The sequence below is a fragment of the Paracoccus everestensis genome (assembly GCF_021491915.1).
GTDB lineage: Bacteria > Pseudomonadota > Alphaproteobacteria > Rhodobacterales > Rhodobacteraceae > Paracoccus > Paracoccus everestensis.
On record NZ_CP090836.1, the window covers coordinates 396771 to 451866 of the forward strand.

A 55096-nucleotide genomic window follows, 5' to 3' on the forward strand; every position below is an offset into this window, starting at 1 on the left:
TGGGTCAGCCAGACGCCGTTCTGCTGCCAGAACAGCCGTTCCACGCCCCAATAGCAGCCCATGCCGAAGATCGCCTGGTCAAGGCCCTGCGGGACGGGTGCGTCCATGGGACGGTCGAAGATCGCGTGTGTGGTCATGGTGACATCCTTCTGATCCTGCGCGGTGAACGCGGCAAGGCGGGGCGGGGTTCGATGTCAGCCCCGCGGATGCGCGGCATGATAGACCGCCATCAGATGCGCATCGTCCACCCCGGTATAAACCTGGGTCGTGGACAGGCTGGCATGGCCCAGCAATTCCTGGATGGTGCGCAGGTCGCCCCCCGCTGCCAGCAGATGCGTGGCAAAGGAATGGCGCAGGGCATGGGGTGTGGCGGTAGGCGGCAGGCCAAGGGATGCGCGGGCCTTTTGCATGGCGCTGTCGATGACCCCGGTCAGCAGCCGCCCCCCCCGCACGCCCCGGAACAGCGGCTGGTCGGGAACCAGGGGCCAGGGGCATTGGCGCAGGTATTCGGCCACGCCGTCACGCGCCACCGGCAGGACGGGGACGTGCCGCTGGCGCCCGCCCTTGCCGGTGATGGTCAGGCTGTCCCGGAAAGGCCAGTCGGCGCCATCGAGGTTCAGGGCCTCGGATATGCGCAACCCGCAGCCCCACAGCAGGGTCATCACCGCCACGTCGCGCGCGGCCACCCAAGGGGTGTCATGGCCGATTGCCACCATGTCCAGCGTGTTCCGGGCCTGGTCGGGCGTCAGGGGGCGGGGCAGGGAGCGGGTGTATTTCGGGCTGCGCGTGGACAGGGCGGCGGACAGGTCATAGCCTTGGCGATCCGACATCCAGCGCAGAAAGCTGCGCACCGCCGACTGCCTGCGCGCCAGCGACCGCGCGCCCAGGCCCCGCGCGCGTTCCGAGGCGGCGAAGGCGCGCATATCCCCCTGACGCAGTTCGGCCAGCGACTTGGGTGTCGCGGGTTGCCCGTGATGGCCGCCCAGAAAGCCCAGAAAGGCCAGAAGGTCGCCGCGATAGGCGGTGATGGTGTGGTCCGACCGGTCGCGGGTCGCGGCCTCGACCTCCAGCCAGCGGGCCAGGGCATCGGCCATGGCGGGGGCCAGGGCCAGCGGCGGGGTCATCCGCGCAGCCGCGACAGCATCACCAGCCGGAAGACCTGGGCAAAGAACCGCAACAGGTCGGTGCCATGGGCAGGCATGAAGCGGGTCTTGTCGCCGCTGCCCATCAACAGCATGGCTCGGGGCCGCCGTGCGCCCAGGTCGATGGGCAGCATCGCTTCAGACGCGACCTGGCGGCCATGCAGGGGCTGGGTAATGGGGGATGCGGGGCGCAGGACGATATCGTCGCCTCGGGGCGTGCGCCGCCCGGCGGCGATGATCCGGCCGATGGCGCCTTCGGGCACAACCACCGCATCCTCGGGCAGGCCGGGAATGGCAGGGTCGGGTTCGATCACCAGCCGCAGCGTCTCGATCCGCAGCAAGGGCGCGATATCCGATTGCAGGCTGTCCACCAGTTCCGCAAGGTCTGCCGATTCCAGCAGGCCGATCACGGCGCGATGGATCACCGCCATCCCCGACTGGTTGTCGAAGGCCGCGGCGATCACGCTCTCATGCTGGGTTTCCAGCCGGTCGAGGCGCGTTTCCAGCACCTCCATCGCGCGGCCGCGGATGTCGATCACATTGTCGCCGATCTCGGCCTCGCGGGCGGCGACAAGGGCGCGCATCAGGTCGCGGTCTGCCAGGATGACGCCGGGATCGGCCAGCAGCTTGTCGCGTGTTTCGGGATCAAGCCCCGCCTGCTGTTCCGCCGTCATGCCTGTCCCCTTGTGTGTTCAGCCGATCTTCTGACCGGTCTTGGCCCAATCCGCAGTGAACTGTTCCACACCCTTGTCCGTCAAGATGTGCTTTGCCATCGACTTGATGACGGCGGGGGGCGCGGTGATCACGTCGGCACCGATCTTGCCCACCTCGATGATGTGGTTCACCGACCGGATCGAGGCCGCGAGGATCTGGGTTTCATAGCCATAGTTGTCGTAAATCTCGCGGATGTCGGCGATCAGGTCCACGCCGTCCAGGCCGATGTCGTCCAGCCGGCCCACGAAGGGGCTGATGAATGTCGCGCCCGCCTTGGCCGCGAGGATCGCCTGCGCGGGGGAAAAGCACAGCGTGACGTTGACCATGTGGCCTTCGTCGGCAAAGGTCCGGCAAGCCTTCAGCCCGTCCCAGGTCAGCGGCACCTTGATGGCGATGTTCTTGGCGATCTTTGCCAGGTGGCGGCCTTCGCGGATCATGTCTTCGGCGCTTTCGGCCACGACCTCGGCTGAAACGGGGCCTTCGACCATGGCGCAGATCTCGGCGGTGACCTCCTCGATGTTGCGACCCGCCTTCAGGATCAGCGAGGGGTTGGTGGTCACGCCATCAACCATGCCCAGTTCGTTCAATTCGCGGATGGCATCCACATCGGCGGTATCAAGGAAGAATTTCATGGTCATGCTCCGGGTAAGGCGGTTCGCTGGGGTGATAGCGCAAAACCGCCTCAGCCGAAAGGGGCAGGGCGGGCCTTGCATCGGAGGCGGGGCGGGGCTTTATCAAGGCGATGAAAACCCTGCCCACATTTTTTCCCGCTCGTGCCCGGATCGGCGTCCTGACGGTCGAACCCGTCGGCGTGCTGGATTACTTGGCGCCCGAAGGCGGGGTGGCCCAGGGGCAACTGGTGTTGGTGCCGCTGGGCCCGCGCCGGGTGGTGGGCCTGGTCTGGGGCGAAGGCCTGGGCGATTTCGACCTGGCCAAGCTGCGCCCCGTGGCGCGCGTGCTGGATGCCGATCCCTTTGACGCACGATTCCTGGATTTCCTGACGCGCGCCGCCGATTACACCCTGACGCCGCTGCCCTTGATGCTGCGCATGGCGACGCGGGCGCCCGACCTGGACCAGCCGCCTGCCGCGCGCCGGGTGATCGTGCCGGGCGGCGCCCCCCCGACCCGCATGACCGAGGCGCGGGAGCGGGTCATGCAGGTGGTGGCCGATCACGGCGGGGCAAGCTTTGCCCCGTCCGAACTGGCGCAGTTGGCAGGCGTCGGCACCGCGGTCGTCAAGGGCCTGGTCGCGGCAGGCACCCTGGCCGAGGTTCAGGCCCCGCGCGACCTGCCCTATCCGCTGTTGGACCCTGCCCGCCCCGGCAAGCCGCTGGACGCCGACCAGCAGGCAGCGGCGGATGCCCTGCGCGGCGCGGTCCGGTCGGGCGGTTACGGCACCACCCTGCTGCGCGGGGTCACCGGATCGGGCAAGACCGAGGTTTATCTGGAAGCCGTCGCCGAATGCCTTGCCCAGGGCCGCCAAGCCCTGGTCCTGCTGCCCGAAATCGCGCTGTCGGCCGAATTCATCGACCGGGTCGAGGCGCGGTTCGGCGCGCGGCCCGGCGAATGGCACAGCGGCATCACCCGGTCCGAACGCCGCCGGCTGTGGCACATGGCCGGGCGCGGCGATGCGGGCCTTGTGGTGGGTGCCCGGTCCGCGCTGTTTCTGCCCTTTCGCGACCTGGGCCTGATCGTCGTGGATGAGGAACACGATTCCAGCTACAAGCAGGAAGACGTGGTCTATTACAGCGCCCGCGACATGGCGGTGCTGCGGGCCTCCATCAACGGGGCGCAGGTGGTGCTGGCCTCGGCCACCCCGTCCCTGGAAAGCTGGGTGAACGCGGGCATCGGAAAATACCGGCGGCTGGATCTGCGGTCGCGCTATGGCACCGCCGAACTGCCCGACATGGCCTCCATCGACCTGCGGGCCGAGGAAATGCCGTCGGGCCGCTGGATATCCCCCACGCTGGCAAGCGCGGTCGAATCGCGGCTGGCGCGTGGCGAGCAGTCTTTGTTGTTCCTGAACCGGCGCGGATTCGCGCCCGTGACCGTCTGCCGGGCCTGCGGCGAACAGATCGGCTGCCATCAATGCGACGCGCGGATGGTGGAACACCGCTTCCAGAACCGCCTGATCTGCCATCAATGCGGCGAAACCCGCCCCATCCCGCTTGCCTGCCCGTCCTGCAAGGTCGAAGGCAAGCTGGCCCCCATCGGCCCGGGTGTCGAGCGCATTGCCGAGGAGGTGGCGGCCCGCTTTCCCGACGCCAAGGCCACGGTCCTGTCCTCGGACCTGTTCTATTCCGCCCGCGCCCTGAAGGACACGATTGCGGAAATCGCGAATGGCGACACCCAGATCATCATCGGCACGCAGATCGTCGCCAAGGGCCATAATTTTCCGCGCCTGACGCTGGTGGGCGTGATCGACGCCGACCTGGGCCTGCAAGGCGCGGACCTGCGCGCGGCGGAACGCAGTTTCCAGCTGATGCGGCAGGTCGCGGGCCGGGCGGGGCGCCTTGCGGGAACGGCGCCGGGGGTGGCGCTCTTGCAAACCCACCAGCCCGACCACCCGGTCATCCGCGCCATCCTGGGGGGCGAGGACGAGGCCTTCTGGAACGCCGAAGCTGCCGGGCGCCAGGCTAACGGAATGCCCCCCTTTGGCCGTCTGGCGGGGATCATCCTGTCCCATCCCGACCTGGGCATCGTCGCCGATTTCGCCCGCCACCTGGCCTCTCATGCAGCACCCCTGGAACAGGCGGGTGCGCAACTGTGGGGACCGGCCCCTGCGCCCATCGCGCGGATCCGGGGGCGCCACCGGATGCGGATGCTGGTCCATGCGCCACGCCAGGCGCCCGTGCAAACCGCGATTGCCGACTGGCTGGCCCCGCACAAGCCGCCCACGAACCTGCGGCTGTCGGTGGACATCGACCCGCAAAGTTTCCTTTAGCAGCTGACCCGGGAACCCCGTTCGCAAGCCGCCCATGCCCTTTGCTGTCAGAGAGGTCGAACCGTCAGGATTCCGGGGCTGCTTGTGGTCCAGCCGGCGCGCATCCTTGTCCAGGCTGGTGCAATAGCCTAGGGCAGGGCCTGCGCCCCAAGGTTAGATGGCTGCCAAAAGGGCGGACGGGCCAACAGCCATCGCGCCCGGGATCAATTCCGCAACACAATGCAGCGCCCGCCCAGCTGCTTGAGCCGATTGCAGAAGGCTGCGGCCTCGCGCTTGCTGTCCCAGCCGATCTGCGCGGTATAGACGGCGCGAGGCATTCCGGTGATGCGCTTCCTGACATAGCCCACCTGCTTGTCCCCCAGGATCGGGCGCAGGCTGCGGTTCAGGCGGGCAACCTGCTGGATGGCGCCCGACTGGCTGGGATGGCTGGCCACGATCACACCCCAGGGGAAAACCTTGGGCTGGATCATGAATTCGCGCAGGCGGCGGTCGCCCGCCAGCTTCTCGCAGGCGGGACGGAAGGCCATGTCGGGGTTCAGCGCCATTTTCAATTCGCTGGCCGGGGGCGGGTTGTCGCGCCAGCGAAGCGCCTCGAACCCGGTGATCGAGGCCACGTAATCCTGCGTTTCATAGGGCAGGCCTCCGGTCCGGGCGACAAAGCGCGCCGCGCGGTTTTCACCGCCGTTATAGGCAACGGCGGCCAGGCCGATATTGCCGAACATTGCGGTCAGGTGGCCAAGGTACCAAGCCGACTTGTGGATCGCCTGCGCCGGGTTGAAGGGATCGTGCAGGTCGTAAAGATCGGCGGTGCCCGGCATGAACTGCGCAATGCCAAGCGCACCCACGGGGCTGATCGCACCCGGTTCGAACCGGCTTTCCTTCCACAACAGCCGGGCCAGGAAATTCGGGTCCAGGCCGCGTTCCGTCGCGTTCCTTTCGATCAGCTTGCAGACATCGGCGGCGTAATGGTCCAGCCGCACGCAATCGCGCCCGTCATCCGTGCAGCGCAGCGTTTCCGACTGGCGGGCAGGCGGGCGCCCGGCCAGGGCATCGACTGCCGGAAGCGCCTGCGCAGGCGCGGCCAGAACCGCGAGAGCCGCAGCCGCTTTCCAGAACCCGCCAGCCATGCTGCGGCAAAGGGCGACCAGACCCATCATGTCCGCATCAAGCGTTTTCCGAAGGCTCGGACGCCCGTGCCTTGCCTTTTCCCCTGCCCTTGCCCCTGGGCTTGTCCGTCTTTGCGTCCTCGGCCTTGCGGGCGGCTTTCGTGGCCTGGCGAGCGGCCTTTCTTTCAGCCTTCTCGGCTGCCTTGACCGCGTCCTTTTCAGCCTTGCGGGCGGCCTTGCGCGCCACTTTCTCGGCCTCTTTCGCGGCTTTGCGAACAGCCTTGTCCTTGGACTTTGGCGCAACGGCGGCATCGCCTGCCACGGGCGGAGGGATGGTGACGGCGGGCGCCGCGGGTTTGAACGGGGCTGACATTGCGGCGGCCTGCGGCGCGGGATCCAACGGGGCAGGGGCTGCGGGCTTTGCCCCGGCCTTGGCGACGCGGCGCGATCCGGTGCGCAGGTCGGCCTTGCGATGCTCGGCCTTTTCGCGTCCCGCAGGTTTGCGGGCCGGGGACGCGGGCTTGCGCTTGGCGGACTTGGTGGGCGGCTTTGGCTTGGCTGCAATGCCTTCGACGGGTTTTTCGCCCGCTTCCTGCGGGGCGGTCTTGCGTCTGCGCCGCTCGGCCTTGGCCCGTCTTGCCGCGTTGACCAGAAGGTTTGCCGCTGTCACTTGGCCGTTTTCGCCCCTTGGTCCCGCCTGGCCCAATGCGGCTTCCAAGTCGGCGATCAGCCCCGACAGCCCCGGATCGTCCATCTGCCCAAGCGCCGGGCCACGGCTGTTTTCGGTCAAGGCCCGCTGTTCGGCGGACAGCAGTTCCTGTTCCAGCTTGCTGTAGTTGGGCATCGCTACTTCCTTGGCGCGGGCCTTGTTTTTCGCGCGGATTTTGCGAAAGATTCTTGGGATTTGCAAATGGAAAGGCCCCGGCGGAACCGGGGCCCTTCAAGGCGCGGTCAGCGTGACGCCCTTACTGGACGGCGCTTTCCACCGGGGACATCGTCGTCACCGGCGCGCTGTAGGGCGTGGAGATGGTCGTGACCGCATAAGGATCCGTGACTTGCGACGTGGTCGGGGCGACGAGGGCCGCAGCCATGGGCGCCTGCCCGGCGGGCGTGACATAGCCTTCCGGCGTCTCGATCATCTGGCCTTCATAGCGGATGCTTTCAGCCTCGCTGCGGACATGGACTGTGGTGCCGTTGCCGACCTGGCCGAACAGATCCATGATGTCCTGGTTGAACAGCCGGATGCAGCCAGCCGAGGTGGCTTTTCCGATCGAGGACGGGTCCATCGTGCCGTGGATGCGGTAATAGGTGTCGCGCCCGCCTTCATACAGATACAGCGCCCGCGACCCCAGGGGGTTGTGCATGCCGCCCGACAGCCCGCCCGCGAATTGCGCATAAAGATCGGGCTGGGTGCGGATCATGTTGTCCGTCGGGCGCCAGCTGGGCCATGCGGCCTTGCGCGCGATGGTGGCGGTTCCGGCATAGCCGGTGCCGGTCCGCCCCACAGCCACGCCGTATCGCATCGCCTGGCCACCCGGCTGCACATGATAAAGCACGCGTGCATAAGGATCGACCACGATCGTGCCGGGCCCTTCGGGACCGTTATAGGGCACCTGCTGGCGCTGATTGCGCTCGGTCAGATAGGCGGCGCGGACGGCGGGGATCGGGATCACCTCTCCGTTCGGGCCGGTATCGGTGCGGGCCTGATAGGCTTCGGGCACAGGGGGAGTGGCCAGCGTGATGGGCTGGCTGCTTCCACATGCGGCTAGGCCCAGGGCAAGCGCCGTAAACAGGGTAACAAGACGCATCATCATTTTCCTTCATGGCATCGGGCAGCCTGTCGGAGGCGCCGGCAGCATCCAAGACTTCGTGTGAAACACCCCCATCCGCAGGACGGAGGGTGATTCGCGCTATGGTTCATCAGCCTGTCACAGGCAGGGGCCGTCAAGACTTGCGGCCCAGCCCGGCGCGTAACAAGGCTTGCGTTGTGGCGAAAGGGCGGCAGTCCGGTCAAGATTGGCTAACGGCGGAACAAATTCCTGTTTGTTTTGGTTTCATCGCCATCGAAAGAAGCGCGCTCGTCCGACATTGCCCTGCCGCATCCGGCTGGCTAGGCTGACGTGAAGCCCAAAGCGACGGTGTCCGTGACCGATCCGACCTCCTCCCGATCTTCGGCCCTGGCCCCCTTCCGCCACCGAGATTTCCGCCTGTTGTGGAGCGCGACCCTGGTCTCGAACTTTGGCGGGCTGGTGCAGGCGGTGGGCGCGGCTTGGCTGATGACGCAGCTGACCGACAGCGCCACTCTGATTGCCCTGGTGCAGGCATCCAACACGCTGCCCATCATGCTGCTGGCCCTGGCATCGGGCGCCCTGGCCGACATCTTCGACCGCAAGGCGATCCTGATGTTTGCGCAATGCTTCATGGCGGCGGTATCGCTGGCCCTGGCGGTGGTCGCGTGGCAGGGCTGGCTGACGCCCTGGCTGCTGCTGGCCTTTACCTTTCTGATCGGGGCGGGGCAGGCGCTCTACAACCCGCCCTGGCAGGCCAGCATGGGCGATCTTGTGCCGCGCGCCGACCTGCCTGCCGCCGTCACGCTGAACTCGGTCGGGTTCAACCTGATGCGCTCCGTCGGGCCTGCGGCGGGCGGTTTCATCGTCGCGGTCTTCGGGGCGGCGGCGGCATTCGCGGTCAACGCGCTCAGCTATGCGCCCTTGCTGGGGGCGCTGCTGCGGTGGCGCCCGAACATCGCCCCCCGCACCGCCCCGCCCGAGGAATTCCTACCCGCCGTTGCCGCTGGCCTGCGCTATGTCTTTCTGTCGCCGAACCTGATGAAGGTGATCGGGCGCGGCGCCCTGTTCGGATTCGCCGCCGTGTCCGTGCTGGCGCTGCTGCCCCTGGTTGCCAAGTCCCACCCCGAGGGCGGGTCGATGTTGTTCGGCGGATTGCTGGGCTGCTACGGCATCGGCGCCATCGCGGGGGCTGCGCTGAACCCGCGCATCAGGACGCGGTTCAACAACGAGAACATCGTGCGCATGGCCTTTGCGGGCTTTGCGTTGTCGGCCATCGTCCTGGGGCAGACGCAGGCCACCTGGATGCACGCGCTGGCCTTGTTGCCCGCCGGCGCCTCCTGGGTGCTGGCCTTGTCGCTGTTCAACGTCACCGTGCAACTGTCCACTCCCCGCTGGGTCGTGGCTCGCGCACTTGCGCTGTACCAGACGGCGACCTTTGGCGGCATGGCGGCGGGATCCTGGATCTGGGGCAGCATCGCCGGGGCGCACGGACTGGGCGATGCCCTGACTGCGGCGGGTGGCGTGCTGCTGGCGGGGGCGGTGATCGGCGTCTGGTTCAAGGTGCCGGAATTCGGCACGGCCGACCTGGATCCGGCCAACCGCTTCCGCGAGCCGGCGCTGCGGCTTGATCTGCGGGGACGGTCGGGACCGATCATGGTGATGGTCGATTACCAGATCGCCCAGAAGGACACGGTCGAGTTCCTGCGCCTGATGCAGTTGCGCCGCAACATCCGCCGCCGCGACGGGGCACGGAACTGGGCGCTGCTGCGGGATCTGGAACATCCCGACCTGTGGTCCGAAAGCTATCACATTGCCACCTGGGACGAATATGTCCGCCACAACCTGCGCCGCACGAAATCCGACGCGGAAATCACCGAGGCCCTGCGCGCCTTGCACCAGGGCGAGGGCGGCCCGCTGGTTCACCGCATGATCGAAAGAAACAGCGTCGGTCCCGAGGACGACCTGCCCCTGATCGGCAAGATGGATATCTGAGGAAACATCATGACCACGGCCCTGTTCACCCATCCCGACGCCGAACGCCACATCACCCCGCCCGGCCATGCCGAACAGGTCGCGCGCCATGCCGCCGTCCTGGACGCGCTTGCCGACCTGCCCCTCGACCGGCGCGAGGCGCCGCGCGCGGACGAGGCCGAGATCCTGCGCTGCCATCCCTTGTCCTATCTTGAGCGGATCCGCGACGCGATCCCCGAGGAAGGCTGGCAGATGCTGGACGCCGACACCCACATGTCGCCCGGCAGCCTTGATGCCGCGCTGCGCGGCGCAGGGGGCGCGGTGGCGGCCGTCGATGCCGTGCTGGCAGGCGAGGTCCCCAATTCCTTTGTCGCCATGCGCCCGCCCGGCCATCATGCCGAACGCGAAACGCCGATGGGTTTCTGCATCTTCGGCAACGCGGCCATCGCGGCGATGCGCGCCCTGGATCATCATGGGCTGGACCGCGTGGCGGTGCTGGATTTCGACGTGCATCATGGCAACGGCACGCAGGATCTGCTGTGGAATGAACGCCGCGCCTTCTTTGCGTCCAGCCACCAGATGCCGCTTTATCCGGGCACCGGGGCGGCGTCGGAACAAGGCGCGCATGGGCAGATGGTGAACGTGCCGCTGCGGCCTGGATCGGACGGGGCGGCGGGGCAGGCGGCATGGCGCGACATTCTGTCCCGCTGCCGCGATTTCGCGCCGCAGCTGGTCATCGTCTCGGCCGGGTTCGACGCCCATGCGGCCGATCCGCTGGCGCAACTGAACTGGGATGACGATGACTTCGCGGCCATCACCCGCATGATCTGCGACATGGCGGCGGATCTGTCAGCCCCCGTGGTATCCTGCCTGGAAGGTGGATATGATCTGGACGCCCTGGGCCGGTCCGCCCGCGCCCATGTCCAAGTCCTGCTGGAGGCCCGAGAATGACTGACATCGCGACCATGAGCTTCGAGGAAGCCATGAAGGAACTTGAGGCCACGGTCGGCAAGCTGGAAACCGGCGACGCGTCCCTGGACGAATCCATCAAGCTTTACGAACGCGGCGCCGCCCTGCGCCAGCATTGCGAAAAACGCCTGCGCGAGGCCGAGGATCGGGTGGAAAAGATCACCCTTGCGGCCAATGGCCAGCCCACAGGGACGGAACCGGCCGAGGGGCTGTGATGCATGACCGGCTTTCGGCGGTAAAGAGCCAGGTCCAAGCCGCGCTTGACCAGGTGATCGGGGATATGCCCGGCGGCGAATTGCGCAATGCGATGGGTTATGCCTGCGCGGGCGGCAAGCGCATCCGGGCCTTCCTGGTCATGGAATCCGCCCGCCTTCATGGCGTGGCCGATGATGCCGCCCTGGCGGTCGCTGCGGCGGTCGAGGCGCTGCACGCCTATTCCCTGGTCCATGACGACCTGCCCGCGATGGATGACGACGACCTGCGGCGGGGTCAGCCCACCGTCCATGTGAAATGGTCCGAGGCGACCGCGATCCTGGCGGGCGATGCCTTGCAGACCCTGGCCTTCGGGTTGCTGGCCAGTCCCGCCATTGGCGATCCCGCTGCCCGTGTCCGTCTGGTCGCGGCCTTTGCGCAGGCTGTCGGCGGGGCAGGGATGGTCTGGGGGCAGGCGCTGGATATCGCGGCTGAATCTGCCGCGGCCCCGCTGACCCTGGCCCAGATCACCCAGTTGCAGGGCGGCAAGACCGGCGCCCTGATCCGTTTTGCCGCCATCGCAGGGCCGCTGATCGCCGATGCCGACACTGGGCCCCTAGCCCGATACGCCGATGCCGTGGGCCTTGCCTTCCAGATCGCCGACGACATCCTGGATGTGACCGGAAACGAAGTTGTGACCGGCAAGCGCGTGGGCAAGGACGCATCGGCGGGCAAGGCGACTTTCGTGTCCCTGCTGGGTCTTGCCGGCGCACGCGCCGAGGCCGCGCGGCTGGTCGCGGATGCCGATGCTGCCCTTGCCCCCTATGGCGAAGCCGCTGCAAACTTGCGCCAATTGGCGCGTTTCGTTATCGAACGCGACACCTGACCGACGCCCGCCCCTGCAATCTTTCGCCCGAAGGGCCAGCCGATGACCGACCTGACCAAGACGCCGATCCTCGACCGGGTCACGCTGCCCTCGGACATGAAGTCGCTCAGCGACCGTGAACTGCATCAGCTTGCCGACGAACTCAGGGCGGAAACGATCAGCGCGGTCAGCGTCACCGGCGGGCATCTGGGCGCGGGCCTGGGCGTGGTGGAACTGACGGTGGCGCTGCACGCGGTCTTTGACACGCCGCGCGACAAGATCATCTGGGACGTCGGCCACCAGTGCTATCCCCACAAGATCCTGACCGGCCGGCGCGACCGCATCCGCACGCTGCGCATGGGCGGCGGGCTGGCGGGCTTCACCAAGCGGGCCGAGAGCCCCTATGACCCTTTCGGCGCGGGCCATTCCAGCACCTCAATCAGCGCGGCGCTCGGCTTTGCCGTGGCGCGCGATCTGGGCGGCGATCCGGGCGATGCCATCGCGGTGATCGGCGACGGCGCCATGAGCGCGGGCATGGCCTTCGAGGCGCTGAACAATGCGGGCCATCTGGGCAAGCGGCTGATTGTGATCCTGAACGACAACGAAATGTCGATCGCCCCGCCGGTGGGGGCGCTGTCGTCATACCTGACCAGCCTTTACACGCGCGGCCCGTTCCAGGATCTGAAGGCCGCCGCCAAGGGCGCCGTGGGCCTGTTGCCCCCGCCCTTCCAGGAAGGCGCGCGCCGGGCCAAGGAAATGCTGAAGGGCATGACCATCGGTGGCACGCTGTTCGAGGAACTGGGCTTTTCCTATGTCGGCCCGGTCGACGGGCATGATCTGGACCAGCTTCTGCCGCTGCTGCGCACAGTGAAGTCGCGGGCGACCGGCCCTGTGCTGATCCATGCCATCACGAAGAAGGGCAAGGGCTATGCCCCGGCGGAAAACGCCTCCGACCGCGGGCATGCGACGGGCAAGTTCGATATGGTGACGGGCGTGCAGGCCAAGGCCAAGTCGAATGCCCCCAGCTATACCTCTGTCTTTGCCAAGGCGCTGATCGACGAAGCCGGGCGCGACGACAGGATCGTCGGCATCACCGCCGCCATGCCGGACGGCACGGGACTGAAGCAGTTCGCCGAACGCTTTCCGCGCCGGACCTTCGACGTGGGCATCGCCGAACAGCACGCCGTAACCTTCGCGGCGGGACTGGCGGCGGGCGGCATGAAGCCCTTTTGCGCGATCTATTCGACCTTCCTGCAGCGCGGCTATGACCAGGTGGTTCATGACGTGGCGGTCCAGAACCTGCCCGTGCGCTTTGCCATCGACCGCGCGGGGCTTGTAGGCCAGGACGGGCCGACCCATGCGGGCGCCTATGACATCGCCTTCCTGGCGAACCTGCCCGGCATGGTCGTGATGGCCGCAGCCGACGAGGCCGAACTGTTGCACATGGTCGCCACCGCCGCCGCCCATGACAGCGGTCCCATCGCCTTCCGCTTTCCGCGCGGCGAGGGAACGGGCGTCGAAATGCCTGAACGCGGGCAAGTGCTGGAGATCGGCAAGGGCCGCATCGTGCAGCAGGGCAAGGGCATAGCCATCCTGTCCTTTGGCACCCGCCTGTCCGAGGCGCAGAAGGCCTGCGAATCGCTGGCCGCGCGCGGCCTCACGCCCACGATCGCCGATGCACGTTTCGCCAAGCCGCTGGACCGCGACCTGATCCTGCGGCTGGCAGGCAGCCATGACGCGCTGATCACGCTGGAAGAAGGTGCGGTCGGCGGTTTCGGCAGCCATGTCGCGCAATTGCTGGCGGACGAAGGGGTGTTCGACCGTGGCCTGCGCTTCCGGTCCATGGTCCTGCCCGACCGCTTCGTCGATCACGACGCGCCCTTTGCGATGTATGACACATCCGCGCTGAACGCCGCCCATATCGAAGCCAAGGTGCTGGAGGTCATGGGCGTGGCGCAACTGGCGGGCAAGACGGCATGATCTGACTGCCCAAAGTGCGGGCAGCGTGCCGATCTGATGATCAGGATGCAGGATTTTCTCTGCGTTGCAGCATGATCTTCGTCATGTAACGGAATACCGGAAGGCATCTGGCGCATTATGGACATGCGGGCAGGTTCCTTCCCGCTTCCCTCCGACCAGGACGGTCCCTGCCGTCAAAGCCGCCAGAGACGCGCCTTCCTCCCTGCGAAGTCTCTGGCGGCCTCTCTCGCAAGGGAAAAGCGCGGGACTTTCCCTTTGCCCCGCGCTGTTCGTGCTCAGTGAACGGTTGCCTCGGGCTTGGGGCCCTCGCCGACGGCCCCAAGCTTGTGACCCGCCCGGCCGATGCGGTTTTCGACGATCAGCCCGTCCGGCCCGGCGCTGACATGGACGGTCTGCCCGTCCAGAACCTCGCCCGACAGCAGCAGTTCGGCCAAGGGATCCTGCAAGGCCCGCTGGATCACCCGCTTCAGGGGACGCGCCCCGAAGACCGGATCATAGCCTTGGTCGGCCAGCCATTTGCGCGCCGCATCGTCCAGATCCAGCGTGATCTTGCGCGGGGCAAGCCGCTGTTCCAGACGCCGCAACTGGATGCTGACGATCCCGTCCATGTTCTGCCGCGACAGGCGGCGGAAGATGATGATCTCGTCCAGGCGGTTCAGGAACTCGGGCCGGAAATGGGACCGGACCGCCTCCATCACCTGTGCCCGCGCATCGGATGAATCCGACCCTTCGGGCAGATGCGACAGCGCCTGCGACCCCAGGTTCGAGGTCAGGATGATCAGCGTCTGCTTGAAGTCCACCGTCCGGCCCTGGCCGTCGGTCAACTGCCCGTCGTCCAGAACCTGCAGCAGCACGTTGAAGACATCCGGGTGGGCCTTTTCGACCTCGTCGAACAGGATCACCTGATAGGGTCGCCGCCGAACGGCCTCGGTCAACACGCCGCCTTCGTCATAGCCGACATAGCCCGGAGGGGCGCCGATCAGCCGCGCCACGGAATGTTTTTCCATGAACTCGGACATGTCGATGCGGACCATCGCGCTGTCGTCGTCGAACATGTATTCGGCAAGCGCCTTGGTCAGTTCGGTCTTGCCGACGCCGGTCGGCCCCAGGAACAGGAACGACCCCAGCGGGCGGTTCTCGTCATTCAGGCCGGCGCGGGCGCGGCGGACGGCGTTGCTGACCGCCACGACCGCTTCCTGCTGGCCGATGACGCGAGCCCCGATCTGTTCTTCCATCTTCAACAGCTTCTCGCGCTCGCCTTCCAGCATCTTGCTGGTGGGGATACCGGTCCAGCGTTCCACGACCTCGGCGATCTGTTCGGGGCGCACTGCTTCCTCGACCATCAACCCGTCCGGGCCGCCATTCTCGGCCTCGGCCAACTGCTTTTCCAGGCCGGGGATGATGCCATAGGACAGTTCCCCGGCACGGGCCAGGTTGCCCTCGCGCTTGGCCCCGTCCAGTTCGGCCCGCGCGCGGTCAAGCTGTTCCTTGAGGTGGCGCGAGCCTTCCAGCTTGTCGCGCTCGGCCTGCCAGCGGGCGGTCATCTCGGCCGACCGCTGCTGCAGGTCGGACAGATCTTTTTCCAGCCGTTCCAGCCGGTCCCTGGATGCCGCGTCGTCTTCCTTTTTCAGCGCCTCGGCCTCGATCTGCATCTGCAGGATCTGGCGGTCGAGCTGGTCCAGTTCCTCGGGCTTGCTGTCAACCTCCATGCGCAACCGGCTGGCGGCTTCGTCCATCAGGTCGATGGCCTTGTCGGGCAGGAAGCGGTCGGTGATATAGCGGTGCGACAGCGTGGCAGCGGCGACAAGGGCGGCGTCGGAAATGCGGACGCCGTGGTGCAGTTCGTATTTTTCCTTGATGCCGCGCAGGATGCTGATCGTGTCCTCGACCGTCGGTTCCTCGATCAGGACCGGCTGGAAGCGCCGGGCCAGGGCCGCGTCCTTTTCGATGTACTTGCGGTATTCGTCCAGCGTGGTCGCGCCGACGCAATGCAACTCGCCCCGGGCAAGCGCAGGCTTGATCAGGTTGGCGGCGTCCATCGCCCCGTCGGTCTTGCCCGCGCCGACCAGGACGTGCAGTTCGTCGATGAACAGGATGATTTCACCGGCGGCGTTCTCGATTTCCTTCAGGATCGACTTCAGCCGTTCCTCGAATTCGCCTCGGTATTTGGCGCCCGCGATCAGCGCGCCCATGTCCAGCGCCATCAGTCGCTTGTTGCGCAGGGATTCGGGCACGTCGCCGTCGATGATGCGCAGGGCCAAGCCTTCGGCGATGGCCGTCTTGCCGACGCCGGGTTCGCCGATCAGCACCGGATTGTTCTTGGTGCGGCGCGACAGCACCTGCATGGCACGGCGGATTTCCTCGTCCCGGCCGATGATCGGGTCGATCTTGCCGTCGCGCGCCGCTTGCGTCAGGTCGCGGGCGTATTTTTCAAGCGCCTCATAGCTGTCCTCGGCGGACGCACTGTCCGCCGTGCGGCCCTTGCGGATGTCGTTGATGGCGGCGTTCAGGTTCTGGGCGGTGACGTTGCCCGCCGAAAGCGCGTCGCGCGCGTTGGTGTTGACCATGGCAAGCGCCATCAGGATACGCTCGGCCGGGACAAAGCTGTCGCCCGCCTTCTTGGCGACCTGCTCGGCCTCGTCCAGCACGCGCACCAGGCTGGGGTCCACATAGACCTGGCCATTGCCGCCCTTGACCTTGGGCAGCTTGGCGACCGCACCATCCACGGCTTCCTTCACGCGGCGCGCATCGCCGCCCGCGCGGGTGATCAGGTTCGACGAAAGCCCCTGGTCGTCATCCATCAGCGCCTTGAGCAGATGTTCAGGCACGACCCGCTGGTTTTCCTCGCGGATCGCGATGGTCTGGGCGGCCTGCATGAAGCCGCGCGACCGCTCGGTGAACTTTTCCATGTTCATCGGCATATTCTCCTTGTGCTAGCCCCCGTGTCGCAGACGCCCTGTCGGCGCGCCCCGGTCCGGGTCTTCGATTATGATCTGGTATGTCTTGCGGCGCTTTCAAGCCGGGGGGCACTATGCCATAACGCCGCGATTTCAGGGACAACGGGGTTAAGCATGGATGACCGGCTGATCGTGGCACTGGACGTGCCGAACGCCCTGGCGGGGCTGGACCTTGCGGAACGGCTGGGCGATGCCGTCGGCTTCTACAAGATCGGGCTGGGGATGCTGACCGGCGGCGGGCTGGCGCTTGCCAACGAGTTGAAGGGGGATCACGGCAAGCGGATCTTCCTGGACATGAAGCTGTTCGACATCGGCGCCACGGTGGAATCCGCCGTGCGCGGGCTGGCGGCCTTTGATCTGGATTTCCTGACGGTGCATGGCGATCCCCATGTCGTGCGCGCGGCCAAGGAAGGCGCGGCGGGATCGAACCTCAAGATCCTGGGCGTGACGATCCTGACCTCGCTGGAACGCGCGGACCTGGATGCGGGCATGATCCGCCCCGGCGATCTGCACGAGATCACCGTGGAACGCGCCGCCCGCGCATTCGAGGCAGGCGCCGACGGCATCATCTGTTCCCCGCGCGAGGCACAGGCGATCCGCGCCCTGCCGGATGCGCGGCTGATCGTGACGCCGGGGGTGCGTCCCGCAGGCGCGGCCCTGGGGGACCAGAAGCGGGTGGAAACCCCGGCCAGCGCCATCGCGGCGGGGGCGGATCATATCGTGGTCGGGCGTCCGGTCTGGCAGGCCGCCGACCCGCGCGCGGCGGCGCAGGCGATCCTGGCGGAACTGCGTGGCTGCCCGGTTAACGATTGATTGACCGCCCCCGCCATCCGCGCCAGTCTGGCCAAAACGGGGGGCGGGATGGCGGACGAACGCGGCATCTGGCAAAAGTCGCATAACGACCTGGTGCTGTCCTTTCTGGCCGTGCGCCGGGCCATCGGGGCGCTTGGCTTTTTCCTGCCGCTGGCCCTGCTGGCCTATGGCCTGTCCACGGGCGATCTTTTGCCCAGCATATCCTCTGCCTATTACTCCCCCATGAGAGAGGTTTTCGTGGGCTGCCTGATGGCGCAGGCGGTGTTCCTGTGGAGCTACGAAGGCTTTCGCCCCGATGCGGGCGATCTGGTCAGCGACAAGGCCACGGCGCGGGTGGCGGCGGTGGCGATTGCCCTGGTCGCCCTGGCCCCGACCCATCCTGGAGACAAGGCCGGGGAAGCCCCTGCCGGCCTGTCCTGCACGCTGCTGCAATTCCTCCTTGGGCCGGATGTGTCATCCACCCTGCATCTGGTGTCGGCAGCGGTGTTTTTCGGCGCGCTTGCCGTGTACTGCCTCGTGCTGTTTACCAAGGGGGCCGTGGACGGGGTGGAAAAGGACGCCTCGAACCGGATCTATCGTGTCTGCGGCTGGACCATCCTTGGTGTCATCGGCGTGCTGGGCGTGCTGTTCGCAACCGGCCTGGACGACCGGCTGTCCTGGTGGCGCCCGGTCTTCTGGCTGGAAACTGTGGCCACTCTTGCCTTTGCCACAAGCTGGATGGTCAAGGGCGATGCCCTGCGCCCGCTGGTGCGCGGCGTTGCCGCAATGCGGTGAGTGGCGTCACTCGTTGATGTCGCGGTCCCAGACGCGCCTGCTGCCCTGGCTGGTCGGCCACAAGCGCCGGAACAGCATCCAGGCCGCCGCCGACAACAGCGCGGTGACGACAAGCGTTACCGGCAGCCCCGCCGTCCACAGCCCGGTCAGCATCAAAACCCCCATCAGCCCAACGGATGCCGCAAGCCCCATGAAGGCCCAGCCCGGCACCAGCAGTTCGATTCCCGCCAGCACAAGGCCCGCGATCAGCCACCACCAGCCATTCATCACGACGACCGCCCACGCAGCAGGCCAAAGGCGTCGGTAAAGGCATCCAGGGCGGCGGCGGGCACCAGCACGACCTGCTTGCCCTGGCCCTTGCCGATGTCGGTCAGGGCTTCGACCTGCTTCAGCGCCACCTGGTATTGCGCGGCCTCGAGCCCGTTCCGGGAAATTGCCTCGGCAATGGCGGCGGTGGCATAGGCCTCTGCATCGGCCAGCACGCGCTTGGCCTTGGCAAGCTGTTCGGCGGCATAGAGGTCGCCGTCCGCGGCCAATTCGACGGCCCGGCGCTTTCCCTCGGCCTCGGTCACCTGGGCGCGGCGGGCGCGTTCGGCGTTCAGTTGTTGCAGCATGGCGGCGCGGGTGGCCTGGTCCAGGTTCACGTCCAGGATCTCGGCCCGCGTGACCTCGATCCCCCAGTCGTCCACGACGTTGGCCAGCGATTCGCGGATCCGGGTGATCAGTTGCGCGCGGTTCGACTGGACCCCGTCCAGTTCCATCGTGCCGATTTCCGACCGCACGATGCCCGCGACGGTGGTGGCGATGGCCGCGTCGATGTCGCGGATGCGGTAAACGGTCTTTTCGGGTTCGATGATGCGATAAAAGACGCTGGTTTCCACCTGCACCAGCACGTTGTCGGCGGTGATGGCGTCCTGGCTGTTCGTGGGCAACTGCCGTTCCAGGACGGAAATGCGATGCGCCACCCGGTCCAGGAAGGGCACGGTGAGGTTGATCCCAGGTCCAAGCACCGAATGCAGCCGGCCAAAGCGTTCGACCACGTATTTCTCGGATTGCGGAACGATCTTCACGGCCGAGGCCACGGCCATCAGGATGACAACGGCCAAGACGATCAATGCAAGGTTCTGGCCGATCAGGCCGGGCAGGTCGTCCATCGTCTCGCTCCTGTTATTCTGCGGCGATCGCGGCGTCGGGCCGGCCGTCGGCATCCAGCACCGACAGCTTGCGAATCACCCGTGCCATGCGGACCGCGACATCGTCGAACCCGTCATGCGGCACGATGGCCTTTTCGTCCATGTAAAGCGCCCGGTCGATTTCCAGTTGCACGACATGGACGTTCGCGCCGGGGCGGCCATAGGCCGAACAGATATAGGCGCCGGCAAAGGGCGAATTGCGCCGGATGCGCCAGCCTTCGGCCTCGATCGCCGTGACAATGGCGTCGGACACGTGCGCGGCGGCGGACAGCCCGTGGCGGTTGCCCAGCACCATGTCGGGGCGCGCGCCGTGCAGGTGGTTCAGCGCGTCATGCGGCATGGAATGCATGTCGATCAGGATCGCCTGGCCGAACCGCGACCGCGCCTCGGCGATCAGGCTGGCCAGGGCCTGGTGATAAGGGCGCCAATAGGCATCGATGCGCCGTTCGGCCTCGGCCCGGTCGATGGGGCGTTCCAGGATGGCGCGGCCTTGGGACACGACGCGGGGGATTACCCCCAGGCCCGCCAGCGTCCGCTGGTTCAGCGGATGGCGCGGCACGCCGCGAACCACCAGGGGGTCGATCTCGTCCGGGGCGCGGTTCAGATCCACGATGGCGCGGGGAACCTGCGCGCGAATCGTGACCGCGCCAAACGACGGGGCGCAGGCGATCAGGCGGTCCACGAAGGCATCCTCGGACGACCGCAATGTTTCAGGGGGCAGCTTCGTGCCTTCCAGGAACCAATCGGGATAGGCCCGGCCCGAATGAGGCGATCCGAAAATGACGCCGCTGGCCCAGCGATCGGGCCGGTCGATCAGGACAGGCAGGTCGGATTCAGTCACATCAGACCCCGGCAGGCGGTTTCTTCCTGACCGTTATAGACGATAAGTTTCTTGCTGCGATAGGTCTTGAAACCCCCGAGGCCCCCCTATATAGACACGCGGACCAAAGGCGGTTCAGGATGTTTCCCCCGGGATGCGGACAGTTCCACCCAAGGACGGGCGGTTAGCTCAGCGGTAGAGCACTACGTTGACATCGTAGTGGCCACTGGTTCGATCCCAGTACCGCCCACCATGTTTTCGCCGCCCCCGGCAGCTTCGTCGGGGGTCTTTCGTTTTCCTGCGGCTGCGAGCCGCGTGATGGAGAAAAACCGATGAAGGTTCGCAATTCGCTCCGCTCGCTGAAAAGCCGGCACCGCGACTGTCAGGTGGTGCGTCGCAAGGGCCGCATTTACGTGATCAACAAGACCAACCGCCGCTTCAAGGCCCGCCAGGGCTGATCCGGCGAGATCACTGCGAAGACGAAACAAACCCGCCGATCCGGCGGGTTTTTTCATGTCCTCGTGGCTTTTCTGCCGCGTGTTAACCCGTTCTTAACAATGTATTTGGTTAATGACCCCTTGCGGTTGTACGGCTGGTTTGCAGTTGGTTTCGGGGTGTCGCCATGTTTGTGCTTGCCAGTCTCATGGCGCTTGCAGCCGCAGGCGCCGCGCTTGATCTGACAGGCAGCCGCGACCTGGAAGACGACGAAACCGACACCCTCGGCCCCACCCTCGGCCCCCCGGACGCAGGAGAGATCGGGGATGTCAGCTCGGATACGGCCGAACAGGGTGGCGATGACGGCATCGACTGGCCGCTGCCCTTGCCATCGCCCGAACCTCCGGCGGGCGATGATCTGATCGAAGGCAGTGACGGCGGCGACGACCTGCAAGGCGGGTTTGGCAATGACACGATCGCCGCCGGGTCCGGCAATGACTGGGTCCAGGGCGATGGCACCTTCGACCAACCGGGCTGGGATGAAATCCATGGCGGCGCGGGCGATGATTCGCTGGCCGGGCAGGGGGGGCGACGACATCGTCTGGGGGGACGAGGGCGACGACACCATCCTGGGCGGCGAGGGCAACGACAGCTTGTTTGGCGGGTCCGGCAACGACTGGATCTCGGGCCATGATGGCGACGATATCCTGGTGGCGGGCGGTGGCGGCGACGATCTGGACGGCGGGCGCGGCAACGACCAGCTGGTCGGTGACGACGATCCCCAGACCGCCTGGCTGCATGGCGGCGAAGGCGACGATACCTTGATGCCGGGCAGCGCCGATTTCGCCGAAGGGCAGGAGGGTGCGGATGATTTCGTGGTCAAGCCCGGCGCGGCCGAGCTTCCGGTGATTGCCGATTTCGACGCACGCGAGGATCAGATGATCCTGCACTTGCCCGACAGCATGGCGCAGGATGCGAAAATCGATCTGACCCCCGATCAGGACGGCACGATGCTGGTGACGCTGAACGGCGATCCGATTGCCCGGATGCTGCAAGGAGGTGGTCTGACAGTTGGGGATATCGTGATCGTCCGGCTGCCCGGCTGACAGGCGAAACCCCTTTCCCCGGCCGCGCTTTTCCCTTATAGGCGCGCATCCGTTCCGGTTCGCCGGCCGGACACTCCACGGGCCTGTGCTGGACGACATCCCGGCCTGCGCCATAACCCCTTTCCGAAAGGAGATCCCGATGTCGATCACCGTTGAAGAAAAAGCCCGCGTCATCAAGGAATTCGGCACCGCCGCAGGCGATACCGGTTCGCCCGAGGTGCAGGTCGCGATCCTGTCGTCGCGCATCGCTACCCTGACCGAGCATTTCAAGGCCCACAAGAAAGACAACCATTCGCGTCGTGGTCTGTTGATGATGGTCGCACAGCGCCGCAAGCTGCTGGACTATCTGAAGAAGAAGGACGAAGCCCGCTATACCGACCTGATCGGCAAGCTGGGCCTGCGCCGCTGATCTCGGCCCGACCGAACAACAAAGCGCCCGCGATCCTGTCGCGGGCGCTTTGCATTTCGCACCGCTGGGTTGGTTAATTTTTCGTTAAAATACAAAAGGATTTTCTGTGGAATCGGTTTCGGCGCCTTCTAAAATCGAAGGCGTCAACGAAAGGAACCGCGAATGGTACTTGGTGTTTTGAAACCGATCCTAAGTCCGCTTTTGCCCCCGGCGGCACCCAATGCAGACCCTAATAGCGCCGTGGGCCGGGCGGCTGCGGCCCAGCAGGCGGCCCGGGAAGCAGCAGCCCAGCAGGCGGCAGCCCAACAGCAAAACGCCCAGCAGGCGCAGCCCGAAGGGGTCACGTTCGACCTGTCGGACAAGGCGCTGCAACTGGTCGAGGATGCTGCCGCGGCACAGTCCCTTGTCCTGCCACCGGCCACGCAAGCCCCATCCGGGCCGGTCGCACCCTCGGCTGCACCCCAAACCCAGCCCGCCTCAACCGCTGCTGCCGCCGCACCGGCCATTGTCGCGCCGCGCACAGCCCCTGTTTCCGTCCGGCCTGCAGCCGAGCCGGTGCTTAAGGCGTCCGACATGGCGGCCCGCCAACCCGCCGAGGCCAGCGACCCGACCGAGGAGGAGCGCGCCCGTGCCTGGGCGATCCGGGGCATGGAACGCGAAAAGCTGCTGAGCCTTGTCGAAACCCTCAAGGTCAATCCCAAGGCCGATCCTGCCCAGAAGGAAGTGGCCGAACACACCGCCGCGCAGCCGCTTGTCCAGGCCGCGCCGTCCGAACGGACGGCGGCCGTCTAGCGCCTGCCATTGCCCAGCCGGAAAGGCAGCGCCCGTGGCCCTTGGTCGCGGGCGTCTTGTCTTGGCAGCCCGCAAGACCGTCCGTGGAGCCGCCTTCGGAATGCCGTTCCCCCTGCCAGAGCAGGCATCCGGCCACTTCCCAAACCCCTTGTTTTCCTGTAAGGCCCCGCCATCTGTGACGTGACGCCCAAGCCCCGGGGCACATGCAAAGGATAGGGGCGGCGGCAATGGGGTCGCCATATGACACGGGCGCGGCCAGAGGGCTGGCGCGGCCCAGAGGAAACCAGATGTTTGATGAAGTGAAGAAATCCATCCAGTGGGGCCAGGAAACGCTCACGCTGGAAACGGGCAAGGTTGCCCGTCAGGCCGACGGCACGGTCATCGCCACCCTGGGCGAGACCAGCGTCATGGCCAACGTGACCTTCGCGAAAGAACCAAAGCCCGGGCAGGATTTCTTCCCGCTGACGGTTCACTATCAGGAAAAATATTATGCCGCCGGCAAGATCCCGGGCGGTTTCTTCAAGCGCGAGGCGCGGCCGACCGAAAAAGAGACGCTGACCGCGCGGCTGATCGACCGTCCCTGCCGCCCGCTGTTCGCACCCGGCTTCAAGAACGAAACGCTGGTGATGTGCACCGTGCTGTCGCATGACCTGGTCAACGATCCCGACATCGTGGCCATGATCGCGGCATCCGCTGCGCTGACCCTGTCGGGCGTGCCCTTCATGGGTCCGATCGGCGCGGCGCGCGTGGGCTTTGCCAATGGCGCCTATGTGCTGAACCCCGAGGTTCAGGACATGGACCAGCTGCGGTCCAATCCCGAGCAGCGCCTGGATCTGGTTGTCGCCGGCACCAAGGACGCCGTGATGATGGTCGAATCGGAAGCCTATGAGCTGACCGAGGAAGAAATGCTGGGCGCCGTCAAGTTCGGCCACGAGCAGATGCAGCCCGTGATCGACCTGATCATCGACCTGGCCGAGGCTGCGGCCAAGGAACCCTTCAATTTCCAGTCGCCCGACTACAGCGCGCTTTCCGCCCGCGTGAAGGAACTGGGCGAAACCGGGATGCGCGCGGCTTACGGCATCATCGACAAGGCCGAGCGCCGCGACGCCATCCAGGCTGTGCGCGAAAAGATCGTGGCCGAACTGTCCGAAGGCGAACTGGCCGATCCGAACCTGGGTTCGGCGCTGAAAAAGCTGGAATCGGGCATCCTGCGCGGTGACATCATCAACGGCGGCGCCCGCATCGACGGCCGCGACACCCGCACCGTCCGCGCCATCGACAGCGAAGTGGGCATCCTGCCCCGCACGCATGGCTCCGCGCTGTTCACGCGTGGCGAAACCCAGGCCCTGGTCGTGACCACACTGGGCACCGGTGACGACGAACAGATCATCGACGCGCTGCACGGCAATTTCCGGTCGAACTTCCTGCTGCATTACAACTTCCCCCCCTATTCGGTGGGCGAGGTTGGCCGTGTCGGTTCGCCGGGCCGTCGCGAGATCGGCCATGGCAAGCTGGCCTGGCGCGCGCTGCAGGCGGTTCTGCCCGCGCCCACGGACTTTCCCTATACCATCCGCCTGGTGTCCGAGATCACGGAGTCCAACGGATCAAGCTCGATGGCGTCGGTTTGCGGCGGATCGCTGGCCATGATGGACGCGGGCGTGCCGCTGAAATCGCCGGTGGCGGGTGTGGCCATGGGCCTGATCCTGGAGGACGACAAATGGGCCGTCCTGACCGACATCCTGGGGGATGAGGATCACCTGGGCGACATGGACTTCAAGGTCGCAGGCACCGCCGACGGCATCACCTCCTTGCAGATGGACATCAAGGTCGCGGGCATCACCCCGGTGATCATGGAACAGGCCCTGGCCCAGGCCAAGGACGGCCGCCTGCACATCCTGGCCGAGATGGCCAAGGCCCTGACCGAAGGCCGGCGCGAGTTCAGTGCCCATGCCCCGCGGATCGAGACGATGCAGATCCCCACGGACAAGATCCGCGAAGTGATCGGCTCGGGCGGCAAGGTCATCCGCGAGATCGTCGAAGTGTCGGGTGCCAAGGTCGATATCAACGACGACGGCACCATCAAGATTGCTTCGGCCAATGCCGATTCGATCAAGAAGGCCTATGACATGATCTATTCGATCGTGGCCGAGCCGGAAGAAGGCAAGATCTACACCGGCAAGGTCGTCAAGCTGGTCGATTTCGGCGCCTTCGTGAACTTCTTCGGCAAGCGCGACGGCCTGGTCCATGTGTCCCAGATCGCCTCCAAGCGCCTGAACCACCCGAACGAGATCCTGAAGGAAGGCCAAGAGGTCAAGGTCAAGCTGCTGGGCTTTGACGACCGCGGCAAGGTCCGCCTTGGCATGAAGATGGTCGACCAGGAAACCGGCCAGGAGATCACCGAAGCCAAGGAAGAAACAGCCGAGGGCTGATGCCTTTTGTCGTGCGCCGATGGAATGCCCCCGATTTCCGGGGGCATTTTCCGCTGAGGGGGACGTGAATGGCTAATCTGGCGTCTTTCTGGATCGGAGAGGGCCTGGGTCCAATCGAGATGGCAAGCCTGCGGTCGTTCCTGCGTCATGGCGACAGCGTCACCGTGTTCTCGCCCTCGCCGGTGGGCGGCCTGCCAGGGGGCGTGATGTGGCGGGACGCACACGAGATCCTTCCCACCCAAGGGATCTTGAGGGACCGACGGTCCGGCAGCCCAGCGCCGCATGCCGACCTGTTTCGCTATGCTCTGCTTGAACAGACCGACATGATCTGGGTGGACCTCGACGTCATCGCCTTGCGCCCCTTTGATGGCAATTCCCCCTGGATTTTTGGACACGAGGACGAAACAACGGTGAACAACGCCGTTCTGCGCCTTCCGAAGGACAGTCGGACCCTGCGCCTGCTACGGCAGTTCCATCCCGGGACAAGGGGCATTCCGCCCTTCATGTCTGGCTTTCGGAGGCTCAAGTACCGAGTGCGGACCCTCGGGCGCGGAATGCCGATAGACCGCTGGCCGTGGGGATCAACCGGGCCGCGTGGGCTGACGCATTTTCTGCGGGTGACGGGCGAGATCTGCCACGCGCGTCCTGTTTCCACCTTTTATGCGATCCCCCAACGCGAGGCTGCGCGCTTTCTGATTCCCGACGGCGTGACCATGTCGGATCTTCCGAAGGATGCCTGGGCCGTGCATCTGTGGGCCAAGGATCTGCGGTGCGAACTGGACAGGCGGCATGGGGGCAAGGTGCCCGAGCGGAGCTTTCTGGGCCGGGTGCTCGGGGGGGCATTGTGATCGATTTCCCCGTCTATCTGATTAACCTCGACGATTCGACCGAACGCCTGCGGTCGGCGGCCGGACAGCTTGACCGCGCCGGTCTGGCTTTCGAACGCGTGCCGGCCTTTGACGGGCGCACGCGTCCGGCCGGCCAGTTTCCCGGCCACGATCCGGACGCCGCGCGCCGCCGACTTGGCCGCCCGATGCGGGGCGGGGAAATCGGCTGCTATCTGAGCCATCTCGACTGCTTGGACCATTTTCTGCGCACCGGATCAGAGTTGTGCCTGGTGCTCGAGGACGATGTCCTGCTGGACGCGGCCTTTGTGGCTGGCCTTGAGGGCTTGCTGGACTGGCTCGGACCCCGGCGCGAAAACTGGGACATCGTTCATCTGGCACCGGTCCGACACAAGATCTTCACGCCGCTGGGGGCCCTGGGCGCGGGACACGGCCTGACCCATGCGCATTACTTTCCGATGACGACAACCGCCCTGCTGTGGACCCGGACGGGGGCACAGGCCTTTGTTGCGCAGAACCGCGCGATCATGGCACCCATCGACATGCAGATGCGCCACTGGCTGGCGCGACGCGATCGCGGCTTGGCGGTCTGGCCGCCCCTGGCTGCAACGACCGGGGCGGACAGCGAGATCGCGTCGCATTCGCAGCCCAAGCGATCCTCCGGCGGTCGGCACCCTCTTTACCCACTGATCCGGCAGGTGCGCATGGCCGGGGATAGGTTATGGGCAATGCGGCACAAGTGGCAGGGAAAGGCGGGGCAGCCGCGATGACGGCTGGCCGGCCCGGAAATCACACCGGATCCTTCGCAAACCGCAGATAGGGCAGCTTGATATCCAAAGGGCCATAGCGTTCCTCGGCCGCGTTGTCGTCCAAGGCCAGGGCTACGATCACGTCTTGGCCCGGCACCCAGTCGGCGGGTGTGGCGAGGGGGACGCCGTCGGTCTTGCGCACCGCATCGAGCGCGCGCAGGATTTCCGCGAAATTGCGGCCCACGGACATGGGGTATGTCATGGTCAGCCGGACTTTCCTGTCGGGGCCGATGATGAAAACGCTGCGCACGGTCGCCGAATGGGCAGGCGTGCGGCCCTCGGCCGGCAGGTCGTGGTCAGCGGGCAGCATATTGTATGCCTTGGCCACCGTGATGTCGCGGTCGTCGATCATCGGAAAGTTGGCGGGAACGCCGGCGACCTGTTCGATGTCGCGCTTCCATTTGCCGTGGTCTTCCACCGAATCGACCGACACGCCAAGAACCTTGGTGCCCCGCTTCTCGAATTCTGGGATCAGTTGCGCCACGGCGCCGAACTCGGTCGTGCAGACCGGCGTGAAATCGCGCGGATGGCTGAAGATGACGGCATAGCTGTCGCCCAGCCAGTCATGGAACCGGATCTCTCCCTCGGTCGAGGGGGCGGTGAAATCGGGGGCAATGTCGTTGATGCGCAGGGACATGGGCGTCCTTCCAAAAGGTTGCCGGTGCAAGATAGGCCAAGCGGACCGGAATGCCAGTCATTTTATCGACGGAATTTGTCGATATTTACAAGGCTTGCGCGGGCCTCGCCATCGTTTCACCTTGTGCAAGGAATCCGAAGGGGAGGGGGTCGCGATGACCGGTCTGCTGGACAAGCGCAAGTTCTATATCGACGGGGCATGGGTCGATCCTGTCCGTGCCAAAGACCTCGAGGTGATCGACCCTTCGACCGAGGAAGCGGTGGCCGTTATCAGTCTGGGCGATCAGGCGGATACCGACCGCGCGGTGGCCGCAGCCAAGGCGGCCTTCGCGACCTGGTCTTGCACTGAACCCGCCGAACGGCTGCGCCACGTCGAAAGGATCCTGGAGGTTTACAACCGCCGTGCGCAGGATATGGCTTGGGCGATCAGCCATGAAATGGGCGCCCCCCAGGATATGTCCCTGGGCGATCAGGTTGCTGCAGGCACCTATCATATCGAGAATTTCGTAAACGCGTTCAGGGACTTCCAATTCGTTCAGCCGCTTGGGGACCATGCCCCGGCCTCCAGGGTCGCGTGGGAGCCGGTGGGCGTCGTGGGCCTGATCACGCCCTGGAACTGGCCCATGAACCAGGTGACGCTGAAGGTCATACCCGCGATCCTGGCGGGCGACACCTGCGTGCTGAAACCGTCCGAGATCGCGCCCCTGTCCTCGATGGTCTTTGCCGAGATCGTGGACGAGACAGGCTTGCCGAAAGGCGTCTTCAACCTGGTGAACGGCGACGGGCCGGGTGTCGGAACCCAGCTTTCCACGCATAAGGACGTGGATATGATCAGCTTCACCGGATCGGCACGCGCGGGGATCGCGATCACGAAGGCTGCCGCCGACACGCTGAAGAAGGTCGTGCTGGAACTGGGCGGCAAGGGCGCCAACATCGTTTTCGCCGATGCCGACGACAAGGCCGTGGTGCGGGGCGCGCGGCATTGCTTTTATAACAGCGGGCAGTCCTGCAACGCGCCAACCCGGATGCTGGTGGAACGCTCGGTCTATGACCAGGCGGTCGAAACGGCGGCCAAGGTGGCCCAAGAGACCCCTGTCGCAAGCGCCCATCAGCCGGGCAAGCATATCGGCCCCGTGGTCAGCAAGCCGCAATGGGACAAGATCCAAGATCTGATCCAGAAGGGCATCGACGAAGGCGCGCGCCTTGTCGCCGGCGGCACCGGTCTGCCCGAAGGCGTGAACCGCGGCTATTTCGTCCGCCCCACCGTGTTCGCCGATGTCGGAAACGACATGACCATCGCCCAGCAGGAAATCTTCGGCCCGGTCCTGTCGATCATCCCCTTCGATTCCGAGGAGGAGGCAATCAGGATCGCCAACGACACGCCTTACGGGCTGACCAACTATGTCCAGTCGCAGGACGGGACTAAGCGCAACCGTGTCGCCCGCCGTCTGCGGTCGGGCATGGTGGAAATGAACGGCCAGTCGCGCGGTGCGGGGTCGGCATTCGGGGGTGTCAAGATGTCGGGCCGCGCCCGCGAAGGCGGGATCATGGGGCTTGAGGAATTCATGGACTCCAAGGCCATCAGCGGCTGGCACGGCGACTGAACCGCCGTCACGGCAGGGGATAATGCCTTGCATTTGAGGGGTCGGCTTGTTCCGGGGCCGACTTGCCGCGACATTCCGTCTGGTAATCGAAGGCGGTATGGCGATGGCAAGGCAGAAGGGGGCGGCAGGCCCCACGATCATGATCAAGCGGGTGACCGCTTCCGGCGAGGGCGGCCACCATGGCGGCGCCTGGAAGGTCGCCTATGCGGATTTCGTGACCGCCATGATGGCGTTCTTTCTGCTGATGTGGCTGCTGAATGCCACGACCGAACAGCAGCGGGCGGGACTGGCCGACTATTTCAACCCCACCATCGTGCGAACGCCCGGCGCTTCGGGCGAGGGCGTTGAACAGCAGGGCAAGGAATCGTCTGACATCACCTTGCAGCAGGTGGCCGAGGAGATCGACCGTCAGCTTCGCGCAAGCGGCGGCGAATCGCAGCAGTTGACCAACCTGCTGCGCCATGTCGTCACGCGCATGACCGACGAAGGCCTGGTCATTGAACTGGGCGATCTGACCGAGCAGGCACTGTTCGTCGAGGATACGGGCCAGCCGCAGCCGGTCCTGTCGGAGCTGACCCGAATCATCGCGCGCGTCATTGCCAAGACCCGCAACCAGATCGCCATATCGGGCCATGTCCGCGCCTATCCCGAAACCCTGGTGAGTTCGCCGGTCTGGGCGCTGTCGGATGCGCGCGCCCATGCCGTCCGCAACCTGCTGGAGGGGTCCAGCCTGGACGGACAGCGAATCCAGCGGATTACGGGATATGCCGACCGCAAGGGCAAGACCGGCAACCCCATGGATCCCGCCAATAACCGGATCGAGGTGATTTTACTGAGATAGCCGACGCGATTAGGCGAATCTTAAGCCCTGCGGTGGATGATCAAGGCGAACTGTAAAAGGGTGATGCCATGTCAATGTCTTCCGCGATGAGCGCCGGTGTCTCGGGGCTGGCGGCCAATTCCACCCGTCTAGCAACGATTTCCGACAACATCGCGAACTCGGGCACCTATGGCTACAAGCGGATGGAAACCGACTTCAATTCCTTCGTGCTGAACCAGCACCGCATTGCAGGGATGTATTCGGCGGGCGGCGTCACGGCCACGACCAACCGGGTGATCGAAGATGACGGGGCGCTGTCCACGACCTCGCATCCGCTGGACATTGCGGTGTCGGGTCGGGGGATGCTGCCGGTCACGTCGGCGGTGGATCTGGACAACGGCTTTACCAACCTGCCTTTCATGATGACCCGCACAGGGTCGTTCCGCACCGATGCCGAAGGGGTGCTGAAAACCCAGTCCGGCTTGGTCCTGATGGGATGGCCCGCCCAGTCTGATGGCTCGATCCCGGTGATGTCCCGCGATACCATGACCGGGCTGGTGCCGTTGCGGATCAGCGCGAATCAGACCGCAGGCGACCCGACAACCCAGGTGTCGCTGGGCGTAAACCTGCCCGCCACCGAAACGCTGCCCACCAAGTCCGGCGACCCATTGGCCTTGAAGGTGGAGTATTTCGGAAACCTGGGCACGTCGGAAGCTTTGAACATCAGCTTTGTCCCAGACACGTCGGATTCAACAGGTATGTCCAACACCTGGGTGATGGAGGTGCGCGATTCAGCCTCGGATCCCGCATCGAACCTGGTGGGGTCGCATCGCATCACCTTTGATGAAAGCCAGGCCAAAGGCGGCAGCATTGCCAGCGTGACCACCCTCAGCGGCGGGGCCTATGACCCGGTGACGGGGGCGATCGGCCTGTCCGTGGCGGGCGGACCGATGGACCTGGTCATCGGCACGCCGGGCGGGACAACCGGAATGCGCCAGCTTTCGGCCAGCTTCTCGCCCACGAACATCACCAAGAACGGATCCTCGGTCGGCAACCTCACCACGGTCGAGGTGGATGCGGACGGTTTCCTGAAGGCCAGCTATGACACGGGCTTCGTCAAGACGCTGTATCAGATCCCGCTGGTGGATGTGCCCAATCCGAACGGCCTGACCTCCGTCGATTCTCAGGCCTTCACGATCTCTCCTACCTCGGGCAGCTTTTTCCTGTGGGATTCGGGCGATGGGCCGACAGGATCGGTCCAGGGTTTTGCCCTAGAGGGATCGACCACCGATGTGGCCGAGGAACTGACCCATCTGATCCAGACGCAGCGGGCCTATTCGTCCAACGCCAAGATCATCCAGACCGTGGATGAGATGTTGCAGGAAACCACCAACATCAAGCGCTGAGGAGGCCAAGCCGATGAGCATTGCACGCGCCTTGGGAAATGCCATGACGGGCCTGACGGCCACGGCACGGGGCACCGAAACCGTGGCAGCGAACCTGGCCAATGCCGCGACCCCTGGCTATGCCCGGCGCGAACTGGCGGTCAGCGCCCAGACAGCGGGCGGAAATGCCGGGGGGGTGCGTGTCGACGGCGTCACCCGCGCGGTCAATGCCAGCGTGCTGTCCGAATCGCGCTTGGCCGAGGCTGCGCGGGCCGAGGCTTCCACCAGGCTTGCCTTTGCAACGCAGATCGAGGAACGGATCGGTATCGCTGGCAATCCGGGCAGTCTGGGCGCGGCGCTGACCGATTTCCAGACCGCGCTGTCGTCTGCGGCCAGCCGCCCCGACGACGAAATCCGTCTGACACAGGCCGTGGACAAGGCAAAGGCCCTGGCTGCCAGGTTTAATGCAGCCTCTGGCCAGGTTCAGGCCGCGCGCGGCGCGGCCGATCAGGCCATTGCCACGGAGGTCGCCACGCTGAACACCTCTCTGGCCGAAGTCGCGCATCTGAACCGCCGTATTGCCGTGATGGAAGCAGATGGCTCGGACCCTTCGGCGCTGATCGACCAGCGGCAGGGGATTATCGGCGAAATCGCGAAGATCGTCCCGGTGCAGGAGGTGACGCGGGCCGCAGGGGCCGTGGCGCTGTTCACGGCCGAAGGCGCCGTGCTCCTGGACGGCACCACACCGACCGCGCTGTCCTTCGACGCGGCGGGGCAGGTGACGGCGGGCCTGACCGTCGGGGCGGGGCTGGCGCTGCTGACGCAGAATGGCGCCGAACTGACGGCGTCGCAGATGCGGCTTTATGCGGGCGGATCGCTGGCGGCGAACTTCGCCATCCGCGACGAACTTGCCCCGGCGATCCAGGCATCGCTGGACGACCTTGCATATGACCTGCACGAACGCCTAGCCAATCCGGCGGTTGACAGCACGCTGAACGCGACCTCGGCAGGGTTGTTCACCGACAGCGGCGCCCGCGCCAGTCTGGCGGACAAGACAGGGCTGGCCGGACGGATCAGCGTGAACGCCGTTGTTGTGGGATCGGAAGGAGGCGCGGTCTGGCGCCTGCGGTCCGGCCTGCAAGCCGGGGCCGAGGGCGCGGTCGGCGATGCGTCCCTGCTGATCGCGGTGTCGGACGCGCTGGAACAGGCGACATCCGCGCTGACGGGCACCGGATTCAGCGGCAAGGCCTCGCTGGCCGACCGCCTGGGCACGGTGGAATCACAGGTTTCGACCGCGCGGGTGAACGCCCAGTCCGACGCCGCGATCCGCAACGGGCAGGCCGATACGATCTGGTCCCGCCTGGCTGCCGACGGGGTGGACAGCGACGCCGAAATGCAGCGGCTGCTGCAATACGAACAGGCCTATGCCGCCAATGCGCGGGTCATTCAGGCCATCCAGACCATGATGGATCAGATACTGGGGATATGACGATGACGGTGCAATCCATCGGGGACCAGGCGCGCGCCTTTGCCATGCAGGCCGCGTCAAGCCGGATCAAGACCACCATGGCCACGCTGACCGCCGAATTGTCCAGCGGCGAGGTCGCCGATCTGGGCAGCAGGCTGCAGGGCAATACGCAAGCCCTGGCCGGAATCGAATCGCGGCTTTCCATGCTGGCGCAATTCGGGCGCAACGCGGCCGAGGCCGCAGCCCATACCAGGGGGATGCAAGACGCCCTGAGTTCGGTCCAGTCGATGACCGGCGATCTGGGAAAGGGACTTTATCTCGAACCCCTGGGGGTGACGGACGGACTGATTGCCGCGCGTTCAGCCGAGGCCGCATCGACGCTGCAGGCGGTGATCGGCCAGTTGAACGGCACGGTGGGGCAGCGGTTCCTGTTTTCCGGCACGCAAAGCGATACTCAGCCCCTGGCTTCGGCGGACACGATCCTGACTGCCCTGACCGCACAGGTTGCGGGGCTGGCCACGGCGCAAGACGTGGCCCAGGCCGTGTCGGCCTGGTTCGACGCGCCCCCCGGCATGGGCGGTTTCGCGGATGTCGCCTATCACGGCGGATCAGGGGGGCAACTGACGCCCATTGCTGAAGATGCGACAATCGCCCTGACCACGACCGCCTTGTCGCCGGCGCTCCGTGACAGCCTCAAGGGTCTGGCGATGGCGGCATTGGTTGATCACGGCGCCTTGGCGGGGGATGGCGCCGAGAGGCGGAAGCTGTTGCAGGCTGCCGGCAAGGCGCTTTTGGACAACTCGCCCCCCCTTATTGCTGAAATGTCACGCATTGGCTATGCCCAGCAGGTCATCGCCACGGCGCAGACCGAGGGAACCGCCGCGACCGCCACGCTGCAAATTGCCCGCAACACCCTGCGCGAGGCCGATCCCTTTGCCACCTCGGCCGCCCTGAGCGAGTCCGAGACGAAGCTGCAGACCTTGTATTCCGTGATCGGACGGTTGTCGCAACTCAAGCTGGCGGACTACTTGTGATGGGGCGCTTTCTGGCGATGATCGTCCTGGCGCTGCTGCCTGCGATCGCGGCTGCAACGCCGGTCCGCATCAAGGACTTGGCCGATTTCGACGGTGTGCGTGGCAACGATCTGGTGGGTTATGGCCTGGTCGTGGGTCTGGACGGCACCGGCGACGGCTTTCGCAACGCCCCCTTTACCGAGGAGTTGCTGGCAGGCCTGCTGGAACGGCTTGGCGTCAACGTCACCGACGAGGCGCTGCGGTCCCGAAACGTCGCCGCCGTTGTCGTGACCGCGGCTCTGCCGCCCTTCGCGCGGTCGGGCAGCCGCATCGATGTCAGCGTATCCACCATCGGGGATGCCAAGAGCCTGCTGGGCGGGACGCTGGTGATGACGCCGCTGAAGGCGGCGGATGGCAACATCTATGCCGTGGCCCAGGGGTCGATCATCGCCAGTGGTGCCGCAATAGAAGGTGAGGCGGCGCGGGTGGTCGAAGGCGTGCCAACCTCGGGCAAGATTCCCGTGGGCGCCCGCGTGGAGCGCGAGGTCGAGTTCGATTTCGCGGGCATTCAGAATATCCGCGTCGCCCTGCGCAATGCCGATTTCACCACCGCGACCCGGATCGAGGACGCCATCAACCGTGACTTCGACCGCCGCGTCGCCACCGCCCAGGACAGCGGCACGGTCATGGTCGAATTCCGCCAGTTGGGCGAGGTCAATCCGGCCCGCGTCCTGGGACGCATCGAAAACCTGACGGTCGAGCCGGAAGATCGCGCCAAGGTGGTCATCGACCACAAGTCCGGCACCATCGTGATCGGGGAACGGGTGCGAATCTCTCGGGTCGCGGTGTCCCAAGGGGCGCTGACCCTCAGCGTCAGCGAGGCGCCGATGGTGTCCCAGCCCAACCCCTTTGCCCGGGGGGAAACCGTTACCGTTCCCCGTACCGTGGCCGAATTGCGCAACGAGCCGGGCATCGGTTTTGCCGAGGTGGCGGGCGAAACCTCGCTCAGCGATCTGGTCCAAGGGCTGAACGCCCTGGGTGTCAGACCCCGGGAAATGATCGACATCCTGAAGTCGATCCATGCGGCGGGGGCGCTACATGCCGATCTGATCATCGAATGACGGGAACAGGATTTTTCGGCGGGCAAGTGACAGGCCTCGATCCATCGCATAAACGGAAGCGACATTTCCAGCCTTGGGTTGATCTGATGCAGATAGAAGCCACCGCCTTGCCTGATGTTCTTGTTCTGACGCCTGCCCGGTTTGGGGATGATCGGGGCTTCTTTTCCGAAAGCTGGAACCGCAAGACATTGGCCGCGGCTGGGGTGGTGCTGCCCGACTTTGTGCAGGACAACCATTCGATGTCGCGCCGCGCGGGAACGGTACGCGGGCTGCATTACCAGGCGCCGCCCTTTGCGCAAGGCAAGCTGGTGCGTTGCGGGCGCGGCGCGCTTGTGGACGTAGCGGTCGATGCGCGGCGAGGCAGCCCGACCTATGGCCAGTGGGTCGCGGTCGAACTGTCCTTTGAGAATGGACGCCAGCTCTGGATTCCGGCGGGGCTCCTTCATGGCTTTGTCACGCGCGAACCCGATACGGAAATCGTCTATAAATGCACCGCGCATTACGACCGGTCCAGCGACGGGGCAGTGCGGTGGGACAGCCTGGGCATCGACTGGGGGGTGGAGGATCCGCTGCTGTCCGACAAGGATCGCGATGCGCCTGCCTTTGCCGATTGGGTGTCCCCGTTCGACTACACGGTGGCGGCATGAAGATCCTTGTCACCGGGGGTGCGGGCTTCATCGGCTCGGCCGTGGTTCGGCTGGCGATTTCGCGCGGCCACGAAGTGGTCAATGTCGATGCGCTGACCTATGCCGCCAATCTTGCGAATGTGGCGGATGCCGCCAACAGCCCAGGCTATTGGTTCGAACAGGTCGATATCCGCGACCGCGCGGCTTTGGACCGGGTTTTTGCGGACCACCAGCCCGATGCCGTGATGCATCTTGCGGCCGAAAGCCACGTGGACAGGTCCATCGACGGTCCCGCCGCCTTTATCGAGACCAACGTGATCGGCACCTTCAACATGCTGGAAGCCGCGCGCAGCTACTGGACCGCGCGGGGCCGGCCGGACAGCTTCCGGTTCCACCATATTTCCACCGACGAGGTGTTCGGATCGCTGGGCGAGACGGGGCAGTTCACCGAAACCACCCCTTACGACCCGCGCAGTCCTTATTCCGCCAGCAAGGCCGGATCGGATCATCTGGTGCGCGCCTGGCACGAGACATATGGCCTGCCCGTCGTGCTGACCAACTGTTCCAACAATTACGGCCCTTATCATTTCCCCGAAAAGCTGGTGCCGGTCGTGATCCTGAAGGCGCTCGCGGGCGAGCCGATCCCGGTCTATGGCGATGGCGGCAATGTGCGCGACTGGCTGTATGTGGAAGACCACGCCGATGCGCTGCTGCTGGTGGTCGAAAAGGGGCGGGTCGGCCACAGCTACAACATCGGCGGAGAGAACGAGGCCAGGAACATCGACCTGGTCCGCACCATCTGCGCCCATATGGACGACCTGCATCCCCAAGGCGCGCGCCACGGCGACCTGATCACCTTCGTGACCGACCGACCCGGCCATGATCGCCGCTATGCCATCGACCCGACGCGCATCCGCACGGAACTGGGCTGGCGCCCCTCGGTCACGGTCGAGGAAGGGCTGCGGCGGACGGTGGAATGGTATCTGACCCATCGTGACTGGTGGCAGCCGCTGTTGTCGCGCCAGGGCGTCGGCCAACGCCTGGGTCAGGCCCGATGAACGGTCTTCTGGTTCTGGGAAAGTCCGGGCAGCTTGCCCAGGCCTTGGCACGCCTGGCGCCCGGGGCGACCATCTGGGGCCGGGCGGATGCCGATCTGAACGATCCGCAGTTGGTGATGGAGACGATCCACAACCTGCGTCCACAGGCGATCATCAACGCCTCTGCCTATACTGCCGTGGACCGCGCCGAAGTCGAGATCGAGGCGGCAAGGGTGCTGAATGCCACAGCCCCTGGCCTGCTGGCCCGGACGGCGGCAGAACTGGGCATTCCGTTTCTCCACGTCTCGACCGATTATGTTTTCGACGGGTCCGGCAATGCCGCGCGCACTGAAGACGCGCCGACCGCGCCCCTGGGGGTTTATGGCCGCACCAAGCTGGAAGGCGAAGGCCAGGTCGCGGCGGCGGGTGGACAATGGGCCGTGATGCGCACGTCCTGGGTCTTTTCCCCGGACGGGGCGAATTTCGTCAAGACGATGCTGCGCCTGGGGGCCGAACGCGACACGATCACCGTTGTGGCCGACCAGATCGGCGGACCGACCGAGGCCAGCCGGATCGCGCAGGCCTTGCTGGAGATGGCGCGGCAGATGCAGGCCGACCGGGGCAAGGGCGGGCTTTACCATTTCGCAGGCGCCCCCGATGTCAGCTGGGCTGATTTTGCGCGCGCCATCTTTCAGCGCGCCGGGCTGGATTGCGCGGTGCGCGACATCCCCGGCAGCGCCTATCCGACCCCCGCACGGCGGCCGGCGAATTCGCGGCTGGATTGTTCGCGGATCGCGCGCGATTTCGGCATTGCCCGCCCCGATTGGCGGGCCGATCTGGACCGGGTCTTGAATCAACTGGGATATCCGACATGACCACACGCAAGGGCATCATTCTGGCGGGCGGGTCGGGGACGCGCCTTTATCCCATCACCATGGGGGTGTCGAAGCAGCTTCTGCCGCTTTACGACAAGCCGATGATCTATTACCCGATCAGCGTGCTGATGCTGGCCGGCATCCGCGAGATGGCGATCATCACCACCCCCGAGGATCAGGCCCAGTTCCAGCGGCTTCTGGGCGATGGCGCGCAATGGGGGCTGCGCTTCGAATGGATCATCCAGCCGTCCCCCGACGGTTTGGCGCAGGCCTATATCCTGGCCGAGGATTTCCTGTCCGGCGCCCCTTCGGCCATGGTTCTGGGCGACAACATCTTCTTCGGCCATGGCCTGCCCGAACTGTTGAAGGCCGCCGATGGCCGCAAGGATGGCGGCACGGTCTTCGGCTATCGCGTGTCGGATCCGGAACGATACGGCGTGGTGGATTTCCAGTCCGACGGCCGGGTCCGCGCGATCATCGAAAAGCCCGATCTGCCGCCGTCGAACTTTGCTGTGACGGGGCTTTACTTCCTGGACGGCACCGCCCCGGCGCGCGCCAGGCAGGTCAAGCCCTCCGATCGGGGCGAGTTGGAGATCACCACCCTGCTGGAAAGCTATCTGCACAATGGCAGCCTGACGGTCGAAAAGATGGGCCGCGGTTTTGCCTGGCTGGATACCGGCACCCATGGCAGCCTGCTGGACGCGGGCAATTTCGTGCGCACCCTGGAAAACCGGCAGGGATTGCAGACCGGCTGTCCCGAGGAAATCGCCTTCGAGGCAGGCTGGATCAGCGAGGACGCCTTGCGCGAACAGGCGCAGAAATACTCGAAGAATGCCTATGGCCGTTATTTGCTCGGGCTGTTGGGCGACGGGCGATAAGCATCGACCATTGCTTCCTCATGGCGCCGCGACTTGCTATCAGATGGCGCATATTTTACGCGATGCCCGCCAAGTGAGTCCGTCTTGTCCTTATCCAATCCATCCGCCGTTGTGGTCGCCGCTGTTGTCGTCACCTATAACAGGCTGCCGCAGATGCGGAAAACCTTGGCCCGGCTGCTGGCGGAACCACTCGATCATGTCATTGTGGTCGAGAATGGATCGTCCGATGGCACGCGCGAATGGCTGGCCTCGCTTGAGGACGGGCGCCTGACCGTAATCGAGATGGCGCAGAACGGCGGCGGTGCGCTAGGATTTGAGGTGGGCATGCGCGAGGCGAGTGTCCGCTTCAATCCCGACTGGTTAGGCCCCAGGCTCATTGAGTTTCAGAGCCAGAACAGGACTGTTGCGGCGAGCGCGATGGCTGAGAAAAAGGTCTCCGGGCAGCGGTCGTATCGAGTTGCAACACGCCTCCAGTCCTTCAGGCGGCCAAACATGATCTCGATGCGGTTGCGCCGCTTGTAACGCCGCTTGTCGTATTTCACAGTCTTCTTTCGAGACAACCTGCTGGGATGCAAGACTTTATCCCCTTGTCTTCAAACGCCTTTCGCAGCCAGTCTGCATCATGGCCCCGGTCCGCGAGCAGCCAATCTGCCTTCGGCAGGCGGCCCAGCAATGCTGCCGCACCAGTGTAGTCGCTTACCTGTCCCGCCGACATGAAGAACCGGATCGGGCGGCCCCTGGCGTCAGTGACGGCGTGCAGCTTGGTATTCATGCCACCCTTGGTGCGCCCGATCTGTCGTCCACGCCCCCTTTCTTGGCACGCAGGCTGGAAGCCGTGCGATGCGCCTTGAGATAGGTTGCATCGATCATGATCGTCTTGCTCTCGGCACTCTCGGCGGCCAGACCCATCATGATCCGGGCGAAGACACCATTGTCGCTCCACCGCTTCCAACGGTCATAAAGCGTCTTTGCCGGACCATACTCCTTGGGTGCATCGCACCATCGCAACCCATTGCGATTGACAAAGACTATGCCGCTGAGCACACGCCGATCATCAACGCGAGGCTTGCCATGGCTCTTGGGGAGTGAGGCGGATCAGAAGACAGTCCAGTGGACTGTCTTCCCGACGAACCGCTGCAGGCGTGCCATCTGCGCGTCCGAAAGCCAGAAAAGGTTGCTCATCGTTCAGTCTCCTTGCGGAGGCTGAAGCACGCCAAAGGATCAATATCAATGGACCCTGAGGCTAGTTGGTGCAACCGGACGGATGTAGTGGGCATTTGTCGCCCCAATGTCGCAACGCAGGGTCGCGGATTGGTTTCCGCAACGCTGAAGAATACTTGGTAAGGAGGTAAAGATAAGGCGGCGGCTGCCTTATCACCCTGCCTGCCTGGCGATATCCTCGATCAGGACGGCCTTGACAGTCAGGTCGGTGCTGGCCTGCGCGGCCTTGTGAAGCCTTTCGCGCAAGGGGGCCAGCCGCGCCTCGGATGTGAAGTTGCCGTCGAAGCCGCCGGTGTTGGCATGGATCAGCAATTCGCGCAGCAGCGCGTCGCGGAGCCGGTGTTCCTGTTGTTCCATTGCCGCCAGTTCGGCACCGGGGGTCTCGATGGTCAGCGTCAGGATCATCACGGCGCCCATGTCGCCATTGCGCATCAGGGGAACGAAGAACTGGGATGGAAAGGTGAACCACCCCTCCGCCGGGACGGGGCCGCCATGGCCGTCATCATGCCCGCCGCCGTGGTCGCTGGCAGCGGCGTGATCAGCGGCGGGGGCGGCGTGATCCGACGGATCCGCGGCATGATCGTCGCTGCCATGGGCGTCGGTTTCTGCTTCGCCATGTTCACCGGCCGGCGCTTCGGCGGCATGGCCAGCCCCCTCTGGGGCAGGGCGCAGCCAGTCTCCTGCGGCGATTCCCCCGACAAGGGCCACAACGGGGATCAGCAGGGGCAAGAGCTTTTTCATGATCCAACCTCAATATGGCAGGATCACGTCGGCGATCTGCTGGCCGAAGCGGGGTTGCTGCACATCGGTGATCTGCCCGCGCCCGCCATAGGAAATGCGCGCGCCCGCGATGCGGTCATAGGCGATCTCGTTGCTGCGGTCGATGTCGGCGGGGCGCACGAAGCCGCTGACGGTCAGTTCGCGCAGTTCGTAGTTCACACGGACTTCCTGGGTGCCCTCGATCTGCAAGGTGCCGTTGGGCAGGGTGTCGATCACGGTGGCGGCCACGCGCAGCGTCAGCTTGTCGTGCCGCGTGATGTTGCCGCTGCCCTTGTAGGTGGATGAGGATTCCGCCTCGGCCAGGTTGTCGAAGCTGGCACCCTCGGGCAGCTTTTCGTTCAGGCGCTGCGGAATGCCGATCATCTGCGGGATGCTGACGCTTTCGCCCGACTGGCGGCTGCGCCCCGAGGTGTTGGTCATCTGCGCCTCGTCGTCGATCTCGATCACCACCGTCAGGATGTCGCCGCGCGTGGCCGCCCGCCGGTCGCTGATCAGCGACGAGGTAGTCCCGGCCCAGAGCGAGGCGGCGGCCTCGGGGCGGCCGGAATCGACGGGGATTTCCAGGGGCGGGTTGGTCATGGCGATGAACTCCTCGCTGTTGCGGGGCGAGGTGAGGGTCGGCGGCTTGCCCAGGTGGTCGGCGCGTGCGCAGGCGGTCACGGCAAGGGCCAGGAGGATCAGGCGGGTCGGTTTCATCGGATGTCCTTGTCGGTCTATTTCATGGCCAGAAGGCTGCCGTCCGGCTGGACGACGGCGCTGATCGTGGCGCGGGATTCGAGGTTCATGACGCGGATCACATCGCCTGCCGCACCATCGGACAGGGTCCGCGCCTCGGTCACGATGCGCAGGGCGCCCCGCTGGAAGACCAGAGGGTGGATCTGGTTGCGGGCGATCAGCCGGGGCGCTTGCAGCAGGGATGCTTGCAGCGGGCGGCCTTCGTGGATCGTGATGCGGGTTTGCAGCCCGATCGCCTCGGACGGATCGGACAGGCCGGGGCGGTCGCCATCGATAGCGCGCAGGTCGGCCGCGGTGATGACTGTCCCCGCAGGAAGGGTCCGTGCGGCGGCCAGCACCGCCGCGGTGGCGGGCAGGGGGGCAAGCGCCAGAAGAAGCACGAGCCACCGCATCAGCGCACCTGCGTGGTGGCCGCCAGCATCTGGTCGGCAGCGGTGATGACCTTGGCGTTCAGTTCGTATCCGCGCTGCGCCTTGATCAGTTCGGTGATCTCTCGCACCGAATCGACCGAGCTGTCTTCCAGATATCCCTGGCGCAGCGTGCCAAGGCCGTCCACGCCGGGCGTCGTCACCTGCGGGGTGCCAGACGCGCCGGTTTCCAGGAACAGGTTGGACCCGATCGCCTCCAGCCCCTTTTCGTTGGAAAAGCCCGCCAGGGTCAGCTGGCCCAACATCTCGGGTTCGACCTGGTCGGTGAAATAGGCGTAAACCTCTCCGGCGGCGTTGATGGAAATCGTGCGCGCGTCGTCCGGGATGGTAATGCCAGGGACGACCGGATAGCCGTCCGAGGTCACGATCAGCCCGTCGGGGGACCGTTTCAGTCCACCATCGCGTGTATAGGCCGAGATACCGGACGGCAGCGTCACCTCGAGATAACCCTCGCCGTCGATGGCCATGTCCAGGTCGCCCCCGGTCTGGGTCAGCGCGCCTTGTTGCAGGTTGATGCTGACCGCCGTGGGCCGCACCCCCAGGCCCAGTTGGACGCCTGCCGGAATGACCGTGCCGTCCGCTGCCGTGACCGTGCCGGGGCGCGTGGCCTGCTGGTAATGCAGATCTGCGAATTCGGCACGCCGGGCGTTGTAGCCGGTGGTGGACATATTGGCGAGGTTGTTGGAAATGACCTCGACCCGGGTTTGCTGCGCGCTCATGCCGGTGGCGGCGATTTGCAGGGCTCTCATCGGTGGTCCTTTCAGCGTGTCATGCCGGTGATCGCGCTGCGGATGCGCTGATCTTCGCGGTCAAGGAAGGATTGGCCCAGTTCGTAGGCACGCTGGACCTCGATCATGCGGGTAATCTCGAAGACGGAATCGACGTTGGATTCTTCCAGGAAACCCTGGCGGATGCGGGCGTCATCCACCGGCTCGGGCGGGCTGTCGGTGGTGAAGGCTGTGCCGCCCTGATGGGTCAGTTGCGCGTCATCGGGTGCATTGAAGACGCCGATCTTGCCAAAGACCACCCCATTCGCCGACAGGGTGCCGTCAGCGCCGATTGCCACGCCACTGGCGCCCGCGGGAACGATGATCGGCGCCATGCCCTCGTCCAGCAGGCGAAATCCCTCGGCGGTCATCACCTCGCCCTCGGCAGAGGGCAGAAAGGCGCCAGCGCGGGTCAGGCGGGTGCCATCAGCGGTTTCGACAAGGAAAAATCCTTCGCCCTCGATTGCCAGGTCGAAGTTGCCGTTGGTCTGGGTCAGCACGCCCTGGTCCAGATCCAGCGTCCGGCCGCGCGCATGGGCCATCGACAGCGTGTCGCCGTTGCGGTCGAGTGCCGACAGGTGTTCGGCAAAGATCACCCCTTCGCGGCGAAAGCCGGTGGTGTTGGCGTTGGCGATGTTGTTGGCCACCACCCGCATTTCGGCCATCAGCCCGGCCTGGCGGGTCAGGCTTGCATAGATCGCATTGTCCATGGGTCAGCTTCCCGCGATCAGGGGGATGATCTGCCCAAGGTAGAAATCGGACAGCGCGGTGGTCATGAAGCTCATCGTGACCCAGAAGACGGCCAGCATCAGCCCGACCTTGGGCACAAAGGTCAGCGTCATTTCCTGGACCGAGGTCAGCGCCTGGAACAGCCCGATCACGACGCCCGCGATCAGCGCGACCGCCAGCATCGGGGCGGAAATGCGGACCGAGATCAGCAAGGCCTGTCGCAGCATATCGAACAGCAGCGTTTCATCCATGGGTCACACCGGCATCCGCAGGATTTCCTGATAAGCCTCGACCACCTTGTCGCGGATGGCGACCACGGTCTCCATGGCCATCTCGGCCTCGGCCAGGGTCTGGACCAGGCGGTGGGTTTCGACCTGTCCGGTCATGGCGCCGGTCGCCACCTGATCGACCTTTCCCATCTGGGCGGCGAAATCCTGGGCGGCGTTGGACAGCGCCTGAACGGCGGGACCGGGCTGACCCGGCGCGACTGCGGTGCGGGCGGCGGAATAGGCAGTGGCTGCATTCAAACTGGTGAACATGGGCGACCTTTCTAGCGGCGCAGAAGTTCCAGAAGCGACGCACCCATCTGGCGCGTCTGCTCGAACATTTTCAGGTTGGCTTCATAGCTGCGGCCCGCCTCGCGCGAATCCGCGATCTCGATCACCAGATCGACGTTGGAGCCGAGGTAATAGCCGTCCTTGTCGGCCAGGGGATGCGAGGGATCGTAAAGGCGCGGCAGTTCCTTTTGATCCAGCCGCAGCCGCGATGCCGAAACCTCTCCGGTGGGACGGCCGAAGCGGGTGGCTTCCTCGAAGGTGACCAGCTTGCGGCGATAGCCGGGCGTGTCGGTGTTGGCGATGTTCTCGGCCGTGTGGCGCAGGCGTTCGCTTTGCGCGCGCATCCCGGAGGCGGCCAGGTGCAGGGCGGAAACGGGACGGTCCATCATGCCCTCCGTCCGATGCTGGTGCGCATCAGATCAAGCGCCGAGCTGTAGATGCCCAGCGACAGGTCGTGGCCGCGCTTGACCTCGGCCGCCTTCAGCATCTCCTCCTCCAACGAGACAGAATTGCCGTTGGGCGAGGCGCCAGTTTCGTCTGCGGTCTGGCGCGTCAAGGGCGACCAGTCCGGCGTGGCCAGGTGGCGCGGATCGGTGGTCCGCATCGGCGTCAGGTCCGCCCTGCGATAGCTGTCGGCAAAGGACGCCGTGTCGGCGGCCTTGAAGCCGGGGGTGTCGGCATTGGCGATGTTGCGGGTGACCACAAGATGCCGCTGGCTGGCATGGGCGCCCAGGGCACGGGCCATGCGCATCATTTCGATCTTTTCAAACATGAGGCTTCTCCTCATTGGCGATAACCCGGTCTTAACCGTGATTCGTTTAGAAACCGTTTGCGGCTTGGAAAAAACGGAGGCGGAGATGGATCAGTTGGCGTCAGTTGCGGCGCGGATCGCGGACTTGCGCATGACGCGGCATTTTGGCCGGGTGCATTCGATGCAGGCCGGGCTGATCCGGGTCGAAGGGTTGAACAGCCATGCCTCGGTCGGCGACAGGGTTCTGATTTTCCTCCAGAAAGGTCAGGTTTCGGGGGAAATCGTGGGGCTTGCCCCGCGCCATGCGGATGTGCTGCCCGAAGGGGATGCCGAAGGGCTGTCCGTGGGTGCCGGGGTTGAGCTTTTGTTCGCGCCGACCATCGCCCCCTGCAACGCCTGGGTGGGCCGAATCATCGACCCGCTGGGTCAGCCGCTGGACGGGCGCCCCCTGCCGCAAGGGCGCGAACCCCGTCCTTATCGCCGCGAAGCCCCGCCCGCCGTGCGGCGCAAGCGGCTGGGGATGCGCCTTCCCACCGGCTTTGCGGTCTTCGACACGCTGCTGCCGCTGGTCACGGGCCAGCGGATCGGGCTGTTCGCGGGATCGGGGGTGGGAAAGTCCACACTGTTGTCCGGCCTTGCCAAGGGCGTGCAGGCCGATGTCGTGGTTATCGCCATGATCGGCGAACGGGGCCGGGAACTGCGCGAATTCGTCGAAAAGACCCTGGGACCCGAAGGCATGGCACGGGCGGTGATCGTGGCCGCGACATCCGACCGCTCTCCCTTGATCCGGCGGCGCTGCGCCTGGGCGGCCATGGCCGTGGCCGAGCATTTCCGCGACGAGGGCCACCATGTCCTGTTCCTGGCCGATTCGATCACCCGTTTCGCCGAAGCGCATCGAGAGATCGCCCTGGCCGCGGGCGAGCCGCCCAGCTATCGCGGCTTTCCGCCGTCGGTTTCGAACCTGATCATGGCGCTTGCCGAACGATCCGGCCCGGGCTTGGAGGGGACGGGCGACATCACCGGCATCTTCAGCGTGCTGGTCGCGGGATCGGATATGGAGGAGCCGGTTGCAGACATCCTGCGCGGCACGCTGGACGGCCATGTGGTCCTGGATCGCACCATTGCCGAACGCGGGCGCTTTCCGGCCATTGATGTGGTAAGATCGGTATCGCGGTCCTTGCCCGATGCCGCCACCGCGGACGAAAACAGGATGATCGGCAAGGCCCGGGCGGCTTTGGGCGCCTATGCGGAATCGGAATTGATGATCCGCGCGGGCCTTTATGCGCCGGGGGCCGATCCGCGCCTGGACGAGGCGGTGAAGCTGTTTCCGCAGCTGGATGATCTGGTGACGGTCAAGACACCGGGCATCGCCGAAAGCTTTGCCGCCCTTGGCACGGCCTTGCGGATCCCGGCGCAGGGGCGGCAGGCGCGGGGTTGAAACCCAGAGCCAAGGATCTGTGTTGGCTTGATGAAGGTTAGCGGGGCTTGCGGTCGACTGCGAAAGTCGAGGCGGTTGCACACAGCAGAACGAAAAGGGCAACGGAATTGGCGATCACCGAGTATTTTGTCCGCTATCTTCAACGGCGCGACCAGCTGAGCGCAAGAGACCTGGAACGTTTGCGTTCGTTGAAGATCGAACATGCCAGCTATGCCCCGGGCGAAGTGATCGTTCCCGTTGGCAGCAGTCCCAATCGCAGTTGCATGATGCTGCGCGGATTGTCGGCCCGGTCCCACCCTCTTGTCGGGCGACCCGAGGATCGCGTCATCACGGCCTTGCACGTTCCAGGGGATTTCGTTGACCTTCATGCCTTTCTTATGGCGAAACTGGACCATTCCATCATTGCGGTAGGCCCGACCGAGGTCGAATTCGTCAATCACGAAGAACTTACTGAAATATCACAGAACTTTCCCCATCTGACCCGGCTGTTGTGGATGACGACGGTGATCGATTCCGCCATCCACCGGCAATGGCTGGTCGCGGCGGCATCGCTGCGGTCCAGCGCGCATCTTGCCCACTTTCTGTGCGAGATTTACACGCGGTTGAACGCCGTAGGGGTCGCGTCGGAACACCAGTTTCACCTGCCGCTGCTGCAACGCGAATTGGCCGATATCCTGGGCTATTCGCCCATCCATGTGAACCGTGCCGTCCGCGACCTGCGCGATCGCGGGTTGATCCGCTGGCTGGGCGCGGACATCACGATCACCGATTGGAAGGGCTTGGCGCTGTTGGCGCGGTTCGATCCGGCCTATCTGGACCTGGAACGCACCCAGCGGTGATCACTGGCACAGCCGCCAGCCTCCGCGTCGGACCGCCACGTCCAGATGCAGGTGGTCGTCATGGGCGTCGTTGGATCCCGGACCCAGCACCGTGCTGAAGAACAGGCATCCGGCGGCGCGCACGGTTCGCTGGAACGCCTCGGCCAGATCGCCGGTGTCGGTGCGGGGCTGGACGATCAGCGGGTCCGCGCCGTCAAAGACAAAGGCCGCGATGTCGATGGCATTGCCAAGCGCGTGTTCCGACAGCTTTGGCTGCTCTGCCCCGGTGCCTAGGCGCGGGCGACAGTCATAGGCGGTGCCAAGCTGCAGGCCCGTGACACGAGGCGCGCCGGGCAGCATCGCCGCAGCCGGGCGCAGGAAGTCGCGCGCCCAGAAGCCAAGCGCCCGGGCCGTATCGCAGCGCATCACCGCATCGCCCTCTAGCGTCAGGTCGGGCAGGATGCGCTCGACCCGGACCGGGCGGGCGATGCCGCAATCGGGATCGTCGGGGTCGGTGATCGACGGCTCCTCGGTATAAACCGTGCCCAGGAGGGACAGCGCCAGCTTGCACGCGGCATGATCCTCGTCCGTTTCCCGCAGGCTGAACCAGCGGGGCGGGGCAGGGGGGCCAAAAACGGCCCCCGGATCCGGCTGGGCCTGCGGGACCGGCTGGGGCTGTGCCGGCGCGGGGCGTTCGGGTGGGCGGTCCTGCGCGGCGGCGGGCGCTGTCTGGCACAAGGCCAAGGCGCACAGGATTGCGCCCCACCGGGTCACGGTTGTTCGTCCACGGGCGCAGTCACGAACCCGTCGGGCAGGGCGCCCGTCAGCGCATCGGTCAGCGAATCCCCGGCAGGGGCCAACGCCTCGGCGTCTTCCTCCGAGGTGTTTTCATAAACCGGCTCGGACGGGGTGCGCTTGGCGGCCAGCGGATCGGCGTAATCCAGCGGCGCGGCCGGGGTTGTCTGGGCGGGTTCGGCCACTGCCTCGACCGGTGCCGCAGGCTCCGTCGCCGGGGTGGCAGTCGCCCCCGTGGCATCGGCAATGGTCATGCCCTGGGGCAGGAATTGAACCGTCGTGGTTTCGGCCGCAACCATGCGGGCCAGTTCCTCGGCGTCCCAATTGGTCAGGCGGACGCATCCCATGGACTGGTTACGGAACAGGGTCGAGGGCGTGGGCGTGCCGTGGATCCCATAGGTCGGCTTGGACAGCCCGATCCAGACCGTGCCAACCGGCCCGTTCGGCCCCGGCGGAACCACCAAGGGCTTGTCGTTGTCGCCCTGCTGGAAGTTCTTTTGCGGATTATAGGTATAGTTCGGATTCAGCGCGACCGTTTTCACACGGTGCTCGCCAGAAGGCGAGGGCGTGGCCGACGATCCGATCGTTGCCGGGTAATCGACCAGCAGCTTGCCATTCGCATCGAATCCCGCCACCCGCCGCGTGTTCACATCGACCAGGATCCGCGCGACGCTGCCGCGCATCCGGCTGCCGGTATCGACCACCTTGATCGTGGCCCCCGCCACCAGATCCGTGCCGGGATTCAGAAAGGCAATGAACTTTTCATCCATATGGAACCGCTCGCCCAGGCGTTCGGCGACACTGGTATGGGCCATGGCGGTCATCTGCGCCTTTTCGGCATAGTCGGTGGGGATTGCATCGACCAGGCCCTGCGCGTCCTCGGCCGTGATCGTGTAATCCTTGGTTGCGGGCTGGGCTGCGAAAGATTGCAGCAGGTTCCAGACATGCGGGTCCATCACCCCGTCGATGGGCAGGCCCGACCGGCGTTCGAATGCCATGATCGCGCTCTGGCTCATGCCGCCCTTGAAGCCGTCGATGACGCCGGGCGAGATCCCCGACCGGTCCAGCAGCACCTGAACCTTGGTCGTCAGCGCCGACCGTCCCGAGGGCAGGTCACCGCCATCATAGGCCGCCGCCTCGATCTCGGCTGCCGTGAAGGGCAGATCCGTCTGGGCCGCCACAGGCAGGGCCATCAGTGCGGCGATAACCAAGGCAAGCGGGATTCGGCCAAGGGGGATCCGGGGGGTGAATCGCGACATCAAATTCTCCGTCGGGGTGGGCGCAGCATTCAGTGTCTTGCGCGGATTTGCCAGATAGACCGCCAGTCACATTTCGGTCAATTCCAGTTTGAGTTTGCCGCGACCTCGCACTAGCCTGCCGTTGCGACAACGGATCCGGGGAAACGGTGATACAGCACGGACCGGCGGGCAGGACAGTTCGACCATGGACATGACCGGGTTTGCCGCCATTGCCGCAGCCATTGCCCTGCTGGCCCTGCGGATGCCCGTGGCGCTGGCGCTGATGCTGGCGGGCGGGACAGGGCTGGCACTTGTGGGGGCGGGGGACCAAGCCTGGACCCAGCTGGACGCGCTGCTGCGGGCGCCCGATCTGCTGGCGGTGCCGCTGGTCCTGTTGCTGGGCAACCTGGCCTTCTATGCGGGCTTTGCAACGCGGGTCCATGATGCGGCGGCGGTGCTGTTGCAGAACAGGCGCGGCGGGCTTGCCGGCGCCGCGATCCTGGGCTGCGCGGGCTTTGCCGCGACCTGCGGGTCATCGGTGGCTTGCGCCGCCACCATGTCGCGCATTGCCATCCCCGAGATGCTGCGTGCGGGCTATGATCCGCGGCTGGCCGGTGCCTCGGTTGCAATAGGCAGCACGCTGGGGGCGCTGCTGGCGCCGTCGATGCTGCTGATCCTGTGGGCGCTGCTGACAGGCACGCCGGTTGCGGCGGTGTTCCTGGCGGCCCTGCTGCCTGCGGCCCTGTCCCTGGCAGGGATGATTGCCGTGCTTTCGTGGTGGACCCGGCACGATCCCCAGGCCGCGCCCCCGTCGCAATCCTTGCTGCCGCCGCGCGAGGCGGCGCTGCGGGCGATCTGGCCCGCGCCGGTGGTGTTCGGGATCATCCTTGGTGGCATCTGGTCGGGGGCCATGTCGCTGGTGGTGGCCCTGGGGATTTGCGTGGCCCTGACACTGGCCGTTACCATTCTCCAGCATCGCCTGACGCTTGAAACGCTTTGGTCAGCCCTTCGCGGCAGCCTGGCGCAGGCGGCGATGATCCTGTTGGTGCTGGTCGCCGCACGCCTGTTCCTGACGTTTCTGGACATGACCGGCCTGCCCGCGATGCTGGCCCAAGGTGCCGCCGCCCTGCCGCGCCTGGCGACGATCCTGTTGCTGGGCCTGGCCTGCGCCGCACTGGGTCTGTTGGCCGAACCGGTGGCGATCCTGGTCCTGACCCTGCCCTTTGCCTTGGCCATCGGCACCGCCTATGGCCAGGAGCCGGTCTGGTCCGGCATCCTTCTGGTCAAGCTGGTCGAGATCGCGCTGATCCTGCCGCCCCTGGGCCTGAATGCGGTGGTTGTCGCCACGGCGGCCCGCGATATCCCGGCCCGCGCCGTCTTTGGGGGCCTGGGCCGGTTCCTTTTCCTGGACCTTCTGGTCGTCGCGGCCTTGGCACTGTTTCCGGGCCTGACCGGAGGGTTCTAATCCTCGGACACCAGCCGGTGCTGGGGAGGATAGAATTGGCGGGCAAAAGATACGGGCGTCGTATCGGACCAGTTCGTGCGTTCGATGGTCAACACCGCCGTGCCTTCGGGGATGTTCAGGTGATGGGCGCAATCGCCCCTGGCGGCATCCGCCAGGATCGAGAACCGCCCATGCGTCAGGGCAACCTGGCTGGCCAGCCACTCATGCGCGGATTGCTGTTCCACGTCCTGGCGTGTCAGCGGCGGCAGGATGGCGGGATTCAGCCAGATCGCCTCGCAGCAATGCGGGTGGCCGTCGGCGGTATAGGTGGCCTTGACCAGCACCAGTTCTTGGGACGCGGGCACCTGCAAGGCGCGGGCCGCAGCCTCGGTCGGGCGTTGGGTTGTGAAGCTGGCCAGGACATAGGAATAAGCCGCCCCCATGCCTTCGATCTCGGTGCGCACGGCGGGCATATCCAGGACCGTCCGCCGGGCCGAGGTCGCGGCGACGCGCGTGCCGACCTTGCGGCGGCGTTCGATGATGCCGCTGTCGGCCAGTTCCCGCAAGGCCCGGTTCACCGTGGCCCGCGCGCAACCCATGCTGTGGGCCAGCTCCTGTTCGGTCGGGATCAACTCGCCCGGCGGCCATTCCCGCGAGCGTATCCTGTCCAGAACGTCCGCGCGGACGGATTGCCAGGTATTCATGCGCCGTCCGCCGCCCGCCGCGCCCGATGCGCGCAGCGACCGGACGAGGTTGCCGGGAATCTTTGCCATTTTACAACTTTATAAACTCGAAACACATACCATCCCAATGTCGGGTCCAGGCGGCGCCAAGGGAAGCTGTCCAAATCGTCAGTGGGCGGGCTTCGGCCAAAGCCCGCTTGCACCTGTCCCCGCGGCTGCTATTGCATCATATGCAGGTAAGCGTGGGGGAACGATGCGCGCCGACATCCCGACATCCGGCCCGATGGCCGCAACCGGCACGGCCTGGGGCATCCTGACCGCAATCAGCCTGTGCCACATGATCAACGACGTGATGCAGTCGATGCTGGCGGCGATCTATCCGCTGCTTCAGGTCGAATTCTCGCTGACCTATGCGCAGATCGGGGTGATGACATTCGCCTTTCAGGTGACGGCATCGCTGTTGCAGCCGCTGATCGGAATGGCGACGGACAAGCATCCGCAACCGCGATCCTTGCCTTTCGGCATGGCCTCGACCTTTTGCGGGGTGCTGCTGCTGGCCTTCGCGCATCATTACACCATGCTGCTGGCGGGGGCGATGCTGATCGGGGTCGGGTCGGCGGTGTTTCATCCCGAAAGCTCGCGCGTGGCGCGGATGGCCTCGGGCGGGCGCTTCGGGACGGCGCAGTCGCTGTTCCAGATGGGCGGGAATTTCGGGCAGTCGCTTGGCCCCCTGCTGGCCGCCTTTATCGTCGTGCCGCTGGGCCGTCCGGCGGTGGCCTGGTTCGCGGTGGCCGCAGCCCTGGGCGGGGCCTTGCTGTGGCACGTCGGAACCTGGGCCGAGGGGCGCCGCCGCGCCGCCACCGCGCGGCCCGACACGGCGTTGCGATACCCCCGGAACCTGGTGATCCGCTCCATCGCCGTGCTGGCGGTGCTGACCTTTACCAAAAACATCTACACCGCCTCGATGAGCAGCTATTTCACCTTCTTCACCATCGAGAAATTCGGCCTTGGCACGCAGGGCGCGCAGATCATGCTGTTCCTGTTCCTGGGCGGCATGGCCGGGGGCGTGATCCTGGGCGGCATCGTCGGCGACCGGATCGGGCCGCTGCGGGTCATCTGGTTTTCCATCCTGGGCGTTCTGCCCTTTACGCTGCTGCTGCCCCATGTCGGGCTGGCCGCGACAGGGGTTCTGGCCGTCATCATCGGGCTGATCCTGGCGTCGGCCTTTCCGGCCATCGTGGTCTTTGCGCAGGAACTGGTGCCGGGCCGCACCGGCACCATTGCAGGGCTGTTCTTCGGCTTCAGCTTCGGCATGGGAGGCATTGCCGCCGCGGCCCTGGGCGTGCTGGCCGACGCGCGGGGGATCGAGACGGTGTTCTTCCTGTGTTCGTTCCTGCCGATCCTGGGGATTCTGACGATCTTCCTGCCTCGGCCGGGGCGGCTGATCGGCGGATGAATCCGCCATGACCCCGGGACCGCTGTTCTTCCACATCAGCCCCGACGGCTGTGCGGAGGCGCGACTGGCCCGATTGTTCCGCCGCAACGGGCATCGGGCGGTTTGCCACGACAAGGGGCAACTGGCCGAGGATATCCTGTTCGCCCGCGCAGCCAACGGCGACCCGCTGACGCCGTGGCGGGGCACGGTGCTGTTTTCCGGCCTGTATCGCGACACGCCGCATTGGCGCCCGCCGCTGGAGGCATGGCGGCAGTTCGGGTGGCTGGCCGGCCGCTTTCCCCAGGCGCGTTTCGTCCTGACCACCCGCCCGCCCGAGGATTGGATCCTCGACCGGCTGACCCGCGACAGGGGCGCGGCCGCACGCTGCCATGCCCTTCACTGGGGCTGCGACCCAGCCGACCTGCCCGACCTGTGGGAGGCTGACTGGCACGCCCACCTGGCCGCGGTCGATGCGTTCTTCGGTGGCGATCCCCGCCTGATCCGTGTGGACTTGGACCGTGATACGCCTGCCGATCTGGCGGCCAGGCTGGATCCGATCCTGCCGATGTCTGATCCGGGATCCCAAGAAGGGTGGTTTCCCGCCGCGAAAACCCTGCCCGACATGGAAGGGATGCTGGCCAAGCCCCCGCCGGAACCGGTGGATCCCGCCTATGTCGATGACGTGGCGGCATTTTGCCTGCGCGGCGTCGGACCTGGAACGGGCCAGGACGCCGGGCTTTCCGAATATTTTTCCATTTGGGACGGGGGCGGTATCGTGGCCGACCGGCATGGTGCGCAGCGGCGCATCAGGGTCCAGGACGGCATCGCCCTGTCCGCCCTGGGCCGCCATTTCAAGATCATCCGCGTTGAAGGCGTTATCAACGATGCCCTGCGCCTGAACCGCCCCATGCCGCTGCGCATCGACATGGAGGATTCGCGGTGGTTCGGATCCCCGCAGGGCGAGCCGCTGTCGGCCCCCACCTTGTGCCACAACCGCCGCCAGGGCGCACGGAATGCCGTGCTGTGGCCGCTGCCCGACCAGCACAGCATCGGCTTGCCGGGCTTTGACTCTGATGTCCCCCCGGACCCGATCCCGTGGGAGGACAAGCTGGACCAGATTGTCTGGCGAGGCATGATTTCCGGCAGCGAGATGCGCGACAGCGTCAAGCCCGGCCCGGCGTCCCACCTCGCCTTGCGCCAGCTTGCCGAGGCCGGGGACGATCCCGACAAACGCCGGGCGGCCTGGGACCGGCTGTGCGGCACGTCCCGGCTGGCCTTTGTGCGGCAATGGTTCGGGCATCCCGATTTCGACCTGGGCGTGGTCATGGCCTGGGGCTTTCGCCAGTTTGCAAGCGATCCGCTGCTGGCGCCTTTCTGCACCCCTCGCCAGGACCGCGCCTTCTTCCACCGCTTCCGCTATCAGCTGTGCCTGACGGGCTATGATCACGGATCGAACTTCATCGGGGCCATCGATGGGCAATCCGTCCTGTTGAAGGAGGAGGACAGGTGGGAAGTGTTCTATTCCAACCGCTTCCAGCCGTGGAAACACTATATCCCGCTGGAACGCTATGGCATCGACATCGCCGAAAAACTGGCTTGGGCGCGGGCAAATCCCAATGAATGCAAGGCCATGGCGACCGCAGCGCGGGCTGAGGCTGCGTTGCTCCGCAAGCCTGCCACCCGCCGCGCGATCATGGCGCGGATCCTCGACGGGCTGGCCGCGGCAGGATAAGGCACAGGGGCAGGGAGGACACCCATGACCACGATCCGCTTGGAACCCATCACCGCCGATGCCTTCGCCCCTTTTGGGGACGTGCTGGCCCCGCGCGTCACGCCCGACCGCATGATCAACGCCGGCCGCTGCGAACGCCACCACGCGCTTGCCACCGTGGAACGGGCAGGGGGCGAGGCGATCATCTCGATCTTTCGGTCCGATGCCGTCAGCCTGCCTTATGATTGCACCCTGCTGGAACGCCACCCCTTGGGCAGCCAGGCCTTCATGCCGCTTGGACCGGACGCCTGGTTGTCGGTGGTGGCCCCGGACGATGGCGGCAAGCCGGGGATGCCGCGCGCCTTCCTGGTGCCTGCGGGAACCGGCGTGAACCTGCGGGCCGGGGTCTGGCATGGGGTTCTGACGCCACTGGACAGGGCGGCGGATTTCCTGGTCGTGGATCGCGAGGGGGACGGCGTGAACCTTGAAGAAGTAACCATCGCCCCTGTAACCATCACCCCATGACTCTGCCCGACTTCAGCACCGAACTGGCCGCCCTGTCCCGTGGCGCCCGCCGCATCGCCGGCGTGGACGAGGTCGGGCGCGGCCCCCTGGCCGGGCCTGTCACCGCTGCCGCCGTGGTGCTGGACCCAGGCAACATCCCCGAGGGGCTGAACGATTCCAAGAAGCTGACCGCCAGACGGCGCGAGGCCCTGGCCGCATGGCTGGCGGACCATTGCGACCACTGCATCGTCCATGTCGGGGTCGAGGAGATCGACCGTCTCAACATCTATCACGCGGCCCATCTGGCAATGTGCAAGGCCGTCGCGGGGCTGAAAACCGCGCCCTGCCTGGCTCTGGTCGATGGTAACCGCGTCCCGCGCGACCTGTCCTGCCCGGGGCAGGCCATTGTCGCGGGGGATGCCCGCTGCGTGACCATCGCTGCGGCCTCCATCCTGGCCAAGGTGGCGCGCGACCGGCTTATGGTGGATTTGGCGCAACAATATCCCGGATACGGCTGGGAAGCCAATGCGGGCTATGCAACCCC

Annotated in this window: 57 protein-coding genes, 1 tRNA gene and 3 pseudogenes (2 of these 61 only partly in view); 35 read left to right on the top strand and 26 right to left on the bottom strand. The window is 65.7% G+C overall.

Features of this window, described 5'->3' with window-relative positions:
* The 4 genes in view from msrA to fsa are tightly spaced (at most 57 nt apart) and all read right to left on the bottom strand, a layout consistent with a single transcriptional unit that may run on beyond the window.
* Positions 1 to 137: the 5' portion of a peptide-methionine (S)-S-oxide reductase MsrA gene (msrA, locus tag LZ585_RS01955; protein ID WP_234854788.1), read on the bottom strand. The gene continues 439 nt to the left of window position 1, outside the view; only the first 137 of its 576 coding nucleotides appear in the window; it begins with the start codon at positions 135 to 137; its stop codon lies beyond the left edge, outside the window.
* A gap of 57 nt (positions 138 to 194) precedes the next feature.
* Positions 195 to 1124, bottom strand: coding sequence for a tyrosine recombinase XerC (locus tag LZ585_RS01960; protein WP_234854789.1), 930 nt, complete (start codon positions 1122 to 1124; stop codon positions 195 to 197).
* On the bottom strand, positions 1121 to 1816 hold the full coding sequence (locus LZ585_RS01965) for a DUF484 family protein (RefSeq protein ID WP_234854790.1): 696 nt from the start codon (positions 1814 to 1816) through the stop codon (positions 1121 to 1123). Before LZ585_RS01965 ends, LZ585_RS01960 begins: the two co-directional genes overlap by 4 nt.
* A gap of 18 nt (positions 1817 to 1834) precedes the next feature.
* On the bottom strand, positions 1835 to 2488 hold the full coding sequence (gene fsa, locus LZ585_RS01970; RefSeq protein WP_234854791.1) for a fructose-6-phosphate aldolase: 654 nt from the start codon (positions 2486 to 2488) through the stop codon (positions 1835 to 1837).
* 110 nt (positions 2489 to 2598) lie between these two features.
* Here fsa and LZ585_RS01975 point away from each other — a divergent pair, with 110 nt between their 5' ends.
* On the top strand, positions 2599 to 4800 hold the full coding sequence (locus tag LZ585_RS01975) for a primosomal protein N' (RefSeq protein WP_234854792.1): 2202 nt from the start codon (positions 2599 to 2601) through the stop codon (positions 4798 to 4800).
* Between the two features lie 203 nt (positions 4801 to 5003).
* On the opposite strand, the gene LZ585_RS01980 is transcribed toward LZ585_RS01975, so the two are convergent.
* The 3 genes from LZ585_RS01980 to LZ585_RS01990 form a co-directional block, all read right to left on the bottom strand.
* Positions 5004 to 5957, bottom strand: coding sequence for a lytic transglycosylase domain-containing protein (locus LZ585_RS01980; protein WP_234854793.1), 954 nt, complete (start codon positions 5955 to 5957; stop codon positions 5004 to 5006).
* A 7-nt stretch (positions 5958 to 5964) separates the two neighbouring features.
* Positions 5965 to 6750 (bottom strand): hypothetical protein, encoded by a 786-nt coding sequence (locus LZ585_RS01985; RefSeq protein ID WP_234854794.1) that lies wholly within the window; start codon positions 6748 to 6750, stop codon positions 5965 to 5967.
* A gap of 121 nt (positions 6751 to 6871) precedes the next feature.
* Entirely contained in the window at positions 6872 to 7720 is an 849-nt protein-coding gene (locus tag LZ585_RS01990) for a L,D-transpeptidase family protein (protein ID WP_390625087.1), read from the bottom strand.
* A 306-nt stretch (positions 7721 to 8026) separates the two neighbouring features.
* On the opposite strand from LZ585_RS01990, the gene LZ585_RS01995 reads away from it, so the two are divergent.
* Genes LZ585_RS01995 through dxs form a run of 5 tightly spaced genes read left to right on the top strand, consistent with a single transcriptional unit; the run spans position 8027 to position 13673 of the window.
* Positions 8027 to 9688, top strand: a complete 1662-nt coding sequence (locus LZ585_RS01995) for an MFS transporter (protein WP_234854795.1) — start codon at positions 8027 to 8029, stop codon at positions 9686 to 9688.
* 9 nt (positions 9689 to 9697) lie between these two features.
* Entirely contained in the window at positions 9698 to 10618 is a 921-nt protein-coding gene (locus LZ585_RS02000; protein WP_234854796.1) for a histone deacetylase family protein, read from the top strand.
* A complete protein-coding gene (locus tag LZ585_RS02005) occupies positions 10615 to 10851 on the top strand; it encodes an exodeoxyribonuclease VII small subunit (protein ID WP_234854797.1) in 237 nt (78 codons plus the stop codon). The genes LZ585_RS02000 and LZ585_RS02005 overlap by 4 nt, the downstream gene beginning before the upstream one ends.
* A complete protein-coding gene (locus LZ585_RS02010) occupies positions 10851 to 11714 on the top strand; it encodes a polyprenyl synthetase family protein (RefSeq protein ID WP_234854798.1) in 864 nt (287 codons plus the stop codon). Before LZ585_RS02005 ends, LZ585_RS02010 begins: the two co-directional genes overlap by 1 nt.
* A gap of 42 nt (positions 11715 to 11756) precedes the next feature.
* Positions 11757 to 13673, top strand: coding sequence for a 1-deoxy-D-xylulose-5-phosphate synthase (gene dxs / locus LZ585_RS02015; RefSeq protein WP_234854799.1), 1917 nt, complete (start codon positions 11757 to 11759; stop codon positions 13671 to 13673).
* Between the two features lie 275 nt (positions 13674 to 13948).
* Here the strand turns inward: dxs and clpB are convergent, their stop codons facing one another.
* Positions 13949 to 16588, bottom strand: coding sequence for an ATP-dependent chaperone ClpB (gene clpB / locus LZ585_RS02020; RefSeq protein WP_234854800.1), 2640 nt, complete (start codon positions 16586 to 16588; stop codon positions 13949 to 13951).
* A gap of 156 nt (positions 16589 to 16744) precedes the next feature.
* Here clpB and pyrF point away from each other — a divergent pair, with 156 nt between their 5' ends.
* Positions 16745 to 17443, top strand: a complete 699-nt coding sequence (gene pyrF / locus LZ585_RS02025; RefSeq protein WP_234854801.1) for an orotidine-5'-phosphate decarboxylase — start codon at positions 16745 to 16747, stop codon at positions 17441 to 17443.
* Complete coding sequence (locus tag LZ585_RS02030) at positions 17444 to 18217, top strand: hypothetical protein (protein WP_234854802.1); 774 nt, start codon at positions 17444 to 17446, stop codon at positions 18215 to 18217. It abuts the gene before it with no gap.
* 6 nt (positions 18218 to 18223) lie between these two features.
* On the opposite strand, the gene LZ585_RS02035 is transcribed toward LZ585_RS02030, so the two are convergent.
* The 3 genes from LZ585_RS02035 to LZ585_RS02045 are packed head-to-tail and all read right to left on the bottom strand — an operon-like array spanning position 18224 to position 20251.
* The gene (locus LZ585_RS02035; RefSeq protein ID WP_390625088.1) at positions 18224 to 18487 is read right to left on the bottom strand and encodes an NfeD family protein; all 264 of its coding nucleotides are present in this window, start codon (positions 18485 to 18487) and stop codon (positions 18224 to 18226) included.
* Positions 18484 to 19371 (bottom strand): SPFH domain-containing protein, encoded by an 888-nt coding sequence (locus LZ585_RS02040; RefSeq protein ID WP_234854803.1) that lies wholly within the window; start codon positions 19369 to 19371, stop codon positions 18484 to 18486. Before LZ585_RS02040 ends, LZ585_RS02035 begins: the two co-directional genes overlap by 4 nt.
* Before the next feature lie 13 nt (positions 19372 to 19384).
* Complete coding sequence (locus LZ585_RS02045; RefSeq protein ID WP_234854804.1) at positions 19385 to 20251, bottom strand: N-formylglutamate amidohydrolase; 867 nt, start codon at positions 20249 to 20251, stop codon at positions 19385 to 19387.
* A gap of 157 nt (positions 20252 to 20408) precedes the next feature.
* Here LZ585_RS02045 and LZ585_RS02050 point away from each other — a divergent pair.
* A tRNA-Val gene (locus tag LZ585_RS02050) sits at positions 20409 to 20483 on the top strand.
* Between the two features lie 79 nt (positions 20484 to 20562).
* Positions 20563 to 20688 (top strand): type B 50S ribosomal protein L36, encoded by a 126-nt coding sequence (ykgO, locus tag LZ585_RS02055; RefSeq protein ID WP_042245282.1) that lies wholly within the window; start codon positions 20563 to 20565, stop codon positions 20686 to 20688.
* Positions 20689 to 20741: 53 nt separating this feature from the next.
* Here ykgO and LZ585_RS02060 read toward each other — a convergent pair whose 3' ends face one another.
* Positions 20742 to 21215: a hypothetical protein gene (locus LZ585_RS02060; protein ID WP_234854805.1), complete on the bottom strand. Its 474-nt coding sequence runs from the start codon at positions 21213 to 21215 to the stop codon at positions 20742 to 20744.
* Between LZ585_RS02060 and LZ585_RS14930 the strand changes: the two genes are divergently transcribed.
* The 7 genes and pseudogenes from LZ585_RS14930 (at position 21114) to LZ585_RS02090 (ending at position 27016) form a co-directional block, all read left to right on the top strand.
* On the top strand, positions 21114 to 21359 hold the full coding sequence (locus LZ585_RS14930; RefSeq protein WP_390625110.1) for a hypothetical protein: 246 nt from the start codon (positions 21114 to 21116) through the stop codon (positions 21357 to 21359). The two genes, LZ585_RS02060 and LZ585_RS14930, sit on opposite strands and share 102 nt — an antisense overlap.
* Positions 21256 to 21771 (top strand): annotated as a pseudogene (locus tag LZ585_RS02065) (calcium-binding protein); the annotation flags it as partial. The gene LZ585_RS14930 and the pseudogene LZ585_RS02065, both read left to right, overlap by 104 nt.
* A 139-nt stretch (positions 21772 to 21910) precedes the next feature.
* Entirely contained in the window at positions 21911 to 22180 is a 270-nt protein-coding gene (gene rpsO, locus LZ585_RS02070) for a 30S ribosomal protein S15 (RefSeq protein WP_234854807.1), read from the top strand.
* A gap of 162 nt (positions 22181 to 22342) precedes the next feature.
* Entirely contained in the window at positions 22343 to 22972 is a 630-nt protein-coding gene (locus tag LZ585_RS02075) for a hypothetical protein (RefSeq protein WP_234854808.1), read from the top strand.
* A gap of 287 nt (positions 22973 to 23259) precedes the next feature.
* Positions 23260 to 25401 carry a polyribonucleotide nucleotidyltransferase gene (pnp, locus tag LZ585_RS02080; RefSeq protein WP_234854809.1) on the top strand — a complete coding sequence of 714 codons (2142 nt, stop codon included), beginning with the start codon at positions 23260 to 23262 and terminating at the stop codon, positions 25399 to 25401.
* Between the two features lie 203 nt (positions 25402 to 25604).
* A complete protein-coding gene (locus LZ585_RS02085; protein ID WP_234854810.1) occupies positions 25605 to 26249 on the top strand; it encodes a glycosyltransferase family 32 protein in 645 nt (214 codons plus the stop codon).
* On the top strand, positions 26246 to 27016 hold the full coding sequence (locus LZ585_RS02090) for a glycosyltransferase family 25 protein (RefSeq protein ID WP_234854811.1): 771 nt from the start codon (positions 26246 to 26248) through the stop codon (positions 27014 to 27016). Before LZ585_RS02085 ends, LZ585_RS02090 begins: the two co-directional genes overlap by 4 nt.
* Before the next feature lie 19 nt (positions 27017 to 27035).
* Here the strand turns inward: LZ585_RS02090 and LZ585_RS02095 are convergent, their stop codons facing one another.
* Entirely contained in the window at positions 27036 to 27692 is a 657-nt protein-coding gene (locus LZ585_RS02095) for a peroxiredoxin (protein ID WP_234854812.1), read from the bottom strand.
* A gap of 163 nt (positions 27693 to 27855) precedes the next feature.
* On the opposite strand from LZ585_RS02095, the gene LZ585_RS02100 reads away from it, so the two are divergent.
* From LZ585_RS02100 to LZ585_RS14845, 11 genes and pseudogenes are all read left to right on the top strand, one after another.
* A complete protein-coding gene (locus LZ585_RS02100; RefSeq protein ID WP_234855720.1) occupies positions 27856 to 29295 on the top strand; it encodes an aldehyde dehydrogenase family protein in 1440 nt (479 codons plus the stop codon).
* Between the two features lie 103 nt (positions 29296 to 29398).
* The gene (locus LZ585_RS02105) at positions 29399 to 30136 is read left to right on the top strand and encodes a flagellar motor protein MotB (RefSeq protein ID WP_234854813.1); all 738 of its coding nucleotides are present in this window, start codon (positions 29399 to 29401) and stop codon (positions 30134 to 30136) included.
* Positions 30137 to 30204: 68 nt separating this feature from the next.
* Positions 30205 to 31521, top strand: coding sequence for a flagellar hook protein FlgE (locus LZ585_RS02110; RefSeq protein WP_234854814.1), 1317 nt, complete (start codon positions 30205 to 30207; stop codon positions 31519 to 31521).
* A gap of 13 nt (positions 31522 to 31534) precedes the next feature.
* Positions 31535 to 32989 (top strand): flagellar hook-associated protein FlgK, encoded by a 1455-nt coding sequence (gene flgK, locus LZ585_RS02115; RefSeq protein WP_234854815.1) that lies wholly within the window; start codon positions 31535 to 31537, stop codon positions 32987 to 32989.
* Between the two features lie 2 nt (positions 32990 to 32991).
* Complete coding sequence (locus LZ585_RS02120) at positions 32992 to 34002, top strand: flagellar hook protein (RefSeq protein ID WP_234854816.1); 1011 nt, start codon at positions 32992 to 32994, stop codon at positions 34000 to 34002.
* Positions 34003 to 34019: 17 nt separating this feature from the next.
* Positions 34020 to 35102, top strand: a complete 1083-nt coding sequence (locus LZ585_RS02125) for a flagellar basal body P-ring protein FlgI (RefSeq protein ID WP_234855721.1) — start codon at positions 34020 to 34022, stop codon at positions 35100 to 35102.
* A gap of 86 nt (positions 35103 to 35188) precedes the next feature.
* A complete protein-coding gene (gene rfbC / locus LZ585_RS02130; RefSeq protein WP_234854817.1) occupies positions 35189 to 35749 on the top strand; it encodes a dTDP-4-dehydrorhamnose 3,5-epimerase in 561 nt (186 codons plus the stop codon).
* Positions 35746 to 36786 carry a dTDP-glucose 4,6-dehydratase gene (gene rfbB / locus LZ585_RS02135; RefSeq protein ID WP_234854818.1) on the top strand — a complete coding sequence of 347 codons (1041 nt, stop codon included), beginning with the start codon at positions 35746 to 35748 and terminating at the stop codon, positions 36784 to 36786. The genes rfbC and rfbB overlap by 4 nt, the downstream gene beginning before the upstream one ends.
* Positions 36783 to 37640: a dTDP-4-dehydrorhamnose reductase gene (gene rfbD, locus LZ585_RS02140; RefSeq protein ID WP_234854819.1), complete on the top strand. Its 858-nt coding sequence runs from the start codon at positions 36783 to 36785 to the stop codon at positions 37638 to 37640. The genes rfbB and rfbD overlap by 4 nt, the downstream gene beginning before the upstream one ends.
* On the top strand, positions 37637 to 38518 hold the full coding sequence (rfbA, locus tag LZ585_RS02145; RefSeq protein WP_234854820.1) for a glucose-1-phosphate thymidylyltransferase RfbA: 882 nt from the start codon (positions 37637 to 37639) through the stop codon (positions 38516 to 38518). Before rfbD ends, rfbA begins: the two co-directional genes overlap by 4 nt.
* A gap of 111 nt (positions 38519 to 38629) precedes the next feature.
* Positions 38630 to 38845: pseudogene (locus tag LZ585_RS14845) on the top strand (glycosyltransferase); the annotation flags it as partial.
* A 56-nt stretch (positions 38846 to 38901) separates the two neighbouring features.
* Here the strand turns inward: LZ585_RS14845 and LZ585_RS02155 are convergent.
* From LZ585_RS02155 to LZ585_RS02200, 10 genes and pseudogenes are all read right to left on the bottom strand, one after another.
* Positions 38902 to 39700 (bottom strand): annotated as a pseudogene (locus LZ585_RS02155) (IS5 family transposase).
* Positions 39701 to 39892: 192 nt separating this feature from the next.
* Positions 39893 to 40480 (bottom strand): hypothetical protein, encoded by a 588-nt coding sequence (locus tag LZ585_RS02160; RefSeq protein ID WP_234854821.1) that lies wholly within the window; start codon positions 40478 to 40480, stop codon positions 39893 to 39895.
* Between the two features lie 9 nt (positions 40481 to 40489).
* The gene (gene flgH, locus LZ585_RS02165; protein ID WP_234854822.1) at positions 40490 to 41215 is read right to left on the bottom strand and encodes a flagellar basal body L-ring protein FlgH; all 726 of its coding nucleotides are present in this window, start codon (positions 41213 to 41215) and stop codon (positions 40490 to 40492) included.
* A gap of 17 nt (positions 41216 to 41232) precedes the next feature.
* A complete protein-coding gene (flgA, locus tag LZ585_RS02170) occupies positions 41233 to 41646 on the bottom strand; it encodes a flagellar basal body P-ring formation chaperone FlgA (RefSeq protein WP_234854823.1) in 414 nt (137 codons plus the stop codon).
* Positions 41646 to 42431, bottom strand: coding sequence for a flagellar basal-body rod protein FlgG (flgG, locus tag LZ585_RS02175; RefSeq protein ID WP_234854824.1), 786 nt, complete (start codon positions 42429 to 42431; stop codon positions 41646 to 41648). The genes flgA and flgG overlap by 1 nt, the downstream gene beginning before the upstream one ends.
* 11 nt (positions 42432 to 42442) lie before the next feature.
* Positions 42443 to 43159 carry a flagellar hook-basal body complex protein gene (locus LZ585_RS02180; protein ID WP_234854825.1) on the bottom strand — a complete coding sequence of 239 codons (717 nt, stop codon included), beginning with the start codon at positions 43157 to 43159 and terminating at the stop codon, positions 42443 to 42445.
* Positions 43160 to 43162: 3 nt separating this feature from the next.
* Positions 43163 to 43429 carry a flagellar biosynthetic protein FliQ gene (locus LZ585_RS02185; protein WP_234854826.1) on the bottom strand — a complete coding sequence of 89 codons (267 nt, stop codon included), beginning with the start codon at positions 43427 to 43429 and terminating at the stop codon, positions 43163 to 43165.
* A gap of 3 nt (positions 43430 to 43432) precedes the next feature.
* Entirely contained in the window at positions 43433 to 43717 is a 285-nt protein-coding gene (gene fliE, locus LZ585_RS02190) for a flagellar hook-basal body complex protein FliE (protein WP_234854827.1), read from the bottom strand.
* Positions 43718 to 43728: 11 nt separating this feature from the next.
* Positions 43729 to 44121, bottom strand: a complete 393-nt coding sequence (flgC, locus tag LZ585_RS02195) for a flagellar basal body rod protein FlgC (protein WP_234855722.1) — start codon at positions 44119 to 44121, stop codon at positions 43729 to 43731.
* A complete protein-coding gene (locus LZ585_RS02200; RefSeq protein WP_234854828.1) occupies positions 44121 to 44507 on the bottom strand; it encodes a FlgB family protein in 387 nt (128 codons plus the stop codon). The genes flgC and LZ585_RS02200 overlap by 1 nt, the downstream gene beginning before the upstream one ends.
* A gap of 85 nt (positions 44508 to 44592) precedes the next feature.
* On the opposite strand from LZ585_RS02200, the gene LZ585_RS02205 reads away from it, so the two are divergent.
* Positions 44593 to 45924 (top strand): FliI/YscN family ATPase, encoded by a 1332-nt coding sequence (locus LZ585_RS02205; RefSeq protein WP_234854829.1) that lies wholly within the window; start codon positions 44593 to 44595, stop codon positions 45922 to 45924.
* A 188-nt stretch (positions 45925 to 46112) separates the two neighbouring features.
* Positions 46113 to 46763, top strand: a complete 651-nt coding sequence (locus LZ585_RS02210) for a Crp/Fnr family transcriptional regulator (RefSeq protein WP_234854830.1) — start codon at positions 46113 to 46115, stop codon at positions 46761 to 46763.
* On the opposite strand, the gene LZ585_RS02215 is transcribed toward LZ585_RS02210, so the two are convergent.
* Together LZ585_RS02215 and LZ585_RS02220 are read right to left on the bottom strand one after the other, a co-directional pair.
* Positions 46764 to 47516: an extensin-like domain-containing protein gene (locus LZ585_RS02215; RefSeq protein WP_234854831.1), complete on the bottom strand. Its 753-nt coding sequence runs from the start codon at positions 47514 to 47516 to the stop codon at positions 46764 to 46766.
* Complete coding sequence (locus tag LZ585_RS02220; protein ID WP_234854832.1) at positions 47513 to 48796, bottom strand: L,D-transpeptidase family protein; 1284 nt, start codon at positions 48794 to 48796, stop codon at positions 47513 to 47515. The genes LZ585_RS02215 and LZ585_RS02220 overlap by 4 nt, the downstream gene beginning before the upstream one ends.
* Positions 48797 to 48980: 184 nt before the next feature.
* On the opposite strand from LZ585_RS02220, the gene LZ585_RS02225 reads away from it, so the two are divergent.
* Positions 48981 to 50240: a TRAP transporter large permease subunit gene (locus LZ585_RS02225; RefSeq protein ID WP_234854833.1), complete on the top strand. Its 1260-nt coding sequence runs from the start codon at positions 48981 to 48983 to the stop codon at positions 50238 to 50240.
* On the opposite strand, the gene LZ585_RS02230 is transcribed toward LZ585_RS02225, so the two are convergent.
* Positions 50237 to 50992, bottom strand: a complete 756-nt coding sequence (locus LZ585_RS02230; protein WP_234854834.1) for a GntR family transcriptional regulator — start codon at positions 50990 to 50992, stop codon at positions 50237 to 50239. The genes LZ585_RS02225 and LZ585_RS02230 overlap by 4 nt on opposite strands.
* A gap of 163 nt (positions 50993 to 51155) precedes the next feature.
* Here LZ585_RS02230 and LZ585_RS02235 point away from each other — a divergent pair, with 163 nt between their 5' ends.
* The 4 genes in view from LZ585_RS02235 to LZ585_RS02250 are tightly spaced (at most 24 nt apart) and all read left to right on the top strand, a layout consistent with a single transcriptional unit that may run on beyond the window.
* Positions 51156 to 52358, top strand: coding sequence for an MFS transporter (locus tag LZ585_RS02235; protein WP_234854835.1), 1203 nt, complete (start codon positions 51156 to 51158; stop codon positions 52356 to 52358).
* A 7-nt stretch (positions 52359 to 52365) separates the two neighbouring features.
* Positions 52366 to 54069, top strand: a complete 1704-nt coding sequence (locus tag LZ585_RS02240) for a glycosyl transferase family 90 (protein ID WP_234854836.1) — start codon at positions 52366 to 52368, stop codon at positions 54067 to 54069.
* 24 nt (positions 54070 to 54093) lie between these two features.
* Complete coding sequence (locus LZ585_RS02245) at positions 54094 to 54573, top strand: ureidoglycolate lyase (protein WP_234854837.1); 480 nt, start codon at positions 54094 to 54096, stop codon at positions 54571 to 54573.
* Positions 54570 to 55096: the 5' portion of a ribonuclease HII gene (locus tag LZ585_RS02250; protein WP_234854838.1), read on the top strand. 106 nt of this gene lie beyond the right edge of the window; the window shows 527 of its 633 coding nt (coding positions 1-527); the start codon lies at positions 54570 to 54572; its stop codon lies beyond the right edge, outside the window. The genes LZ585_RS02245 and LZ585_RS02250 overlap by 4 nt, the downstream gene beginning before the upstream one ends.

What these genes read in the sequence shown, in the direction of transcription:
- LZ585_RS01960 (WP_234854789.1), bottom strand. Translation starts at nt 1,124, where the DNA reads ATGACCCCGCCGCTGGCCCTGGCCCCCGCCATGGCCGATGCCCTGGCC.
- LZ585_RS01965 (WP_234854790.1), bottom strand. Translation starts at nt 1,816, where the DNA reads ATGACGGCGGAACAGCAGGCGGGGCTTGATCCCGAAACACGCGACAAG.
- fsa (WP_234854791.1), bottom strand. Translation starts at nt 2,488, where the DNA reads ATGAAATTCTTCCTTGATACCGCCGATGTGGATGCCATCCGCGAATTG.
- LZ585_RS01975 (WP_234854792.1), top strand. Translation starts at nt 2,599, where the DNA reads ATGAAAACCCTGCCCACATTTTTTCCCGCTCGTGCCCGGATCGGCGTC.
- LZ585_RS01980 (WP_234854793.1), bottom strand. Translation starts at nt 5,957, where the DNA reads ATGATGGGTCTGGTCGCCCTTTGCCGCAGCATGGCTGGCGGGTTCTGG.
- LZ585_RS01985 (WP_234854794.1), bottom strand. Translation starts at nt 6,750, where the DNA reads ATGCCCAACTACAGCAAGCTGGAACAGGAACTGCTGTCCGCCGAACAG.
- LZ585_RS01990 (WP_390625087.1), bottom strand. Translation starts at nt 7,720, where the DNA reads ATGATGATGCGTCTTGTTACCCTGTTTACGGCGCTTGCCCTGGGCCTA.
- LZ585_RS02000 (WP_234854796.1), top strand. Translation starts at nt 9,698, where the DNA reads ATGACCACGGCCCTGTTCACCCATCCCGACGCCGAACGCCACATCACC.
- LZ585_RS02005 (WP_234854797.1), top strand. Translation starts at nt 10,615, where the DNA reads ATGACTGACATCGCGACCATGAGCTTCGAGGAAGCCATGAAGGAACTT.
- LZ585_RS02010 (WP_234854798.1), top strand. Translation starts at nt 10,851, where the DNA reads ATGCATGACCGGCTTTCGGCGGTAAAGAGCCAGGTCCAAGCCGCGCTT.
- dxs (WP_234854799.1), top strand. Translation starts at nt 11,757, where the DNA reads ATGACCGACCTGACCAAGACGCCGATCCTCGACCGGGTCACGCTGCCC.
- clpB (WP_234854800.1), bottom strand. Translation starts at nt 16,588, where the DNA reads ATGAACATGGAAAAGTTCACCGAGCGGTCGCGCGGCTTCATGCAGGCC.
- pyrF (WP_234854801.1), top strand. Translation starts at nt 16,745, where the DNA reads ATGGATGACCGGCTGATCGTGGCACTGGACGTGCCGAACGCCCTGGCG.
- LZ585_RS02040 (WP_234854803.1), bottom strand. Translation starts at nt 19,371, where the DNA reads ATGGACGACCTGCCCGGCCTGATCGGCCAGAACCTTGCATTGATCGTC.
- ykgO (WP_042245282.1), top strand. Translation starts at nt 20,563, where the DNA reads ATGAAGGTTCGCAATTCGCTCCGCTCGCTGAAAAGCCGGCACCGCGAC.
- LZ585_RS02060 (WP_234854805.1), bottom strand. Translation starts at nt 21,215, where the DNA reads ATGGATTTCATCCCAGCCCGGTTGGTCGAAGGTGCCATCGCCCTGGAC.
- rpsO (WP_234854807.1), top strand. Translation starts at nt 21,911, where the DNA reads ATGTCGATCACCGTTGAAGAAAAAGCCCGCGTCATCAAGGAATTCGGC.
- LZ585_RS02075 (WP_234854808.1), top strand. Translation starts at nt 22,343, where the DNA reads ATGGTACTTGGTGTTTTGAAACCGATCCTAAGTCCGCTTTTGCCCCCG.
- pnp (WP_234854809.1), top strand. Translation starts at nt 23,260, where the DNA reads ATGTTTGATGAAGTGAAGAAATCCATCCAGTGGGGCCAGGAAACGCTC.
- LZ585_RS02095 (WP_234854812.1), bottom strand. Translation starts at nt 27,692, where the DNA reads ATGTCCCTGCGCATCAACGACATTGCCCCCGATTTCACCGCCCCCTCG.
- LZ585_RS02105 (WP_234854813.1), top strand. Translation starts at nt 29,399, where the DNA reads ATGGCAAGGCAGAAGGGGGCGGCAGGCCCCACGATCATGATCAAGCGG.
- LZ585_RS02110 (WP_234854814.1), top strand. Translation starts at nt 30,205, where the DNA reads ATGTCAATGTCTTCCGCGATGAGCGCCGGTGTCTCGGGGCTGGCGGCC.
- flgK (WP_234854815.1), top strand. Translation starts at nt 31,535, where the DNA reads ATGAGCATTGCACGCGCCTTGGGAAATGCCATGACGGGCCTGACGGCC.
- LZ585_RS02120 (WP_234854816.1), top strand. Translation starts at nt 32,992, where the DNA reads ATGACGGTGCAATCCATCGGGGACCAGGCGCGCGCCTTTGCCATGCAG.
- LZ585_RS02125 (WP_234855721.1), top strand. Translation starts at nt 34,020, where the DNA reads ATGATCGTCCTGGCGCTGCTGCCTGCGATCGCGGCTGCAACGCCGGTC.
- rfbC (WP_234854817.1), top strand. Translation starts at nt 35,189, where the DNA reads ATGCAGATAGAAGCCACCGCCTTGCCTGATGTTCTTGTTCTGACGCCT.
- rfbB (WP_234854818.1), top strand. Translation starts at nt 35,746, where the DNA reads ATGAAGATCCTTGTCACCGGGGGTGCGGGCTTCATCGGCTCGGCCGTG.
- rfbD (WP_234854819.1), top strand. Translation starts at nt 36,783, where the DNA reads ATGAACGGTCTTCTGGTTCTGGGAAAGTCCGGGCAGCTTGCCCAGGCC.
- rfbA (WP_234854820.1), top strand. Translation starts at nt 37,637, where the DNA reads ATGACCACACGCAAGGGCATCATTCTGGCGGGCGGGTCGGGGACGCGC.
- LZ585_RS02160 (WP_234854821.1), bottom strand. Translation starts at nt 40,480, where the DNA reads ATGAAAAAGCTCTTGCCCCTGCTGATCCCCGTTGTGGCCCTTGTCGGG.
- flgH (WP_234854822.1), bottom strand. Translation starts at nt 41,215, where the DNA reads ATGAAACCGACCCGCCTGATCCTCCTGGCCCTTGCCGTGACCGCCTGC.
- flgA (WP_234854823.1), bottom strand. Translation starts at nt 41,646, where the DNA reads ATGCGGTGGCTCGTGCTTCTTCTGGCGCTTGCCCCCCTGCCCGCCACC.
- flgG (WP_234854824.1), bottom strand. Translation starts at nt 42,431, where the DNA reads ATGAGAGCCCTGCAAATCGCCGCCACCGGCATGAGCGCGCAGCAAACC.
- LZ585_RS02180 (WP_234854825.1), bottom strand. Translation starts at nt 43,159, where the DNA reads ATGGACAATGCGATCTATGCAAGCCTGACCCGCCAGGCCGGGCTGATG.
- LZ585_RS02185 (WP_234854826.1), bottom strand. Translation starts at nt 43,429, where the DNA reads ATGGATGAAACGCTGCTGTTCGATATGCTGCGACAGGCCTTGCTGATC.
- fliE (WP_234854827.1), bottom strand. Translation starts at nt 43,717, where the DNA reads ATGTTCACCAGTTTGAATGCAGCCACTGCCTATTCCGCCGCCCGCACC.
- flgC (WP_234855722.1), bottom strand. Translation starts at nt 44,121, where the DNA reads ATGGACCGTCCCGTTTCCGCCCTGCACCTGGCCGCCTCCGGGATGCGC.
- LZ585_RS02200 (WP_234854828.1), bottom strand. Translation starts at nt 44,507, where the DNA reads ATGTTTGAAAAGATCGAAATGATGCGCATGGCCCGTGCCCTGGGCGCC.
- LZ585_RS02205 (WP_234854829.1), top strand. Translation starts at nt 44,593, where the DNA reads ATGGATCAGTTGGCGTCAGTTGCGGCGCGGATCGCGGACTTGCGCATG.
- LZ585_RS02220 (WP_234854832.1), bottom strand. Translation starts at nt 48,796, where the DNA reads ATGTCGCGATTCACCCCCCGGATCCCCCTTGGCCGAATCCCGCTTGCC.
- LZ585_RS02225 (WP_234854833.1), top strand. Translation starts at nt 48,981, where the DNA reads ATGGACATGACCGGGTTTGCCGCCATTGCCGCAGCCATTGCCCTGCTG.
- LZ585_RS02230 (WP_234854834.1), bottom strand. Translation starts at nt 50,992, where the DNA reads ATGGCAAAGATTCCCGGCAACCTCGTCCGGTCGCTGCGCGCATCGGGC.
- LZ585_RS02235 (WP_234854835.1), top strand. Translation starts at nt 51,156, where the DNA reads ATGCGCGCCGACATCCCGACATCCGGCCCGATGGCCGCAACCGGCACG.
- LZ585_RS02240 (WP_234854836.1), top strand. Translation starts at nt 52,366, where the DNA reads ATGACCCCGGGACCGCTGTTCTTCCACATCAGCCCCGACGGCTGTGCG.
- LZ585_RS02245 (WP_234854837.1), top strand. Translation starts at nt 54,094, where the DNA reads ATGACCACGATCCGCTTGGAACCCATCACCGCCGATGCCTTCGCCCCT.